This window comes from Nocardiopsis algeriensis (assembly GCF_014203695.1).
In the GTDB taxonomy this organism is placed as follows: Bacteria; Actinomycetota; Actinomycetes; order Streptosporangiales; family Streptosporangiaceae; genus Nocardiopsis; species Nocardiopsis algeriensis.
In genome coordinates this window covers 169011-225470 of sequence record NZ_JACHJO010000008.1, presented here as the reverse complement: position 1 = coordinate 225470, position 56460 = coordinate 169011, and the positions used below count along the sequence as shown (strand labels likewise).

At 72.8% G+C, this 56460-nt stretch carries 49 protein-coding genes, 3 tRNA genes, 2 pseudogenes and 4 riboswitches (2 of these 58 running past the window's edge); of the genes and pseudogenes, 17 read left to right on the top strand and 37 right to left on the bottom strand.

Translation table 11 applies throughout. The features are described 5' to 3' along the window. From FHS13_RS14595 to FHS13_RS14510, 18 genes are all read right to left on the bottom strand, one after another. Positions 1-555, bottom strand: partial view of a TMEM165/GDT1 family protein gene (locus FHS13_RS14595; RefSeq protein ID WP_184292435.1) — the 5' portion only. The gene continues 39 nt to the left of window position 1, outside the view; the window shows 555 of its 594 coding nt (coding positions 1-555); the start codon lies at positions 553-555; its stop codon lies beyond the left edge, outside the window. 322 nt (positions 556-877) lie between these two features. Next, positions 878-1963 (bottom strand): UDP-N-acetylmuramate dehydrogenase, encoded by a 1086-nt coding sequence (locus FHS13_RS14590; RefSeq protein WP_184292434.1) that lies wholly within the window; start codon positions 1961-1963, stop codon positions 878-880. Between the two features lie 38 nt (positions 1964-2001). Further along, positions 2002-2424 carry a MaoC/PaaZ C-terminal domain-containing protein gene (locus FHS13_RS14585; RefSeq protein WP_184292433.1) on the bottom strand — a complete coding sequence of 141 codons (423 nt, stop codon included), beginning with the start codon at positions 2422-2424 and terminating at the stop codon, positions 2002-2004. Positions 2425-2444: 20 nt separating this feature from the next. Next, positions 2445-2897 (bottom strand): FAS1-like dehydratase domain-containing protein, encoded by a 453-nt coding sequence (locus FHS13_RS14580; RefSeq protein ID WP_184292432.1) that lies wholly within the window; start codon positions 2895-2897, stop codon positions 2445-2447. 117 nt (positions 2898-3014) lie between these two features. After that, the gene (rpmG, locus tag FHS13_RS21765; protein ID WP_026125254.1) at positions 3015-3179 is read right to left on the bottom strand and encodes a 50S ribosomal protein L33; all 165 of its coding nucleotides are present in this window, start codon (positions 3177-3179) and stop codon (positions 3015-3017) included. Positions 3180-3282: 103 nt separating this feature from the next. Then, a tRNA-Met gene (locus tag FHS13_RS14570) sits at positions 3283-3358 on the bottom strand. Positions 3359-3458: 100 nt separating this feature from the next. Then, positions 3459-3534 (bottom strand) — tRNA-Thr (locus FHS13_RS14565). 257 nt (positions 3535-3791) lie between these two features. After that, entirely contained in the window at positions 3792-5885 is a 2094-nt protein-coding gene (locus FHS13_RS14560; RefSeq protein WP_184292431.1) for an AAA family ATPase, read from the bottom strand. Between the two features lie 92 nt (positions 5886-5977). Next, positions 5978-10507 (bottom strand): TIGR02680 family protein, encoded by a 4530-nt coding sequence (locus FHS13_RS14555; protein WP_184292430.1) that lies wholly within the window; start codon positions 10505-10507, stop codon positions 5978-5980. Next, positions 10464-11849, bottom strand: coding sequence for a TIGR02678 family protein (locus FHS13_RS14550; RefSeq protein WP_343065035.1), 1386 nt, complete (start codon positions 11847-11849; stop codon positions 10464-10466). Before FHS13_RS14550 ends, FHS13_RS14555 begins: the two co-directional genes overlap by 44 nt. Next, positions 11846-13012 carry a DUF2397 family protein gene (locus FHS13_RS14545; protein ID WP_184292429.1) on the bottom strand — a complete coding sequence of 389 codons (1167 nt, stop codon included), beginning with the start codon at positions 13010-13012 and terminating at the stop codon, positions 11846-11848. Before FHS13_RS14545 ends, FHS13_RS14550 begins: the two co-directional genes overlap by 4 nt. A gap of 151 nt (positions 13013-13163) precedes the next feature. Further along, positions 13164-13679 (bottom strand): NADPH-dependent FMN reductase family protein, encoded by a 516-nt coding sequence (locus tag FHS13_RS14540; protein ID WP_184292428.1) that lies wholly within the window; start codon positions 13677-13679, stop codon positions 13164-13166. Positions 13680-13794: 115 nt separating this feature from the next. Next, a complete protein-coding gene (locus FHS13_RS14535) occupies positions 13795-14106 on the bottom strand; it encodes a hypothetical protein (RefSeq protein ID WP_184292427.1) in 312 nt (103 codons plus the stop codon). Between the two features lie 9 nt (positions 14107-14115). Then, positions 14116-14370 carry a hypothetical protein gene (locus FHS13_RS14530; RefSeq protein ID WP_184292426.1) on the bottom strand — a complete coding sequence of 85 codons (255 nt, stop codon included), beginning with the start codon at positions 14368-14370 and terminating at the stop codon, positions 14116-14118. Between the two features lie 28 nt (positions 14371-14398). Further along, positions 14399-14635 carry a hypothetical protein gene (locus FHS13_RS14525; RefSeq protein WP_184292425.1) on the bottom strand — a complete coding sequence of 79 codons (237 nt, stop codon included), beginning with the start codon at positions 14633-14635 and terminating at the stop codon, positions 14399-14401. Positions 14636-14647: 12 nt separating this feature from the next. Then, complete coding sequence (locus tag FHS13_RS14520; protein WP_184292424.1) at positions 14648-14887, bottom strand: hypothetical protein; 240 nt, start codon at positions 14885-14887, stop codon at positions 14648-14650. Between the two features lie 12 nt (positions 14888-14899). After that, entirely contained in the window at positions 14900-15139 is a 240-nt protein-coding gene (locus FHS13_RS14515; RefSeq protein ID WP_184292423.1) for a hypothetical protein, read from the bottom strand. A 679-nt stretch (positions 15140-15818) separates the two neighbouring features. Further along, positions 15819-15900, bottom strand: a tRNA-Tyr gene (locus tag FHS13_RS14510). Positions 15901-16131: 231 nt separating this feature from the next. On the opposite strand from FHS13_RS14510, the gene FHS13_RS14505 reads away from it, so the two are divergent. Further along, the gene (locus FHS13_RS14505; protein WP_184292422.1) at positions 16132-16626 is read left to right on the top strand and encodes a YajQ family cyclic di-GMP-binding protein; all 495 of its coding nucleotides are present in this window, start codon (positions 16132-16134) and stop codon (positions 16624-16626) included. Between the two features lie 60 nt (positions 16627-16686). Here FHS13_RS14505 and FHS13_RS14500 read toward each other — a convergent pair whose 3' ends face one another. After that, on the bottom strand, positions 16687-17550 hold the full coding sequence (locus tag FHS13_RS14500; protein ID WP_184292421.1) for a M48 family metalloprotease: 864 nt from the start codon (positions 17548-17550) through the stop codon (positions 16687-16689). Between the two features lie 421 nt (positions 17551-17971). Here FHS13_RS14500 and FHS13_RS14495 point away from each other — a divergent pair, with 421 nt between their 5' ends. The 4 genes from FHS13_RS14495 (at position 17972) to FHS13_RS14480 (ending at position 22441) form a co-directional block, all read left to right on the top strand. After that, positions 17972-19822 (top strand): 2-oxoacid:acceptor oxidoreductase subunit alpha, encoded by a 1851-nt coding sequence (locus FHS13_RS14495; protein ID WP_184292420.1) that lies wholly within the window; start codon positions 17972-17974, stop codon positions 19820-19822. Beyond that, positions 19815-20903, top strand: coding sequence for a thiamine pyrophosphate-dependent enzyme (locus FHS13_RS14490; protein WP_184292419.1), 1089 nt, complete (start codon positions 19815-19817; stop codon positions 20901-20903). The genes FHS13_RS14495 and FHS13_RS14490 overlap by 8 nt, the downstream gene beginning before the upstream one ends. A gap of 132 nt (positions 20904-21035) precedes the next feature. After that, complete coding sequence (locus FHS13_RS14485; RefSeq protein ID WP_184292418.1) at positions 21036-21701, top strand: SDR family oxidoreductase; 666 nt, start codon at positions 21036-21038, stop codon at positions 21699-21701. A 221-nt stretch (positions 21702-21922) separates the two neighbouring features. Continuing rightward, positions 21923-22441: a hypothetical protein gene (locus FHS13_RS14480; protein ID WP_184292417.1), complete on the top strand. Its 519-nt coding sequence runs from the start codon at positions 21923-21925 to the stop codon at positions 22439-22441. A 40-nt stretch (positions 22442-22481) separates the two neighbouring features. On the opposite strand, the gene FHS13_RS14475 is transcribed toward FHS13_RS14480, so the two are convergent. Continuing rightward, complete coding sequence (locus FHS13_RS14475) at positions 22482-23018, bottom strand: GNAT family N-acetyltransferase (RefSeq protein ID WP_184292416.1); 537 nt, start codon at positions 23016-23018, stop codon at positions 22482-22484. Positions 23019-23076: 58 nt separating this feature from the next. Between FHS13_RS14475 and sigJ the strand changes: the two genes are divergently transcribed. Then, positions 23077-23976, top strand: coding sequence for an RNA polymerase sigma factor SigJ (gene sigJ / locus FHS13_RS14470; protein WP_184292415.1), 900 nt, complete (start codon positions 23077-23079; stop codon positions 23974-23976). A 73-nt stretch (positions 23977-24049) separates the two neighbouring features. Here the strand turns inward: sigJ and FHS13_RS14465 are convergent, their stop codons facing one another. Further along, a complete protein-coding gene (locus FHS13_RS14465) occupies positions 24050-24268 on the bottom strand; it encodes a hypothetical protein (protein ID WP_184292414.1) in 219 nt (72 codons plus the stop codon). A gap of 408 nt (positions 24269-24676) precedes the next feature. Between FHS13_RS14465 and FHS13_RS14460 the strand changes: the two genes are divergently transcribed. The 5 genes from FHS13_RS14460 (at position 24677) to FHS13_RS14440 (ending at position 29602) form a co-directional block, all read left to right on the top strand. Continuing rightward, positions 24677-25498 carry an alpha/beta fold hydrolase gene (locus FHS13_RS14460; protein ID WP_184292413.1) on the top strand — a complete coding sequence of 274 codons (822 nt, stop codon included), beginning with the start codon at positions 24677-24679 and terminating at the stop codon, positions 25496-25498. Positions 25499-25529: 31 nt separating this feature from the next. Beyond that, positions 25530-25714, top strand: a riboswitch (cobalamin riboswitch). A 54-nt stretch (positions 25715-25768) separates the two neighbouring features. Then, positions 25769-26662, top strand: a complete 894-nt coding sequence (locus FHS13_RS14455) for a nitrite reductase (RefSeq protein ID WP_184292412.1) — start codon at positions 25769-25771, stop codon at positions 26660-26662. Continuing rightward, positions 26659-27324, top strand: a complete 666-nt coding sequence (locus tag FHS13_RS14450; RefSeq protein WP_184292411.1) for a precorrin-8X methylmutase — start codon at positions 26659-26661, stop codon at positions 27322-27324. The genes FHS13_RS14455 and FHS13_RS14450 overlap by 4 nt, the downstream gene beginning before the upstream one ends. Beyond that, the gene (locus FHS13_RS14445) at positions 27321-28835 is read left to right on the top strand and encodes a precorrin-2 C(20)-methyltransferase (RefSeq protein WP_184292410.1); all 1515 of its coding nucleotides are present in this window, start codon (positions 27321-27323) and stop codon (positions 28833-28835) included. Before FHS13_RS14450 ends, FHS13_RS14445 begins: the two co-directional genes overlap by 4 nt. Continuing rightward, entirely contained in the window at positions 28820-29602 is a 783-nt protein-coding gene (locus FHS13_RS14440) for an SAM-dependent methyltransferase (RefSeq protein WP_184292409.1), read from the top strand. Before FHS13_RS14445 ends, FHS13_RS14440 begins: the two co-directional genes overlap by 16 nt. On the opposite strand, the gene cbiE is transcribed toward FHS13_RS14440, so the two are convergent. Beyond that, positions 29571-30809 carry a precorrin-6y C5,15-methyltransferase (decarboxylating) subunit CbiE gene (gene cbiE, locus FHS13_RS14435; protein WP_184292408.1) on the bottom strand — a complete coding sequence of 413 codons (1239 nt, stop codon included), beginning with the start codon at positions 30807-30809 and terminating at the stop codon, positions 29571-29573. The genes FHS13_RS14440 and cbiE overlap by 32 nt on opposite strands. Positions 30810-30863: 54 nt before the next feature. Beyond that, positions 30864-31001: riboswitch (cobalamin riboswitch) on the top strand. 28 nt (positions 31002-31029) lie between these two features. On the opposite strand from cbiE, the gene FHS13_RS14430 reads away from it, so the two are divergent. Genes FHS13_RS14430 through FHS13_RS14415 form a run of 4 tightly spaced genes read left to right on the top strand, consistent with a single transcriptional unit; the run spans position 31030 to position 37254 of the window. Continuing rightward, the gene (locus FHS13_RS14430) at positions 31030-33108 is read left to right on the top strand and encodes a VWA domain-containing protein (protein ID WP_246405295.1); all 2079 of its coding nucleotides are present in this window, start codon (positions 31030-31032) and stop codon (positions 33106-33108) included. Beyond that, a complete protein-coding gene (gene cobO, locus FHS13_RS14425; RefSeq protein WP_184292407.1) occupies positions 33108-33722 on the top strand; it encodes a cob(I)yrinic acid a,c-diamide adenosyltransferase in 615 nt (204 codons plus the stop codon). Before FHS13_RS14430 ends, cobO begins: the two co-directional genes overlap by 1 nt. A gap of 17 nt (positions 33723-33739) precedes the next feature. Next, on the top strand, positions 33740-36313 hold the full coding sequence (gene cobBC / locus FHS13_RS14420; protein ID WP_184292542.1) for a bifunctional hydrogenobyrinic acid a,c-diamide synthase/histidinol phosphate aminotransferase CobBC: 2574 nt from the start codon (positions 33740-33742) through the stop codon (positions 36311-36313). Then, positions 36295-37254, top strand: coding sequence for a cobalamin biosynthesis protein (locus FHS13_RS14415; RefSeq protein ID WP_343065034.1), 960 nt, complete (start codon positions 36295-36297; stop codon positions 37252-37254). Before cobBC ends, FHS13_RS14415 begins: the two co-directional genes overlap by 19 nt. A gap of 364 nt (positions 37255-37618) precedes the next feature. On the opposite strand, the gene FHS13_RS14410 is transcribed toward FHS13_RS14415, so the two are convergent. Beyond that, positions 37619-38455 (bottom strand): NAD(P)H-binding protein, encoded by an 837-nt coding sequence (locus FHS13_RS14410; RefSeq protein WP_184292406.1) that lies wholly within the window; start codon positions 38453-38455, stop codon positions 37619-37621. A 52-nt stretch (positions 38456-38507) separates the two neighbouring features. Between FHS13_RS14410 and FHS13_RS21890 the strand changes: the two are divergent. Beyond that, positions 38508-38822: pseudogene (locus FHS13_RS21890) on the top strand (cupin domain-containing protein); the annotation flags it as partial. 52 nt (positions 38823-38874) lie between these two features. Here the strand turns inward: FHS13_RS21890 and FHS13_RS21180 are convergent. The 8 genes and pseudogenes from FHS13_RS21180 to msrA form a co-directional block, all read right to left on the bottom strand. Next, entirely contained in the window at positions 38875-39594 is a 720-nt protein-coding gene (locus FHS13_RS21180; RefSeq protein ID WP_343065039.1) for a cobalt-precorrin-6A reductase, read from the bottom strand. Between the two features lie 195 nt (positions 39595-39789). Further along, positions 39790-41175: pseudogene (locus FHS13_RS21175) on the bottom strand (cobyric acid synthase); the annotation flags it as partial. After that, positions 41172-41897, bottom strand: a complete 726-nt coding sequence (cobF, locus tag FHS13_RS14395; RefSeq protein ID WP_184292404.1) for a precorrin-6A synthase (deacetylating) — start codon at positions 41895-41897, stop codon at positions 41172-41174. The pseudogene FHS13_RS21175 and the gene cobF, both read right to left, overlap by 4 nt. After that, positions 41894-45535, bottom strand: coding sequence for a cobaltochelatase subunit CobN (cobN, locus tag FHS13_RS14390; protein WP_184292403.1), 3642 nt, complete (start codon positions 45533-45535; stop codon positions 41894-41896). Before cobN ends, cobF begins: the two co-directional genes overlap by 4 nt. 35 nt (positions 45536-45570) lie before the next feature. Next, positions 45571-45685: riboswitch (cobalamin riboswitch) on the bottom strand. A 2-nt stretch (positions 45686-45687) separates the two neighbouring features. After that, positions 45688-46569 (bottom strand): ABC transporter ATP-binding protein, encoded by an 882-nt coding sequence (locus tag FHS13_RS14385; protein WP_184292402.1) that lies wholly within the window; start codon positions 46567-46569, stop codon positions 45688-45690. Further along, positions 46566-47582 carry an iron chelate uptake ABC transporter family permease subunit gene (locus tag FHS13_RS14380; protein ID WP_184292401.1) on the bottom strand — a complete coding sequence of 339 codons (1017 nt, stop codon included), beginning with the start codon at positions 47580-47582 and terminating at the stop codon, positions 46566-46568. Before FHS13_RS14380 ends, FHS13_RS14385 begins: the two co-directional genes overlap by 4 nt. Then, positions 47579-48619: an ABC transporter substrate-binding protein gene (locus FHS13_RS14375; RefSeq protein ID WP_221442943.1), complete on the bottom strand. Its 1041-nt coding sequence runs from the start codon at positions 48617-48619 to the stop codon at positions 47579-47581. Before FHS13_RS14375 ends, FHS13_RS14380 begins: the two co-directional genes overlap by 4 nt. Before the next feature lie 60 nt (positions 48620-48679). Beyond that, a riboswitch (cobalamin riboswitch) is annotated at positions 48680-48891 on the bottom strand. A gap of 83 nt (positions 48892-48974) precedes the next feature. Next, positions 48975-49637: a peptide-methionine (S)-S-oxide reductase MsrA gene (gene msrA, locus FHS13_RS14370; RefSeq protein WP_184292399.1), complete on the bottom strand. Its 663-nt coding sequence runs from the start codon at positions 49635-49637 to the stop codon at positions 48975-48977. A 64-nt stretch (positions 49638-49701) separates the two neighbouring features. On the opposite strand from msrA, the gene rarD reads away from it, so the two are divergent. Beyond that, on the top strand, positions 49702-50607 hold the full coding sequence (rarD, locus tag FHS13_RS14365; RefSeq protein ID WP_184292398.1) for an EamA family transporter RarD: 906 nt from the start codon (positions 49702-49704) through the stop codon (positions 50605-50607). A gap of 49 nt (positions 50608-50656) precedes the next feature. Here the strand turns inward: rarD and FHS13_RS14360 are convergent, their stop codons facing one another. The 6 genes from FHS13_RS14360 to FHS13_RS14335 form a co-directional block, all read right to left on the bottom strand. Next, positions 50657-51073: a hypothetical protein gene (locus FHS13_RS14360; RefSeq protein ID WP_184292397.1), complete on the bottom strand. Its 417-nt coding sequence runs from the start codon at positions 51071-51073 to the stop codon at positions 50657-50659. After that, entirely contained in the window at positions 51070-51528 is a 459-nt protein-coding gene (locus FHS13_RS14355) for a helix-turn-helix domain-containing protein (RefSeq protein WP_184292396.1), read from the bottom strand. The genes FHS13_RS14360 and FHS13_RS14355 overlap by 4 nt, the downstream gene beginning before the upstream one ends. A gap of 52 nt (positions 51529-51580) precedes the next feature. Next, positions 51581-51994, bottom strand: coding sequence for a type II toxin-antitoxin system RelE/ParE family toxin (locus FHS13_RS21885; protein ID WP_184292395.1), 414 nt, complete (start codon positions 51992-51994; stop codon positions 51581-51583). 99 nt (positions 51995-52093) lie between these two features. Continuing rightward, positions 52094-53098, bottom strand: coding sequence for a polyprenyl synthetase family protein (locus FHS13_RS14345; protein WP_184292394.1), 1005 nt, complete (start codon positions 53096-53098; stop codon positions 52094-52096). Positions 53099-53285: 187 nt separating this feature from the next. Further along, entirely contained in the window at positions 53286-54917 is a 1632-nt protein-coding gene (nuoN, locus tag FHS13_RS14340) for an NADH-quinone oxidoreductase subunit NuoN (RefSeq protein WP_184292393.1), read from the bottom strand. Further along, on the bottom strand, positions 54917-56460 hold the 3' portion of the coding sequence (locus tag FHS13_RS14335) for an NADH-quinone oxidoreductase subunit M (protein ID WP_184292392.1). Its footprint extends 73 nt past the window's final position; the window shows 1544 of its 1617 coding nt (coding positions 74-1617); the start codon falls outside the window, past its right edge; the stop codon is at positions 54917-54919. Before FHS13_RS14335 ends, nuoN begins: the two co-directional genes overlap by 1 nt.

The following is a 56460-nucleotide window of genomic DNA, read 5'->3' as shown; positions in this document are numbered from 1 at the left end:
CGTGCCCGCGGCGAAGAACAGCACCGCGGCACCGATCCGGATCGCCCGCTCGGGAAGCTTCTTGCCCAGGAGCACGCCGAGCGCGATGGCGAGGGCGTCGGCGGCGACCATGCCGGCGGTGGAGCCGATCCACACCGGCAGCCAGTCGTACCGGGTGCCGACCGCGACGGTGGTGAGCATGGTCTTGTCGCCGAGCTCGGCGACGAGGAACACCGTGAACACCGTCAGGAAAGCGGAGCGGATCCGGCGGGAGGCCGCCCTCTCCTCGTCCTTGTCGGTCATCTCGTCGCCGCGCAGGGTCCAGGCGCCGAACACCAGGAAGGCCAGTCCGGCCACCAGGGTGACCCAGTCGGTGGGGATCGCCGAGCCCAGGACCTCTGCCGCGAACACGCTCACGACGTGGACGAGCGCGGTGGCGGCGGTGATGCCGACAAGAACGGTCGACGCGCGGTACCGGGTGGCCAGCGACATCGCGACCAGTTGTGTCTTGTCCCCCATTTCCGCGACGAAAACGGCGAGCGCACTGAATCCCAGACCTGCGAGAAACACAGACACCTTTTCCCCTCTTTCGAGGCGGCAGGAAGAAAGGAATCGGAAAACACCTTTCGGACCCGGCCGCTCCACCTCCGGGTCAAAGGTCTCGTCCGCCCTTCGCCCCTGGTGCCGTGTACCGTGCGCCGGGCTCGGGCTCGTACGACCGGGCCCGCGGACCGGTGTGTCGATCGCACGATCGGGGACTACTCCCCCTCGACCTGTCCGACCCTAGGCCAGGCCGACGAGGAAATGCAATTCATGGGCCCGGCGAATAGCGCACGAAGATGCGCCTGATTTCTTTGTTCGGCGAACCGAACAAGGAAATCAAGCGCATCTTCTCTTTTCAGAGGGAGATACCGACCATCACGGGCTCGTTGACCAGGCGTACACCGAACCGCTCCTCCACACCGTCGCGGATCCGGCGGGCCAGCTCCAGGAGGTCCTCCGCGGAGGGCGCGCCGGGCACGGTGGTCAGGGCGAGGACGTGCTTGGAGGAGATCCGGGCCGTGCCGTGCGCGTGTCCCTTGAACCCGGCCTTGTCGATCAGCCAGGCCGCGGACAGCTTGACCCCGCCGCCGCCGTCGGGGTGGGCGGGCATCGCCGTGTCCGCGCCCAGGAGCTCCTCCGCCCGTGCGCGCACCGCCTCGTACTCCTCGGCGGTGACCACCGGGTTGGTGAAGAAGGATCCGGCGCTGCGGGTGTCGGGGTCCTGGGGGTCCAGGACCATGCCCTTGCGCCGGCGCAGGGACAGTACGGTCTCCCGCGCCTGGTCCAGCGGTACCCGGGTGCCCGCCTCCACCCCGAGGGCCCGGGCGACCTCGGCATAGGCGACGGGGCGGCTGAGCTTGCCGCGGTGCAGCGCGAAGGCCACCTCGCACACCACGTAGCGGTCGTCGCCCTTGAAGACGCTGTCGCGGTAGGTGAAACCGCACTCCGCCCCGGTCAGGGTCCGCCGCCGCCCGGTGCGGCGGTCGTACACCAGGACCTCGCGGATCGTCTGGCTGACGTCCTGGCCGTAGGCGCCCACGTTCTGGATGGGCGTGGAACCGACCAGGCCGGGGATCCCCGAGAGGAACTCCAGCCCGTTGAGGCCCTCCTCGACGGTGCGGCGGACGAGGGGGTCCCACTCCGCACCCGCCTCCGCGCGCAGCACGACGACCTCCTCCCCGTCGGCTCCGAGCTCCCCGGTCTCCTCGAAGGAGACGCCCTGGGAGGCGACGCGGACCACGGTGCCGGGGAAACCGGCGTCGGACACCACGAGGTTGCTGCCGCCGCCCAGGACCAGGACGGGCTCCCCCGCGGCGTCGGCGCCGGCGACGGCGCCGATCAGCCCGTCGGTGCTGTCGGCGCTGACGAAGGTCCTGGCCGGGCCGCCCAGGCCCAGCGTGGTGTGGTCGCTGAGCAGGACGCTGTCTCGGGTGTCGGTCACGCTTTCCTCACTGCTGCTCTCGGGAGTCCCGCCGGGGATCAGGCCAGGCGGACGACCGCGGTGGACCGGGCCAGGACCTTGGCGCCGCCCGATCGGGCGGTCAGGGCCACGGTGACGGTTCCGTCGTCGTGCTTCTTCTTCACGGTCCCGCCGACGGTGATCTCGGCTCCCTCGTCGTCGTCGGGGACCACCACGGGCGCGGAGAAGCGCACCGCGTAGTCGACGACGCAGCCGGGGTCCCCGGTCCAGTCGGTCAGCAGCCTCGCCGCCTCGGCCATGGTGAACATGCCGTGCGCGATCACGTCGGGCAGGCCGACGGACCTGGCGAAGCGCTCGTTCCAGTGGATGGGGTTGAAGTCGCCGGAGGCGCCGGCGTAGCGGATCAGGTCCAGGCGGCGGACGGGGAAGGTCCGCTCGGGGATCTCGGTGCCGACCTCGACGTCGGCGTGGCGCGGGCTCACGGTCGCGTTGTTCCTCACGTTCAGCGGGACTGCTCGGGGCGTACGACGAGCATCATGCCCGCCGTGACGACGTGCTCGCCGTCGGCTCCGGTCACGACCGTCTCCAGGGTGAGCATCTCGTTGCCCGCGAGCACCTTGACGTCGGTGATGCGGGTGACGGCGTCGAGTACGTCCCCGGCGACCAGCGGCCGGCTGTAGCGGAAGCTCTGGTCACCGTGGACCACGCGGGAGAAGTCCACGCCGAGCTCCGGGTCCGCGACGGCGCGGGCCGACCCCGCCATACCGAGGATCACGGGGAAGGTCGGGGGCGCGACCACGTCCGCGTACCCGGCGGCCTCGGCCGCGGACGGGTCGGTGTAGACGGGGTTCGGATCGTTGATCGCCTCGGCGAACTCGCGGATCTTGACGCGGGTCACCTGGTAGGGCTCGGAAGCGGGATACTCCCGCCCCACGTAGTCGGGGTTGATCGCCACGCTCTCCCTCTCGTGCGTGAAAGCAAGCGGCCCGGTGAGCGGGTGCTCACCGGGCTCGAAGTCTATGAGAAGCCGTACCTCTCACGCGCGACGCCTCGCGTCCACGCCGGCTCGCGCCTAGCGGGTCTCGCGGTGCTCGTTGTGCTTGCGGCAGTTCGGGCAGAACTTCTTGATCGTCAGCCGGTCGGGGGTGTTCCGACGGTTCTTGCGCGTGATGTAGTTACGGTGATTGCACTCCTGGCAGGCCAGGGTGATCTTCGGCCTCACGTCGGTGGCAGCCACGTCGGAGTGCCTTTCTCGCTGGAGACGGTACGGGTTGTACAGCTGAACACTGCAAAGCCCCCGCTTCGACCCCTGATCAGCTCGTGGTCAGGGGCCTGCGGGGTGGTAGCGGAGGCCGGACTTGAACCGACGACACAGCGATTATGAGCCGCTTGCTCTACCGACTGAGCTACTCCGCCCCGATCTCTGGGAAACCGGCCTGAACCCAGACCGGCCCCGGACAGGCCGGCGGATGATCCACCGACCACCCACCTGAGTGGACCGGACCTCGTCAAGTGGTGGAGCCCCTTTACGGAATCGAACCGTAGACCTTCTCCTTACCATGGAGACGCTCTGCCGACTGAGCTAAAGGGGCGCGCTTCGTGGGTTCCGCTCCTCCGGGCCGTCCTGCTCCTGCCCTTCGGGGCGTTCCCCCTTGCGACGCTCATGACTATACAGGGCTCGGGGGGTGGTGTGCCAAATCGAAGGGCGGGGGCGCTCCCCGCTCCGCCGCCCCCACGCGGGGAAGGGCTCCGAAATCCCAGGCAGACAAGGGTTTCCGGAGCCCTCGGAGACGCAGAAACCGGCCTGGAAGGCGCGGGAATGTGACCTGGACCGCTCTCGCGGGGCCTCTCAGGAACCGTCGGAGACCCACACGTTGGACATGGCGTCCCGGTTGATCGTGCGGATGGAGGCGGGCAGGCCGAGCCGGCGCAGGGCGTCGGAGAGCCGGGTGTCGTGGGTGAACACCACCACCTGTCGCAGCCGGCCCACCTCGGCCAGCACCGCGGCCAGCCCCTCGACCGTCTCGGTGTCCATGGCCTGTACGGGGTCGTCGAGCACCAGGAACCCGAAGGGGTTGTCCTCGAGCAGGGCGCGCGGCAGGCAGATGGACAGCGCCAGGGCCTGGAACTCGCCCTGGCTGAGCAGGCCGGGCGCGCTCGTCTGGTCGGCCACCCCGTCCACCGCCACGTCGACCTCGACGCGGCGGCGGGCCCCGCGGCCGATGAGGCGCATGCCCTGGAGGTCGATGTGACGCTCCTGGCGCAGCTGGAACCACACCTGCTCGGCCTGTGCGGCGACGGGCCCCAGGCGCTGGGCCCGCAGGGCCCGGGCCTGCTCGGACAGCCAGTTCAGGGCCGCCTCGGCGGTGTCGAGGCCGCTCCTGGCCGCGAGGGCGTCGTCGGCGTCGTCGAGCCAGCCCGAGAGCTGCCCGGCCAGCTCGGACCACCCGCCGGTCGGGTCCTCCAGGCGCTCGGCGGCATCGCGTCGCGCGCTGACCGCGGCGGCGCGGAGCTTGCGGCCGACCACCTCGATGTGCTCGGCCAGCTCGCCGAGGTCGGTGAGACCGGCACCCGACTCCCACAGGGCCCACACCTGGCCCAGCTCGCTCTCCGGCGGCAGCCAGGCCGGCGGGGGCGACATCAGGAACCTGGCCTGGTCACGGGCCTCGCGAGCGCGCTCGTAGGCGGACGAGGCCGGGGCGGCCTGGGGGCGCAGGACGCGCAGCTGGGCCTGTGCGCGGCGCACCCAGTCGGGGCCCAGGGCGTTCGGCGTGGAGCAGGTGGGGCAGGTGGTCTCCGCCGGGTGGCGCTCGTGGTGGGCGAGGGCCTCCTCCAGGAGGCGGACGACACCGTGGGCGTGGTCGCCCTTGGTGCCGGCGGCCATGGCCAGTTCCATGGAGGCGCCGCGCAGTTCGTTGACGACGTCGCCCATCACCACGCGCTCGGGCACCGACAGCCGCCGCAGCCTGCGCAGGACGACGTGGAGCCCGGGATCGCTCGGCCCGTCGTCGGCGGCGATGCGGCGCAGGGCGTCCATGTCGAGGCGGGGTGCGGTGAGGAGCCCGACCGCCTGGGCCGCGCGCGGGTCGTCGGAGGCGCGCAGGGCGTCCAGGAGGTAGCTCAGCTCGCGGGAGGGCCGGTCCCGGCGCCGGGCGAGCCCGTCGCAGGCCTTGGCCAGACGGCGCTCGGCCTCGGCCAGCCCGGTGAGGCCCAGGAGCGCGGTGAGAGTGTCGTAGAGCTCGGCGGAGCGGCCGGTGACCGTGCGTCCCAGCTCGTCGTAGGACAGGAAGGGACGGTAGCGGACCAGGTCCTCGCCCCAGTCGAGGGTGCGCAGGGGCACCGCCTCACCGCTGGGGAGGACGACCTCACCGCGCGCGGAGCGGACGCTCTCCCCGGTCCAGCGCCGGGTGATCCGCGTGGGGGCGCGGTCCCCGGCGGCGAGGATGTCGACGGTCGCCTCGGTGCGTTCGTCGTAGTGGAGGTTGCGCCAGCCGTCGCGCCAGGTGGTGGGCATGGCGTCCCAACGCGGGTTGCGGCCGGTCATGGCGGCCTCGGCCGCCTCCGCGAAGCTGGACTTGCCCGAGCCGTTGCGTCCGACGATGACGGTGAGCCCGGGCCCGGGCGGGAAGGTGAGCTCGGCGGGCCGGCCGATTCCGCGAAATCCCTGGACCCGGATCCCGGCGAGGTAGGTCCGGGGGACCGCGGACGGCGGAGGGGGTTGCGGCGCGGAGGGTTCGATGTCGGGCATCGGGCGGCCCTCCTGGAGGGCCGTGAGCGCGTCGTCGCCCCACAGCGCCGCGGTGACCCAGGCCCGGGCCTCCCGGGACAGCCCTGAGCGCGTCAGAGCCTCCAGGAGGGCGGTGGCGGTGGGGTCGTCACCTGCGGAGGCCGCCGCTCGGCCGCCCTCCCGTCCGCTCTCGAACGCCTCGGGTCCCCGGGTCATCGTCGCACCCCGCTCTGTCGTCGTTCCTGCACAAGCAGACTAGGCCCTGTTCCCCCGCCCTCGTCGGGCCGGGGACCGGGGCCCGGGCCTCCTCACACCCCGACGAGGCGCCGCCTGCTGCCGTCCCAGGTGAAGTGCAGGGTGGCGATGCCCGGCACGTTCGGGTCGCGCAGGCACTCGTAGATGTTGAGGCTCGGAACACTCGCGAAACAGCCCCACACCCTCTCCGAGGTGAGGACGAAATCCAGGTCCAGCTCGACGAGAAGCCCCAGCAGGCGGCCGTGGGTGGGCTCGTCGACCTTGGCGAAGGCGTCGTCGAGGAGGATGAGCCGGGGCGCCCACGGCGTCCGGGACGCCAGGGCGTCGAAGTGGGCGGCAGCGGCCGCGAACAGGACCAGATAGGCGACGACGCGCTGCTCGCCCTGGCTGAGGGCGGTGCGGTGCCCCAGCCTCCGCTCCGATCCGGTGGCGTCGGTCACGTAGACGGTGAAGGTGAACCAGGAGCGGTAGTCGAGCGCCGAGCGCAGCTGTGCGCCGCCGGTGGCGGTCGGGTCCAGGCGGCGGATCGCCTCGATGCAGCGCCGCAGGGCGTCGCGCAGGCGGGTGGACTGCACCCGGGTGCGCTCCTGGGCTGGCGTGGCCAGGAGCGGGACGACGGCCTCGATGTCGGCACCGGCGTCGGGGGCCAGCCTCCAGTCGAGGCGGACACCGAGCCCGGCCGAGGTGGTGACGTCCTTGAGGACGCCGTTCATGGTGTCGATGAGGGCGCGGGCCTCGTCGATCTGGCGGGCCAGGTGCCCGGCGAGCTCGCCCAGCAGGTGGCGTTCGAAGGCCTCCTCCTCGGCGAGGGCGACGGCCTCCTCCGCGCCGGTGACCGCGGCGGCGATCCGCTCGGCGTAGGCGGTGACGTCGTAGGTGCCGTCCTCGTCGTGGACCGTGAGCCGCTTGAGTCCGCGCGGCTCCGTGAGCTCGGTGCGCGTCTGCGCCCAGCCGACGGAGGTGAGCAGGCGGTGGAGCTCCTCCCGGCTGCCGAGGATGGCGCTGTCGTCGACCTCGGGGACCTCGCCCAGGGCCTCCAGTGCCTCCTCCGTCTGCGCCACGCAGGACTCGAGCAGGGCGAGCGTGCGGTCGCCGCCGCCCTCGCCGCGCGCGGCGAGGTAGGCCGCCACCGGGGAGCCGGGTGCGGCGCAGGCCTCCAGGCCCGCGGCGCCGAGCAGGACGGCGTCGGGGGTGTCCGGCGCGTCGTCCTGTCCGGGGACGGAGACGGCGGCGGCCAGGTCCTCCCCCGCGGCCAGGGTCCGGCGGACCTGCTCGGCCCGTTCCGCGGTGGCGGCGGCCAGGCGGGCCTCGGCGCCGACCCGCTCGTCGCGGGCGCGCTGGGCGGCCCGTTCCAGCTCGGGCAGGCGCCGGGCGGCGTCGTCGGCCCGTTCCCGGACCTGCCGGCGGGCGGCTTCGAGCTGTTCGTCGGAGGCGCCGCGGGCACGGTCCCCGAGTTCGATCTGGCGACGCACGGTGATCATGTCGTCGATGGCGGCGGCGCGGACGTCCTCGGCCAGGACGCGGTCGGCCCGGGACCGGCGCCAGGCGTCGATGTGCCGTTCGTGGTCGGCCAGGACCCAGGCCAGGACCTCGAGGTCGCGCAGGGCGGAGACGAGGAGGACCCGCAGGTGGTCGAGGGCCCGCAGGGCGCTGTCGAGGTCCGCCCGGGCGGTGGGCAGACCGTGCTCGGCGGCGGCCTCGCCGAGACGGGTGCGGATGTCGAGCAGCTCCGCGCGGGCGGCCTCGGCGGCGCGCCGGGCCGTGTCGTGGGAGCGGCGGGCCGCCGCGGTGTCGGACCTGGCGACGTCGAGGGCGGCCCAGGCGCGGACGAGGGGGGCGGGGTCCGGGAGGTCCCGGGCGACCTTCAGGAGCTCGGAGTAGGAGTGCTCCAGGCCCAGGCGCCGCTCGGCGGCCTCGGCGAGGAGGGCCTCGGCGATGGCGATGCGCCGGTCCGTGTTGGCGGACTGGCGGTCGCGGGCGCGCTTGCGTGCGGCCTCGCCGATGTACTCGGGCTCGCTCTTGTCGTGGGCGCCGGAGGCGACACCGAGCCGCCAGCCGCCCGACAGCGACATGGAGCTGACGGTGGCGACGGAGCTGTCGCGGCGGTGCTTGGCCTCGGTGTCGGGGGCGGTCGGGGGCGCGGAGGCGCCCGCGGGGGTGTCGGAGGACAGGGCGATGGAGGAGAGGAGGGTGCGCAGGCTGTCGTGGGGGACGCCGTGTCCGGCGTCGGCCGCGGGGACCAGGACGTCGAGGAGCGTGCGCCCCTTGGCCGTCCGGGCGGGGGTGAGGATCAGGTCGCGGGTGGAGGGGTCGTAGAGGACCCCGTCGGCGCGGATCCATCCCGCGAGGAGCCCGCTGGCCTCCAGGGCGGCCTCCAGGCCTGCCTGTTCGCGGGTGGTGAGGCCGTCGGCGAAGTCGACGGCGAGGTAGAAGGGGATCCCTTCGGCGCCGGGTCGGGGGGCGGTGGCCCAGGCGGGGCGCTCGGGGGCGTGCTCGGCGCTGCGGGCGCGGCGGTCGGTGAGTTCGGCGAGCTCGTCGGAGAGCTGGCCCTCCTCCCCGACGGCGACGTCGCGGCGGGCCCGCAGTTCCTCCAGGAGGGGGTCGACGGCGGCGTGCGCGAGGCGGGCGACGGTGGCGGGGACCTCGGGGTCCAGGACGCGCAGGGAGTCGGTGATGGGCAGTTCGACGCTGCCCTCGAGCTCGTGGACGGCGTCGCCGAGGGCGTGCGCGTGGCTGGAGTCGCGCAGGCGCGCGGTCCAGGCCCGGACCCCGTCGGCGTAGGCACTGCTCTCCCTGCGCAGCGCGGCGACGGCGTCCTGCTCCCGGGTGTGGGCCTGTTCGAGGGCTGCGTCAGCGCTCTCGGCCTCGCTGGTCAGGGCGACGAGGCGGCGGTCGACGGCGGCCTCGGCGGTGGTGAGACCGGTCAGGCGAGCGGCGTTCTCGGAGCGTGCGGCGGCGGCTTCGGACACCGCGGTGAAGCGGTCGTGGAGGCGGCCGAGCCGGTCGCGGAGGTCGTCCAGGTCGATGCCGTCGACGGGTTCGCGCTCGACGGCCTGCTCCAGTCCCTGGAGGTCGACGCGGGTCGTGCTCTCACGCGGGGCGAGGACGGCCGGAACGGGTTCGGGGACCGTGTCCAGGGTCTCGGGGTCGATGCCGGCGGCGACGGCGGCGCGGGAGGCGTCGGTGTGGGTCTGGCGCAGGGCGTCGAGGGCGCGCGTGATGGCCGCGGTGTCCTCGGTGAGGCGTTCGGCGTCGTGCCGCTCGACGCGTTCGGCGTGTTCGGCGGCGACCCAGGTGGCCTCGGCGGCCCGGATGTAGGCACCGACGGCGGCGTCGTAGGCACGGCGCTCGCCCCCGGTCGGCGCGACCCCGCGGACGGAGGCGAGGGTGCCGTCGTCGGCCTCGGCCGTGTCGCGGGTCCGGCGTACCTGGTCGCGCTCCTCGGAGATCTGGCTCTCGGCGGTGATGAGCCGGTCGAGCTCGGCGCGCAGGCGCTCGGTCTCCTCGGTGCGGCGGGTGCAGGCGTCGAGCTGCTCGCGGACCCGGGCGGTGCGGGTGCGCAGGGCACCGACGAGGTAGGCGCGGTAGTCGTCGAGAAACGCGGCGACGCCGGTACCGGCCTCGGTGAGGGCGTCCTTGTCGGCGCGGGCCTGTTCGAGGTCGGTGATGTTGCGGGCGACCTCGTCGAGGACGGCCTCGTCCATGGGCGGCAGTGCCTCGGAGAGGACGCCGACGAGCTCCCCGGCCTCGAGGCGGTCGCCGATGGTGGGACGGCGCAGCCTGTAGAGCAGGTGGATGAGGTTGCGGTAGCGGACGGAGTCGTCGATGCCGAACAGGTCGCGCATGACCCGGGCCCGGTAGGGGACCGCACCGGTGTAGCAGTTGTCCGCACCGATCTCGGAGCGGAGGCGGTCGACGGGCTTGGGGCGGCCGTCGACGACGAGGTCGAGGTCGTGGCCGACCCTGCGCTCGGTGACGAAGAACACGCAGCGGGGGTCGGAGTCGCCGACGGCCATGACGGCGGCGCCCAGGGTCAGATGGCGGGGCGGGGCGCCGGCGGGGCGCTCCCCCTCCTCGACGGCGGCGGGAAGGGCGGCGGCGCCACCCGGGGCGGGGCGCGCGGCGGCGTCCAGGCCGCGGTCGCCGCGGTCGGTGGTGAACTCGACCCAGAGATAGCCGAGACGGCCGGCGGGCCCGCCCTCGTCGGCCCCGCTGTCGGATCCGTCGACTTCCGCGGCCTCGTCGGGGGCGCCGAGCAGGTCGGGGCCGGTGTCCTCGGCGCTCTCGGGACCGCCCGCGCGGGGGGAGTCGGCCATGAGCCAGCGCAGGCTGGTGCGGTTGGTACCGGTGGTGTCCAGGCGCCGGGTGTCACCGTCCAGCAGGAACGGCAGCAGCATCTCCAGGGCCTTGGACTTGCCCGCGCCGTTGCGTCCGCGCAGCAGGAGCCGGCCCTCGGCGAAGTCGAGGACGTGGTCGTCGTACTGCCAGACGTTGCGGATGCCCGCCCGTTCGAGGCGGTAGCGGGGGACGGCCGCGGGCTCAGCCGTCGTCGCCGGGGCCTCGATGGTCTCCTGGGTCTCCACTGGTCGCGCTCACCTTCTCGTTCGCCACCGCTTGCAGCACGGACGCGACCCGGTTCAGGTCGCCTCGGGGGTCGACAGGGGGATGGGGGGAGCCCTCGACGGCACTTCCCGCGCCGCTTGTCCCGGCGAGGTGTGTCCGGCTGTCCTCGTCATTGTCCTGGATCCGGGGGGCGGTGTCGTCCGCTCCGGTTCCGTAGCGGGCGGCGGCCGCGGAAAGCCGCCACCGACCGGGGCCGCCTCGCAGCAGCCCGAGGCCGGCCAGCAGTTCCACTGCCAGCCCCGCGAGGCGGTCGGGGTCGGGGATCTCGATTCCGGCGGTGCGGGCCCACCGCGCCCGCGCCGGGGCATCGGCTCCGCAGAGTGCCTCCAGGGCGGTGTCCAGTTCCCGGTCGGGAACCGGGACGGAGGTGGCGGGGCGACCGGGGTTCAGGCGGCCGGAGAGATGCCGGACCAGGGCCAGGGCCACCTGGCCGACAGGGCCGTCGGAGGGGAAGCCGCCGGGGACCTCGGCCTCGTCGGGCATGATCAGCGCGACGCCCTCGGCACGAACCTCCGCGTCGCATCCCAGCAGGTTGCCGAGCGCCGCCGCGGCCCGCCACTGATGGGCGGCCAGACGTTCGCGCTGGCGGTCGGAGAGGTCCTCCCGGAGGACGACGGCGTGCTCGGCGAGGAGACGGCGCAGGGCGGTCTCGCCCTGCTGGTCGCCGTCGGGGTCAGGGTCGGACGCGGAGGCCAGGAAGGTGTCGGGGTCGTCTGCGGCGCGCGGCAGGTGGACGGCGACGGAGCGCACGGCCTGGGTGTGGGGAAGCAGCTGCGGGTCGGCTTCGGCGTCGGCTGCGTGGTCGGCCACCGTGCCCCCGGTCTCGGTGAGCGCACCGAGACCGACGAGGTGGCTCAGGGCGGCGCAGTAGGCGCGGCGCTCGCCGAGTCCGCGTGCGGGGTCGGCGTCGATTCCCGCGTCGTAGGCCGCCTCTCGCACGAGGGCGGCGAGTTCGCGGGCCGTGGTGGGACCGGTCCGCTCCACCAGGACCGCGAGGACCAGGGCGAGGTAGGTGTGGGTGCGAGGGGTGAAGCGCACCCCGGTGGCCCGGGTGAAGGATGCGCCGGCCGCCGCGGCGGGTCCGCGCTTGACCAGGCGGGCGTGGTCCTCCGCGACGAGGAGCCGGTATCCGAGAACCCGGTGGAAGCGCTGGACGAGCCACTCGGCGTGGGAGCGCACGAGGGCGAACTCGGTGGGTCGGGCGCGCTCGGTCAGCAGCGGATGCGCCATGAGGGCGCGCGCCGCCGCCTGGCGCTCACCGATGAGCGCGGCGTCCTCGCTGTAGACGTCCGTGGTCCTCACCCCCGTGGCAGGTTCCAGGGCCGGTGCGGCCCCAGGTCGAGCGGTCCGGTGTTCCGGTCGTCGGAGTCCGGTGACCGGAGGTTACCCCCGGTCCCCGGGTCCTCGTCCGCCCGTCTCCTCCCCGCCCCCGGGTACGAGGCGGTTCCGCCGAGAAAGGGGAAGCCGCTCGCGGGGGTGGGGGCGGTGTCGGGGTCGGGCGGGGGCTCGGTGTCCGCTCCGCCGGTGTCGTCGGTGTCCTCCCCGGTCGGAGGTCCGGGGGCCGGCTCGGCCGAAGGTTCCGGGTCCGGCTCGGGCCCGGGGTCGGTCTCTCGGCCTTCCGGGGCCTCGGGGGCCTCCTCGGCGGGACCGGTGGCCGGCGCCTCGGGGGTCCCACCGTCCGCGGCACCCTCGGAAACGCTCCCGGGAGCGCCCCCGGCGGGGGTCGCGGGGACCTCTCCGAGCCCCTGCGCGTCCTCGGGGGCCTCCTCGGCGGAGACCTCGGGAACCGGCGGGTCCGGGACGGGTGGGGCGAGGACCGAGGCCTCGAGAACGTGCTGCTCGTAGGGGGTGACGTACAGGCGCAGCCCTTCCAGGGTCAGCTCCCCGCCCTCGCCCTGGACGGTGACCTCCGCGCCCGGGGCGGAGACGATGTGCAGGCGCAGCGCGAACTCCAGGTCGCCGGCCGAGGCGGGGCGGCGGCTCGCGTCGCCGGAGCCGAGAGCCGCGGTGAGGAGCTCCATGAGGACCTCCATCCCCGCACCGGACAGGTCGAGGCGGCTCCGGTGGCCGGTGGGCTCGGAGAGGAGCTCGCGGATCTGCGCGGCGCCCGCCCGGCGCCAGTGGGCGGAGGACTCGGCGGCGTCGCGCAGGCGCGCCTGCTGGGCGCGGTGGTCGCGGACGGGTTCGGGCGGCCGGGTTCCCGGAGGCTCGGCCACGATGCTGCGGTCGGGTTCGGCCTGCCACCAACTCCGGGTGGCTGCGGTCTCGTCGTCGGCCCGGCCGGTCAGGAAGCGGGCAGGGCCCAGGGCATAGGCGGCCCCGGCCAGGGCATCCGCACGTTCGGGCCCGGCCTCCTCGAGCCACGCGGCCAGGCGCAGCAGGGCCGCGCGGCCGTGCCGAGGCGCCGACCGCTCACCGCTCCGTCCGTCGTCGGCGGGATTGCCCGCACGCTGGTTGAGTCCCACAACTCAGCAGAGTAGAGACCTCCCGGGCGCGCCACGCCCGGTTCTGCTCCCTCCGTCTCCGCGAATCTCCCCGATACAGCGCTCTGACCAGGCACAATGGCCTTTTCAGGAACTTTGATGTGATTCTGAGGGGCTACTCACAGAACCCGGTTCAGCGACCGACCGGGACGTCCAGGCGCCCGCCGTCCGCGTCCTCCAGGGCCTGGCGCATCTCCTCGGGCATGTCGTCGTCGTACTCGGTGATCGTGTACTGGGAGAAATAGGGGGTCCCGTCGACCTCCACCGGGTCCGTGAGCTCCACCTCGACGTCGTAGGGGTCGTCCTGGCACCCCTGGTCCAGGCACCAGGAACCCAGGACCTCGCCCTCGCCCCGGGCACGCTCGCCCGACCACTCGTCCCACTCCATGTCGGTGAACGTGGTGAACTCACCGGAGACGTACTCCCGCGGCCTCCGGTCGTCGAAGCCCTCCTCGTCCCCGTACCTGTTGAGGACGTACGCACCCCCGGTGTCCTGCGGGCTCTCCTCGGCCGTCGGAGCACCGCTCTCCTCGGCCTCCGGCTGCACGTCCCTGGTCTCCGAGGGACTCGGCGCCTGTTCCTCCTCCCCGCAGGCCGTGGCCGCCAGCAGCGCCGACGTGCAGAGTCCGATCAGAATGCCGTGCCTCATGGGCACCTCCTCGATGTGGACAATCGCGAAGGAGGCCCCCCGGCTCGTGCCGGAGGGCCTCCGTACCGCTCGGATCCGTCACTCCGGGACTACTGCCCCGGGACGGCCGCTGGTACTAGTGGTAGTCGTGACCACCCTTGTGGTGGCCGTGACCGCCCTTGTGGTGGTGGTCGTCGACGTCCACGTTGGTGTTGGCCGCCACGTTGCCGCAGTGGCCGGTCTCGTTGTAGTTGAGGACCGGGATGTTGAGCGCGATCAGGCCCTCGGCCGAGTTGCTGTTGCAGATGACGGCGCCGTCCTGGACGTTGATGTTCACCTGCTCGTCGCCGCCGTGGTGGTGCTTGCCCGCGAAGGCGGGCGTGGCCACCAGGGCGGAGCCCAGGGCGATTCCGGCGATGGCCGTGGCGGCCATGAACCTGCGCAGCATGTTCGACTCCTAGTCGTCGATGTTGGTGTTCGCGGCGGCGTTGCCGCAGTCACCCGCCTCGTTGTAGTTGAGCAGCGGGATGTTGATGGCGAGGATGCCCTTGGCCGAGTCGCTGTTGCAGACGACGGCGCCGTCCTGGACGTTGATGTTGGCCTGCTCGTCACCCTCGTGGTAGTGCTTGCCGGCGAAGGCGGGGGTGGCCACCAGGGCGGAGCCCAGGGCGATTCCGGCGATGGCGGTCGAAGCCATGATCTTGCGCAGCATGTCTGTTTCCTTCTGAGTCGATGTGGTTCTAGAGGTCCGTGTGACCGCAGTCGCCGGTCTCGTTGTAGTTGAGGATCGGCACGTTGACCGCGATGAGCCCCTTGGCCGAGTCGCTGTTGCAGACGACGGTGCCGTCCTGGATGTTGACGTTCACCTGCTCGTCACCCTCGTGGTGGTGCTTGCCGGCGAAGGCGGGCGTGGCCGCCAGGACGGAGCCCAGGGCGATTCCGGCGACGGCGCCCGCGATGGAGAGCTTGCGCAGCATGTCGGGGGTCTCCTAGTCGTCGATGTTGGTGTTGACCGCGCTGCTGCCGCAGTCGCCGGTCTCGTCGTAGTTCAGGAGCGGGATGTTGACGGCGACCAGGCCCTGGGCCGAGTCGCTGTTGCAGACGATCCCGTCGCCCTGCAGGTTGAGGTTGGCCTGCTCGTCGCTCCCGGCGGAGGCCGGGGAGGCGGCGAGGACGGCGGCGAAGGCGGCACCGGCGACGGCGCCCGCGATCGAGAACTTGCGCAGCATGTCGGGGGTCTCCTAGTCGTCGATGTTGGTGTTGGCCGCAGCCTTGCCGCAGTCGCCGGTCTCGTCGTAGTTGAGGAGCGGGATGTTGACCGCGATCAGGCCCTTGGCCGAGTCGCTGTTGCAGACGACCGCGCCGTCCTGCAGGTTGTAGTTGAGCTGCTCGTCGCTCCCGGCGGAGGCGGGGGAGCCGGCGAGGACAGCGGTGAGAGCAGCACCAGCGATGGCGCCGGCAATGCCGAACGTGCGCAGCATTGAATTACCCTTCAAATGTCTTTGATCTGTTTCGCGGCCGGACATGTCGCCAGGACCAACTGATGTCTGATGCCGGCTGGGACGCCCACGCCTTTCCGCCCTCACCTTGCGGTGGGACGGGCGCGGTAAACCCGGTTATTTCCACTTCCGGAGCACCGGGTACAACCACGCCGACGTGAATGCGATCCCCAGGAGGGATGCGCCCGCAGCGGCACCGGCGACCAGGTCAACAGCTGCCTTCTTCTTTGTCGCTACACCTTTGAAACAGATCGGGTGTTGACGGAAAAAGACTCAGGCGCTCTTGCACCTGCATCGCGGTGGACTGGTTTCATCATTAACCGGAGCACAGCCGTTGTCAACGCCGAAACCCAAGGAATCTGTTTGTCCGGAATGAATACATAGGAGTTTTGCGAGAGGGTTCATCCGGAACCCTTTCTCCCCCTTTTTCGCGCGTTCCCCGCATTCGCGCAGCCCCCGCCCCGGCCCGGAATCCGCCTCACCGGCCCCGGCCGCCGCGTCCCGAATCCCGTCCGGAACCGCGCTTTCCGCGGCCGCGGGACTCCGCAGCTCCTCCTGGTGTGACCTGCGCCACTCTCACGCCCGATGCGCCCCTGGCCGCCCCCGGACATGCGAAAGGCCCCGGTACCGGCGTATACCGGTACCGGGGCCTCTCCCCGTGTGGCAGGTGAAGGATTCGAACCTTCGAAGGCTAAGCCGACGGATTTACAGTCCGCTCCCATTGGCCGCTCGGGCAACCTGCCTGGGCTGCGGCGGCGGTGTCCGCCGCGTCGCATGAACGAGAATAGCGGATGATCGGGCAGAACCTGAAATCGATGCGCCGGACGCGTCCCCCGCGGGCTGTTCCGGGCACCCTGAGCTGGGCGCGGCTAAGCTCTGAAGCCGTGCCCGCACCGGGGTTCCGGGGCGGGACGACGACCACACGGGCGTCCCCCGGACGCCCGCAGAAGAGACATAGCGGGGTGTGAGCGAACGTGGCTGCCGAATCCAGCTTCGACATCGTGTCCAAACTCGACCGCCAGGAGGTCGACAACGCCCTGAACCAGGCGGGCAAGGAGCTCTCCCAGCGCTTCGACTTCAAGGGCACCGGGACCACCATCACGTGGCAGGGCGAGGACGTCGAGATCCGCAGCTCCTCCGAGGAACGCGCCCTCGCCGCTCTGGAGGTGTTCAAGGAGAAGCTGGTCAAGCGCAAGCTGTCCCTGAAGATCCTCGACGCCGCCGACGAGCCCAAGTTGTCCGGCAAGGAGTACCGCCTCCCGGTCGCCCTCAAGGAGGGCATCACCTCCGAGGACGCCAAGAAGATCTCCAAGCTGATCCGCGACGAGGGACCCAAGGGCGTCAAGGCGCAGATCCAGGGTGACGAGCTGCGCGTCAGCTCCAAGAAGAAGGACGACCTCCAGGCGGTCCAGAACCTGGTCAAGGAGAAGGACCTCGACCTGGCCCTCCAGTTCGTCAACTACCGGTAGCGGGTCTTCCACGGCACGCGCCGGCGGCCGCCCCTTCCCGGGGCCGGCCGCCGGCGCGTGTCAGCCTTCCAGATCCCACTCACGGCGCAGCGCGTGCAGGCGCCGGATCCGCTCCCGCACCGGCGGGTGGGCGGAGAACAGGCGCGCCGTCCCGTAGGGGTAGGGGTTCGTGGTCATCAGGTGCGCCGCGGGCAGGAGTGTCCTGCGCCTGGGCAGCGGGTAGCGCCGCGCGTCGGCCTCCAGCCGGTCCAGCGCGTCGGCGAGCGCGAGGGGGTCCCCGGTGGTCCTCGCCGCCTGCTCGTCGGCCCTGAACTCGCGCCGTCGACCCACCCCGCACACGAGGACGAGTCCCGCCAGCGGAGCCAGCACCGCCAGCAGGAGCCCGCCCAGCAGCTCGGGCACGTCGCCGTCCTCGGAGTCGCCCAGGGGCAGCAGGAAGCCGATCGCGCTCAGCGCCGCGAGCACACCCGTCAGAATCACCGCCACCGATCCCGTGAGCGTGTCCCGGGCCCGGATGTGGGCCAGCTCGTGGGCGATCACTCCGCGCAGCTCGCGCTCGCCGAGTGTCTGCAGCAGACCCGTGGTGCAGCACAGGGCGGCGCGGCGGGGGCTGTGCCCCGTGGCGAAGGCGTTCGGGGAGCGGATCGGCGAGAGGTACAGCCGGGGCATCGGCTGGCGCGCCGCCGTCGCCAGTTCCCGGACCATCCTGTACAGCTCGGGGCGCTCGATCTCGCCGACCGGCCGGGCCCGCATCACCCGCAGCGCCAGCGACTCGCCGAAGAGGTGGACCAGGACCGCTGCGCACACCACCACGCTCACGGCGTACTGGAGACCCTTGCTCCCGGCGCACAGCCAGCCGCCCGCGAGGACGAGCGCCGAGACACCGGTGAACAGGCCGACCGCGCGGACCGCGTTGACGTGCACGCCACCACCTCCTCGATCAGGCCCATCACGAATGCGTACATGGTGCCCAACGTGCGGGTCGGTACCGCACGTTCCCCGAGTGAACGGGTATCGGTCACACCCCGCGAAAGCGACCTCCGTCTCTCATCTGTATGACAATCGACACCCGGCGTCGGTCCGTGCCGCGCGACGGCCTATAGTGCGGGCGTGGGCCCCATCGCTTCCGCGCGGCAGGCCGTCCGCGGTGCTCCCTCCGCAGGAGCCCTCCGAGAGCCGGACGCGCAGCACACGCTCCACCGGGTTGGCGCATCCGGCGGGGCGGGAGCCCATGTCCCGGTCCCCGTGTCTGGTGACCTGCCAGTGGACCTCGCCCGGTCCCGGGGATGACACCCGCGAGCGCCGCCGCCTCCACGACCGGCGGCCGAGGAGGTCGTCGATCTCAGTGGCCAAACAGATCGAGCAGCTCGACCGCGTCGTCATTCGCTTCGCCGGGGACTCCGGCGACGGAATGCAGCTGACGGGCGACCGCTTCACCCAGGAGACCGCGTCGTTCGGCAACGACCTGTCGACCCTGCCCAACTTTCCGGCGGAGATCCGCGCGCCGGCCGGCACGCTTCCGGGCGTCTCCAGTTTCCAGCTGCACTTCGCCGACCACGACATCGTGACCCCCGGCGACGCCCCCGACGTGCTCGTGGCGATGAACCCGGCCGCGCTCAAGGCCAACCTGGCCGATCTGCCGCGCGGCGCGACCGTGATCGCCAACACCGACGAGTTCACGAGGCGGAACCTGGCCAAGGTGGGCTACGCCTCCGATCCGCTCACCGACGGGACCCTGGACGCCTACAAGGTGAGCGCCGTCCCGCTGACCTCCATGACCGTGGCGGCGCTGTCGGGGTCGGACATCTCGAAGAAGGACGCCGAGCGGGCCAAGAACATGTTCGCCCTCGGTCTCCTGTCATGGATGTACAACCGGCCGACGGAGGGCACGACCTCGTTCCTGAAGTCCAAGTTCGCCGGCAAGCCGGACATCCTCGCGGCCAACCTCACGGCCTTCCAGGCGGGATGGAACTTCGGCGAGACCACCGAGGACTTCGCCGTCTCCTACGAGATTCGGCCCGCCCGCCTCCCGGAGGGCACCTACCGCAACATCACGGGGAACCTGGCCACCGCCTACGGGCTCATCGCCGGCTCCCGGCGGTCGGGGCTGCCCCTGTTCCTCGGCTCGTACCCGATCACGCCGGCCTCGGACATCCTGCACGAACTGTCCCGGCACAAGAACTTCGGCGTGCGCACGTTCCAGGCCGAGGACGAGATCGCCGGTGTCGGCGCCGCCCTCGGCGCCTCCTTCGGCGGGGCCCTCGGTGTGACCACCACCTCGGGGCCCGGCATGGTGCTCAAGCAGGAGGCTGTCGGCCTGGCCGTGATGACGGAGCTGCCGCTGGTGATCGTCGACGTGCAGCGGGCCGGGCCGAGCACCGGCATGCCCACCAAGACCGAGCAGACCGACCTCCTGATGGCCCTGTTCGGGCGCAACGGCGAGTCGCCCCTGCCGGTGGTGGCGCCCTCCTCCCCCGCCGACTGCTTCGCCACCGCGCTGGAGGCGGTCCGGTTGGCGGTCACCTACCGCACGCCGGTGGTCGTGCTGTCCGACGGCTACCTGGCCAACGGTTCCGAGCCGTGGCGCATCCCCGAGGTCTCGGAACTGCCGGAGATCGAGCCGGACCTGGCCACCGGACCCAACGGCCCCGACGGCGCGTTCCTGCCCTACAGGAGGGACGGGGAGACCCTCGCCCGTCCGTGGGCGGTCCCGGGCACACCGGGGCTGGAGCACCGGATCGGCGGTATCGAGAAGCACGCGGAGACCGGTGACATCTCCTACAGCCCGGACAACCACGACCTGATGGTGCGCACCCGCCAGGCCAAGATCGACGCCATCGCCCGGGACGTCCCGGAACTGGAGGTGGACGACCCGAGCGGCGAGGCCCGGGTGCTGGCGCTGGGCTGGGGCGGCACCTACGGGTCGATCACCGCGGCGGTGCGCCGGGTGCGGCGGGCGGGGGGCCGGGTGGCCCAGGCCCATCTGCGCCACCTCAACCCCTTCCCGGCCAACCTGGGCGAGGTACTGCGCCGCTACGACCGCGTGGTGGTGCCCGAGATCAACCTGGGCCAGCTGTCGCTGCTGCTGCGCGGCAGGTACCTGGTCGACGTCATCGGCTACAACAAGGTGCGCGGGCTGCCGTTCAAGGCGGAGGAACTGGCGGCCGTGCTGCAGGAGGTCATCGACCGTGACTGAGAACACGAACGGCGCCCGCGGCCTCGCGGGACTGAAGCTGGTGCCGAAGACCGACACGCCCTACAAGGCCAAGGACTTCAAGTCCGGCCAGGAGGTGCGCTGGTGCCCGGGCTGCGGCGACTACGCGATCCTGGCCGCCTTCCAGTCCTTCCTGCCGGAACTGGGCGTGCCCCGCGAGAACGTCGTCATCGTGTCGGGGATCGGCTGCTCGTCGCGCTTCCCCTACTACCTGAGCACCTACGGCATCCACTCGATCCACGGGCGGGCCCCGGCGATCGCCACGGGGCTGGCCACCAGCCGGCCCGACCTGTCGGTGTGGGTGATCACGGGTGACGGCGACGGGCTGTCCATCGGCGGCAACCACCTCATCCACGCGCTGCGCCGCAACGTGAACATCAACATCCTGCTGTTCAACAACCGGATCTACGGGCTGACCAAGGGCCAGTACTCCCCCACCTCCGAGGCCGGCAAGATCACCAAGTCGTCGCCGGCGGGGTCGCTGGACCAGCCGTTCAACCCGGTGTCGCTGGCGCTGGGCGCGGAGGCGACGTTCGTCGCGCGGTCGGTCGACTCCGACCGCAAGCATCTGACGTCGGTGCTGCGTGCCGCCGCCGACCACCCTGGCGCCTCCTTCGTGGAGATCTACCAGAACTGCCCCATCTTCAACGACGACGCGTTCGAACCCTTGAAGGACCCCGGGGCCAGGGACGCCCGGCTGCTGCGGCTGGAGCACGGCGAACCGCTGCGGGCGGGGCCCGACCGGGGCGTGGTGGCGGGGGAGCTCGGCGGCCTGGAGGTCGTCGACACGGCGTCGGTGGGCGAGGACCGGCTGGTCCGCCACGACGCGCACCGGGAGGACCCGGGGTACGCGTTCGCGCTGTCGCGGCTCGACCAGCCCGCGTTCGAGCACGTGCCGATCGGTGTGTTCCGCGACGTGCGCCGCCCCGCCTACGACGAGCTGGTCAACGAGCAGGTCGCCGACGCGCGCGCCGAGCAGGGCGACGGCGAGCTGGCCGCCCTCCTCTCGGGCGGGGACACGTGGACCGTGGGCCCGGACGTGTCCGACGGACCCACGGCGTAGGCGTACCGGCGCGGAGGCCGGGGGCGCCCCCGGCCTCCGCGCCGCTGTCGCGCGCCGGACGGGTCGTCCCGCGGCAGCGGCCCCGGGCCCGGGGTTCGGGCGTGCGGGGTCCTCGGGGGCTAGGCTGCGCACATGCGTATTGTCATCGCCGGGGGGCACGGGAAGATCGCGCTGCGGCTGGCCAGGCTGCTGGCCGACCGCGGGGACCGGCCCGTCGCCCTCATCCGCAACCCCGACCACGCCCAGGACGTCACGGAGGCGGGCGCCGAGCCCGCGGTGATCGACCTGGAGAAGGCCACCGTCACCGAGCTGGCCGAGAAGATCATGAACGCCGACGCCGTCGTGTTCGCCGCCGGCGCGGGCCCGGGCAGCGGAGCCGCCCGCAAGGAGACCGTCGACCACAAGGCCGCCGTGCTCACGGCCGACGCCGCTTCCCTCGCGGGTGTGCGCCGTCTGATCCAGATCTCGGCCATCGGCGTGGACAACCCGCTGCCCGAGGGCAGCGAGGAGGTGTGGGCGGCCTACGTCGAGGCCAAGCGCGCCGCCGACGCCGACCTGCGCGAGCGGACGCTGGAGCTGGACTGGACGATCCTGCGCCCGGGGGCCCTCACCGACGACCCCGGCACCGGGAAGGTGGACCTGGGCGAGGAGGTCGGCCGGGACTCGGTGACCCGCGACGACGTCGCCGCGGTGATCGTCGCGCTTCTGGACGAACCGGGAACGGTCGGCAAGGTTCTCAACCTGGTGAACGGTGAGACGCCCGTCGTCGAGGCCGTCCGCGCAGCCGCCTCCCGGTAGGAGGCCGACCGGAAACACCGGCGGTGGGGCCGGAGGGGCTCGGTCCGGTGGCCGCGAAGGCCCACCCGGTCCGGGCCCCGCTCCGCTGTGGTCAGGAGCTCCCGCAGAAGGCATCATGGGAGGTGGAACCCTGCGGTGTCCCGCCACTTCGGACGCGGATGACCGGGTGGTTGCCCGACGGGTACAAGAGCTCTGTCCAGAGCAGATGGGTACGGTTATTCATGAGCGTCACGCAGGTCGTGAGGGACAGCACGGTTGTCGAGCACGCCAAGGTCGCCGCGCAGCAGAAACGGCGGATGTTCATCGTCCAGCTGGACGTCAACGCCTACGACGAGGCCTCCAGCAAGCTGCGCCCCGGCCTGACGCGCATCCTGGAGGGGATCGAGGAGGCCGGGTGGCGCCTGGACCTCGTCACGCCCGGCGAGGACGGCGAGCAGAAGTCCATGCGGATGTTCCTCTTCCGCCCCGACCCGGAGTCGCACGGGGGCGAGGCCGCGGACAAGAAGGAGGCCGTCCAGCAGCCGGACCCGACCGGACAGCAGCAGGCCTACCCGCAGCACGGCGTCCAGCAGCCCCAGGACCCGTACGCGGGCTACGGGCAGCAGCAGGGCTACGCCCAGCAGCAGTATCCGGGCTACGACCAGCAGCAGTACCCCGGCTACGGGCAGCAGCCCGGGTACGGACAGCAGCCGGGCTACGGCCAGCAGTACCCGGGTTACGGGCAGCAGCAGGGCTGGTAGCACCTGTGTGAGGGGCCCGCACGCCGGTGCGGGTCCCTCGTCACGTTCCGCAGGGAGTCTCGGGCACGCCCTCCACCGGGTCCGCCGCCAGGCGGGCGTGCGTGCCCGTGTCGAAGCGCTCGCCGCCGTGGAGGAGCTTCTCCCGCTCGATCCCCTCGGGCCGGAACCCGGCCCGGCACGCGACCAGGCACGAGCCGGGGTTGTTCAGCCGGTGGCCGAGCTCCAGCCGGTACAGGTCCAGTTCCCCGAACGCCAGGTCCGCCGCCAGGCGGGCGCCCGCTGTGGCCGCTCCCCTGCCCCGCGCTTCGGCGTGCGTCCAGTACGACACCCACCCCACGCCGTGCCGGCGGCTCGTCACCGCGACCTGTACGTGGCCCAGCGGAGGGCCGTCGCCCTCCACGACCGCCAGCGCCAGCGCCTCCCCCTGCTCACCGAGCTCACGGCAGCGGTCGATCCAGGCCAGCGCCTCTTCCCGGGTGGCGGGCACCTGCGGGGCCTGCCGTGCGAGTTCGGGTTCGGCGAAGGCCGACAGCAGCCTCTCCGCGTCGGCCGGCTCCCACGCCCTCAGTCGGTACACCGCGGTTCCCCTTCCCGGGGATGTCACGGACCACCCCGTGTGATACGTCTTCTCCGTCATGACGATCGATGCCTTCGAGGAGCACCGCTCCCTGCTGACCGGGGTCGCCTACCGCATCCTGGGCACCATGGCCGACGCCGAGGACGTGGTCCAGGAGACCTGGCTGCGCTGGTCCTCCGCGGACCGGACGGATGTCGACGACCCGCGCGCCTACCTTGTCACGATCGCCTCCCGGCTGGCCGTCGACCGGCTGCGCAGCGCCCGCTCCCGACGGGAGTCCTACGTGGGCGAGTGGCTGCCCGAACCGGTGAGCGACCTGCCCGACGGCGCGGACAGCGCCGAGCTCGCCGACTCGGTCGAGTTCGCGCTCCTGGTGGTCCTGGAGACGCTCAGTCCCCTGGAGCGGGCGGTGTTCGTCCTCCGCGAGGCCTTCCAGATGCCCTATGCCGAGATCGCCCGCGTCATCGGGCGCGGCGAGGCAGCCACCCGGCAGTTGTCCCGGCGGGCCAGGGAGCACGTGCACGAGCGGCGGCCCCGGTTCGAGGCCGACCGGGCCGTGCGGCGCCGGATCACCGAGCGGTTCCTCAAGGCCTGTCTGGAGGGCGATCTGGAGGGGCTCACGGGGATGCTCGCCGCCGACGCCACGCTCGTCGGCGACGGCGGAGGCAGGGTGCGGGCCCCTCTGCGGGTCCTGTCGGGCGCGGCGAAGGTCGTCCGGTTCCTCATCGCGCTGCCCGCCAACGCGGCCCGCTACCTGGAGCAGTTCGGCCTGCCCGGGGACACCCCGCTCCGCGTGGAGGTCACCGAGGTCAACGGGTCCCCCGCCGGAACGGTCTCGGCGGGCGGCCGCGTGGTCTCGACCGTCGTCCTGGACGTGGCCGACGACCGGGTCCGGCACGTGTACGTCGTCTCCAACCCGGACAAGACCACCCGGATACAGGTACCCGGTCCGTCCTAGGGCGTGTGGAAGGGGTGCGGGGACGCGGAAGCGGCCGGGAGAAGCCCCCGGCCGCCGGCCTGCGCACTTGGTGCTAAAGGCGGTTCTTGAGCAGCTGCTTCACGCGTTCCGCGCGCTCCCGGTCCTGCTTCTGGATCTGGGTGAAGAACTCGGCGAGCTCCGTGTCGCCCTTCTCCTGCGCGTCACGGATGTAGCGCTCGGCCGTGTCGGCCTCCTGAAGCACGTGGTAGAGCACGCTGACGATGTCGTAGTGGGCGTCCCGCACTCCGGTCGCCTGCTGTCCTGTGGCCATGCCGCCTCCTCTCGCGTCCGGTGGCGTTCACGTACACCACCACACCTGCCACAGGACCGGGGAGGCAAACAGCCTCCTCCGTAAATCTCTCCTCCGGGGGCCGGTCGGAGGTCCAGCTCCAGCTGCGGTTCGCGAGGTCGAACAGGACCAGGAGCACCACGATCACCCCAGGGGCCGGAACTCCCCGACCGGGCTGCGGAGCACATCGCGTCCCGCATCATCGCCTCGTCGTCGGTCGGCAGCGCCCGGATCGCACCGTCCATCCCAGATGACGGGTTCTTTCACCACTCCGCTTGATTTTTCTCTTCTGTTTCGGTGCGGCGATGAGTTCGCGCCGCCGCCGGAGTCCTTCCCTGCAAGCCCCGGCCGGACGAGCCGGCCGGGCGGACACGGAACGGAGCGATGGCCATGGCCGACACGCACACCCTGCGCACATCCGACGGGACGCTGTACTACGAGGTGCGCGGCGAAGGTCCCGTCCTCGTGCTCGCGGGCGCACCCATGGGCGCCGGGGAGTTCGCCCCTGTGGCGGACCTGCTCGCAAGGGACCGCACCGTCGTCACACACGACCCTCGGGGTGTCTCCCGCAGTCCCCTCGACGATCCCGAGCAGGACTCCACGCCCGAGCTGCGCGCCGATGACGTCGTTGCGCTCCTGGACGCCCTCGGCGCGGAATCGGCGGACGTGCTCGGCTCCAGCGGCGGCGCGGTGACCGCACTGGCGCTGGCCGAGAGGTACCCGAACCGGGTCCGCACGGTCGTGGCCCACGAGCCGCCCCTGCTGGAGCTGCTGCCCGACGCCGCCGAGCAGCGCACCGCGACGGAGGACATCGTCGAGACCTACCACCGGGAGGGTGTGCCCGCGGCCTGGGCCAAGTTCATGGGCAACGCCGGATTCCCGGTGGAGGAGGGCGAGGACACAGGGGCCGCAGCGGAGCCCTCGGAGCAGCTGCTGGCCGACAGCGCCCACTTCTTCGCCCACCAGCTGCTGGCCACCACCCTGTACATGCCCCGCATCGACACCCTGCGCAGCGGCCCCGCCCGAATCGTGGTCGGTGTCGGTGCGGATTCCGGGCCCTTGACCACCGCGCGGTCCTCCGCTGCCCTGGCGGACCTGCTCGGCACCGCTCCGGTCACCTTCCCCGGCGGACACGGCGGTTTCACCGACGACCCCGAGGGCTTCGCTGCCGTGCTGCGCACAGTCCTGGGGTCCTGGGCCTCACCGGAGTGAAACCCCCTGGATCGGGCCCGGGAGGGGCGGGGGTACCCTCGGTCGAGCCAGTCGTACTCCACTTCGTGGAGCAGGGAACCCGGTGGGAATCCGGGACTGACGCGCAGCGGTGAGGGTGACGGGCGGAGCAAGGCAGCCACTGGAGCATCGCTCCGGGAAGGCGCTCCGCACCGGTCGATCCCGAGTCCGAAGACCTGCTGGCACTGGCGGTGACGGGCCGCCAGGTCATCCGCGGACCCCGCGAACGGGTCCCTGACCCGAAGGACGCGCATGTCCCCGACCGGTTCCCCATCCCCCCTCCGCACCCGGCGCGACCGCTGCCCCGGCGCCCTGCGCCCCTGGCCCGCCGACGACGGGCTGCTGGTCCGGCTCCGGCTCGTCGGCGGCCGGCTCCCCGCCCGCTCGCTGAGCGCCCTGGCCGCCGTGGCCGACGAGTACGGCGACGGCCGGATCCATGTCACCGGCCGGGCCAACCTGCAGCTGCGCGCCCTGCCCGGGCACGGCGGGTCAGGGCAGGCGTCCGCCGAACACGCCCTGGCTCCCGGGGTGCTCCGGGCTCTTGAGGGAACGGGCCTGCTGCCCTCGCCCACCCATGAACTGGTCCGCAACGTGATGGTCTCCCCGGGGCGATGGCGGGCCGACCTGCGGCCCGTTGCCGCCGCGCTGGACGAGCTGCTGTGCGCCGCTCCGCACCGCGCCGCTCTCCCCGGGCGCTTCCTGTTCGTCCTGGACGACGGACGCGGTGACCTGATCGAGCGCTCCTGCGACCTGGGGCTCGTCGCCCTCGACGAGCATGTCGCCCAGCTGAGGATCGGGGAGGGCTGGGGCCCGCTGACGCCGCTCGGCGAGGCCGCCGCCGCGCTCATACGGTTCGCCGACGAGTTCCTGGCGCGGCGCGGCGACGGTCCCACCGCGCCGTGGCACGTCGCCGAACTCCCGTCGCCGCCGGCCGACCCGGTGCCACCGGACCCACGGCTGCCGGATCCCGCACCGCCGCTGCCGTACGGCCCGCTGCCCGGAGGCGGACGGCATGTCCCCGTCCCCGGCGACGGCCTGGACCGATCCGCCGCCGAAGCACTCGCCGAGGAGGCGCTCGCCGCCGGACCCGGCGAGCTCGTCGTCACGCCGTGGCGCGGCGTTCTTGTTCCCGGAGGAACACAGTGACCGTTCCGAGCCGGCCGAACCGGCACTACGAGTACATCGACGACGGGCCCGCCATCTACGCCGACTCCTTCGCCGTCATTCGGCGCGAGGCCCGGCTCGGCCACCTGCCCGCCAACGCGGAACGGCTCGCCGTGCGGATGATCCACGGCACCGGCCAGGTCGACCTCGCCGACGACCTGGTGATCCATCCCGATCTGGTCCCCGCAGCGCGCGCCGCCCTCCAGGCCGGTGCGCCGATCCTGTGCGACGCCGGCATGGTGGCCGCCGGCGTGACCGCGAGCCGACTGCCGCGCGGCAACGAGGTGCTCTGCTTCCTCGGCGACGGGCGGGTCCCCGCCCTCGCCCGGGAATGGGGCACCACCCGCACCGCGGCCGCGGTGTCCCTGTGGGAGCCGCTGCTCGACGGCGCCGTGGTCGCCGTCGGCAACGCGCCCACCGCCCTCTTCCACCTGCTGGAGATGCTGGCCGACGGCGCACCGCGCCCGGCCGCGATCGTCGGCTGCCCGGTCGGCTTCGTCGGCGCCGCCGAGTCCAAGCAGGCACTGACGGAATTCGCCGGCCGATACGGCATCGACGTCCCCTACGTGACCGCTCGCGGCCGCCGCGGGGGTTCCGCGATGACCTCCTCGGCCCTCAACGCACTTGCCAAGGAGGAGGAGTGACCGGCCGTTTCCACGGCGTCGGCGTCGGCCCGGGGGATCCCGAGCTGATCACCCTCAAGGCGGCCGGGCTCATCGCCGGGGCCGACGTCGTCGCCTACCACGCCGGCGTCGGCAAGGAGTCCAACGCCCGCCGCATCGCCGAGGGCCTGATTCCGGACTCGGCGATCGAGGAGCAGCTCACCTATCCGGTGACCACCGGTACGACCGGCCATCCGGGCGGCTACGCGGGGGCGCTGGCCGACTTCTACGAGGAGTCCGCCGCACGGCTGGCCGCCCACCTCGACGCCGGCCGCGACGTCGTCCTGCTCTCCGAGGGCGATCCGCTGTTCTACGGGTCGTACATGTACATGCACGACCGGCTGTCCGAGCGGTACGCGACCGAGATCGTGCCCGGGGTTCCGGCGTTCACCGCCGCCACGGCCGCCGCGGCGGCCCCGCTGGCCCGGCAGACCGACGTGCTCACCGTGCTGCCCGGCACCCTGCCCGAACCGGAACTGGCCCGCCGCCTGGCGGACACCGACGCGGCCGTGGTCATGAAGCTGGGCCGGACCTTCCCTGCCGTCCGCCGCGCCCTGGAGGCGGCCGGGCGGCTGGAGCACGCGGTGTACGTGGAGCGCGCCTCGATGGACGGGGAGCGGCGGCTGCCGGTCGCGGAGGTCGACCCGGAGACGGTGCCCTACTTCTCCCTGGTGCTGGTCACCGGTGACAGCCGCAACGGCAAGCGGTCCCGGCAAAGAGGCACGGCGACGCCGACGGCCCCGGAGCCCGCTGGACCGGCGGCCGAACTGCTGGTCGTCGGCCTGGGCCCCGGTCCCGGGCACTGGCTCACCCCCGAGGCCTCCGAGGCGCTCGCCGGGGTGGACCACGTGGTGGGCTACGCCCCCTACGTCGACCGAGTCCCGCAGCGCCCCGGGCTCACCCGGCACGCCTCCGGCAACACCGTCGAACTCGAACGCGCCCGGCTCGCCCTGGACCTGGCCAGGCGCGGCGAACGTGTCGCCGTGGTCTCCGGCGGGGACGCCGGTGTCTTCGGGATGGCCACCGCCGTGTTCGAGGCTGCCGAGGATCCCGTGTACCAGGACGTGCCCGTCCGGGTGCTGCCGGGTGTCAGCGCCGTTCAGGCGGTCGCGGCCCGGGCCGGTGCTCCCGTCGGCGGCGACTTCGCGGTGATGAGCCTCTCGGACCGCCTCAAGCCGTGGGAGGTGGTCGAGCGGCGGCTGCGCGCCGTCGCCGAGGCCGACCTGGCGCTGGCCGTCTACAACCCGGCTTCCCGGTCCCGGACCGAGCAGATCGCCACCGCCCGCCGGATCCTGCTGGAGCACCGGAAGCCCGACACCGTGGTCGTCGTCGGCCGGGACATCGGCCGGGACGGCGAGTCCCTGACGGTGACCACGCTCGACGGACTCGACCCGGCCGGCGTCGACATGCGCTGCCTGCTGATCGTCGGTGCGTCCGGGACCCGGGTCTCCCGGGCGGGCCGTGTCTGGACCCCGCGGTGGGTGAAGCCGTGACCGTGCATTTCGTGGGGGCGGGGCCCGGCGCCGCAGATCTGCTGACGGTCCGCGCCACGCGGATGCTCGCCGGGGCCGACGTGGTGCTGTATCCCGGCACGTACCTGGACCCGGCGGTCCTCACCCACTGCGCGCCCGGCGCCGAACTGGTGGACACCCAGGGGTTGGACCTCGACCGCATCACAGCCCGTCTCGTCGCCGCGCACGCCGCGGGCCGGGACGTCGTACGGCTCACCTCCGGCGACCCGTCGCTCTACTCGGCGCTCGCCGAGCAGACCCGCCGGCTCGACGCACACGGCGTCCCGTGGGACGTCACGCCCGGGGTGCCCGCGTACGCGGCCGCCTCGGCGCTGGCGGGGCGAGAGCTGACCGTGCCGCTGGTGGCCCAGTCGGTGGTGCTGACCCGGACCCGGGCCCGCTCGACCGCGATGCCGGCCACGGAGTCACTGTCCGCGTTCGCGGCGACCCGGGCCACGCTGGTGCTGCACCTGGCGATCACGCGGGTGCGGGAGCTGATGGCGGAGATCGAACCCGAGTACGGTGCCGACTGCCCGGTCGTCGTCGTCCACCGGGCCAGCCAGCCGGGCGAGTCGGTGCTGCGCGGCACTGTCGCCACCATCGCCGACGCGGTGGAGGAGGCCGGGTTCCGGCAGGCCGCGGTGATCCTGGTGGGGCGGGCGCTCGACCCCGGGACGGGCGGTGAGTCCTACCTCTACGATCCGGCCCGCCCCCGGGTCAGCGGCCGACCGCCAGGAACCACTGGGTGACCGTACGGGCGGGCGTCCAGCCGGTGAACGTGCCGATGGGCGCGGTGGTCTCGACGGCGATGCGGGTCAGCTCCCCTCCGTGGCGCCGGTAGGCGTCCGCGAGCAGCTGCTCGGTCTCCAGCGTCACACCGTGCACCACGAGTCTCCCTCCCCACCGCAGCGCCCGCAGGCAGGTGTCGAGCACGCCCGGCCGGGACGCGCCGCCGCCGACGAACACCGCGTCGGGCGCGTGCAGTCCGGCCAGTGCGTCCGGTGCGCGTCCGGTGACCACGTGCAGCCCGGGGACACCGAGGGCGCCCGCGTTGCGGCTGATCCGCTCGGCCCGTTCGGCATTCGCCTCCACCGCCGTGGCGGTGCAGGTCGGGTGGGCCCGCATCCACTCGATGCCGACCGAGCCCGCACCCGCGCCCACGTCCCACAGGTGCTCCCCCGGCGAGGGCGCCAGCCGGGCCAGTGCCGAGGCGCGCAGGTCCCTCTTGGTCAGCTGGCCGTCGTGTTCGAACGCGTCGTCGGGCAGCCCCGGGGCCAGGCCGTACCCGGGCGGGCCGACCAGCTCCAGAGCCAGCACGTGCAGCGCGGGCACCGCTTCGGGAGGGGTCGCCGGCCAGTCGTCCGCCGTGGTCTCCAGGCGGGACTCCGAGTCCGCACCCAGGTCACCCAGTACGGTCATGCGGCTGGCGCCGTAGCCGGCGCCGACCAGCAGGGCGGCGACCGCTTCGGGCGTGCCCCCGTCGGAGGAGAGCACCAGGACGCGGTGGCCGGGCGCCAGCTGCCGCAGCAGCAGGCGGGGGTCGCGCCCGACCAGGCCCACCACCGCGCAGCGTTCCGCGGGCCAGCCCATCCGGGCACGGGCCAGGGCGACCGAGGAGACGGCCGGCTCCACCCGCACGGCGTCCGCGCCCAGCAGCTCGATCAGCGTGGTGCCGACACCGGACACCAGGGGGTCGCCGGAGGCGAGGGCCACCGCGGGGACGCCGTCGAGGGAGGCGAGCAGTGCCGGCAGTCCCTCCCGCAGAGGAGAGGGCCAGGCCTCGCGGCGCTGCCCGGGCACATCCGGCAGCATCGCCAGATGCCTGCGGCCGCCCAGCACCGCACCAGCGTCCAGGACGAGCCGGCGCAGCCGCTCGGGCATGCCGGACCAGCCGTCGGCGCCGATGCCGACAACGGTGATCCCTGACTCGGGGGGAGGGGGAGAGGCGGCCTTCATGTCCCTGACGCTATCGTGGCGGGCACAGGCACGAGGTGCCCCAACGGCCCAGCCATCGGAAACGGTGGGGACGGCGGGAGGGGAGAATCTGGGAAGCCCGGTGAGATCCCGGCACAGGCCCGCTGCGGTGAACCGAGCCTCCGCTCAGGAGGACTCGGCAAGTCCGAAGACCGGCCTCGCGCCCGCCCCTTACGGATGGCGAGACGAGCGGGAGCCTCACATGCCATTGCAGTCATCGCACTACCCCTTTTCCGCGATCGTCGGCTGCGACACCGAACATCTCGACGACCTGGGCCTCTCCCTCGTCCTCACCAGCGTCTCGCCGGAGATCGGCGGCGTCCTGGTGCGCGGGGAGAAGGGCACGGCCAAGTCCACCGCCGTCCGGGCCCTCGCCTCCCTCCTCCCACCCGTCGACGTCTACCAGGGCGACCGGTTCTCCGTGGACCCCGCCGATCCGGCACAGCGGTCGCCGGACGGTCCCTTCGGGTCCGGCACGGCCGTGGAGAACCGCCCGGTGCGGCTCGTCGAACTGCCCGTCGGTGCCACCGAGGACCGCGTCCTGGGCTCCCTGCACCTGGAGCAGGCGCTCACGCACGGCAAGGTCGCCTACGAGCCCGGCCTGCTGGCCCGGGCCCACCGCGGAATCCTCTACGTCGACGAGGTCAACCTGCTCCACGACCACCTGGTCGACCTCCTCCTCGACGCCGCCGCGACCGGCCGGGTGACCGTGGAACGCGACGGGTTCTCCGTGGAGCACGCGGCCCGGTTCCTGCTCATCGGCACGATGAACCCCGAGGAGGGCGAGCTGCGTCCGCAGCTCCTCGACCGGTTCGGCCTCACCGTCGAGGTCGCGGCGCCGTCCGAGCCCGCGGCCCGCGCCGAGGTGGTCCGCAGGCGCATGGCCCACGACTCCGACGCCGCCGCCTTCGCCTCGCGCTACCGCGAGGCCGAGGAGGCCCTCGCCGAGCGCATCGCCGCGGCCCGGAAGGCGCTCGCGCAGGTGCGACTGTCCGAGGCCGCGCTGCTGAAGATCGCCGAGGTGTGCGCGGCACACGAGGTGGACGGCCTGCGGGCCGACATCGTCACCGCGCGCACGGCGGTGGCGCACGCGGCGTGGGAGGGCCGGACCTCGGTCACCCGGGCCGACATCCGCCGCGCCGCCATGCTCGCCCTGCCGCACCGGCGCCGACGCAACCCGTTCGACGCGCCGGGGCTCGACGAGGACCTCCTCGACCGGATCCTGGGTGACGAGGAACTGCCGCCCGACCCCCCGGAGCCACCGGGCCCGGGAGGCTCTGACGGTCCTGACGGCTCCGATGCCCCTTCGGACACCGACGGGAGCGACGACCTCTCCGGCACCGACGGCCCGTCGGACGCCGGCGGTCCCGCCGAGGCTCCGGACGGCGAGCCGGCCGGCCAGGAGCAGCTGCCCGCCCCGCAGGAGGCGGACGGTTCCGACAGCAGCGCCCCGGTGGCCGGCCCCGCCGGGAGCTCCACGGCCAGGGCCGCCGCTCCCTACCGGCCCCGGGTGCTCACCGTGCGGGGTTCCGGTGAGGGGGCCGACGGCAGGCGCAGCCGGGCCGTCGGCACACGGGGCCGCCGGATCGGCTCCGCCGCGCCCGGCCGGGGATCCGGCAGCGCGCTCCACCTGGTCGAGACCGTACGGGCCGCCGCGCTCCGGCCGCAGGAGAGAGGGCGACTGCGGTTCCACCCCCGCGACCTGCGCGTCGCGGTCCGCGAGGGCCAGGAGAGCAACCTGATCCTGTTCTGCGTCGACGCGTCCGGCTCCATGGCGGCGCGCAAGCGCATGACCGAGGTCAAGACCGCGATCCTCTCCCTCCTCCTCGACGCCTACCGGCGCCGCGACAAGGTCGGCCTGATCACCTTCCGGAGACAGGACGCCGAACTCACACTGCCGCCGACCCGCTCGGTGGACGTCGCCGCGGCCCGCCTCGACGACCTGCCCGCCGGAGGGCGCACCCCGCTCGCCGAGGGCCTGCTCGAAGCGGCCCGCGTCCTGCGGCGCGAGCGCCTGCGGGACCCGAGGACGCGCCCGCTTCTGGTCGTGGTCACCGACGGCCGGGCCACCGGCGGGCGGGGCGCCGTCGGCCGTGCGCTGAGCGCCGCCGACCACGTCGCCGGACTGGGCGTCACCACTGTCGTGGTGGACGGCGAGTCCGGTCCGCTGCGCCTCGGCCTCGCCGCGCGCCTCGCCGCCCACCTGGGAGCCGACCACATGCCCGTCAGCGAGGTCAGCGCCGACGCGCTGGGCAACGCCGTACGAGAGAGGGCCGCCTGATGCCCAAGGGACAGCCGCTCGTCGTTCCCGACGACGGGCTCACCACGCGCCAGCGCCGCAACCGTCCCCTGCTCGCCGTCCACACCGGTGACGGCAAGGGCAAGTCGACCGCCGCGTTCGGCCTCGCGCTGCGCGGCTGGAACCAGGGCTGGCGGATCGGGGTGTTCCAGTTCGTCAAGTCGGCCAAGTGGCGCATCGGCGAGCAGACCGTACTGGAACGCCTCGGCAGGCTCCACGAGGAAACCGGCGAGGGCGGCCCGGTCGAGTGGCACAAGATGGGCTCGGGGTGGTCCTGGAGCCGCCGCAAGGGCAATGAGGAGGACCACGAGGCCGACGCCGCGGAGGGCTGGGCCGAGATCAAGCGACGGCTCGCCGACCAGACGCACGACCTGCTCATCCTCGACGAGTTCACCTACCCCCTCAACTGGGGCTGGGTCGACGTCGACGACGTCGTGGCCGCCCTCCGGGACCGTCCCGGCCGCCAGCACGTGGTCATCACCGGCCGCCGCGCTGATCCGCAGCTGCTGGAGGCCGCCGACCTCGTCACCGAGATGGCCAAGGTCAAGCACCCCATGGACGCCGGACAGAAGGGCCAGCGGGGGATCGAGTGGTGACGGCCCTGCCCCGGCTGATGATCGCCGCCCCCATGACGGGGCAGGGCAAGACCACGATCGCGACCGGACTGATGGCCGCGCTCCGTGACGCCGGACATGCGGTGAGCGGCCACAAGGTGGGGCCCGACTACATCGATCCCGGCTATCACGCCCTCGCCACCGGACGTCCCGGCCGCAACCTCGATCCCCACCTGGTCGGCGAGGACCGGGTCGCGCCGCTGCTCCTGCACGGGGCGCGCGGCGCCGATGTCGCCGTCGTCGAGGGGGTGATGGGCCTGCACGACGGGCGGCTCGGCACCGACGGGTTCGCCTCGTCCGCGCATGTCGCGGCCTTGACCCGAACGCCGGTGGTACTGGTTGTGGACGTGTCCCGGATGTCCCGTTCGGTGGGCGCTCTGGTGGCGGGCATGGCCGCGTACGACCCGGCGGTCGAGGTCGCCGGCGTGATCCTCAACCAGGCGGGCTCGGCGCGGAACGTCGCCGAGATCACCCGGGCTGTACGCCTGCCCGTCCTCGGCGTGGTCCACCGCGACGAGCGGATCGCCGCCCCGTCCCGGCACCTCGGGCTCGTGCCGGTTTCCGAGCGGGCGGAGTCGGCGCGCGTGGTCGAACGGCTCGGAGAGCACATCGCGCGCCAGGTGGACCTGGACGCACTGCTCGCCCTGGCCCGTTCCGCGCCCGCTCTGGACGCCCGGCCCTGGGACCCGGCACGTGAGCTGGCCGCGCCCTCTGCGGCCAGGCCGGTGGTCGCGGTGGCGGGCGGCCGGGCCTTCACCTTCCGCTACACGGAGGCCGAGGAGCTGCTCACCGCCGCCGGGTGCGAGGTCGTCGGCTTCGACCCGCTCGGCGACACCGAGCTGCCCGCGGGCACCCGGGGCATCTACCTCGGCGGAGGCTTCCCCGAGGTGTACGCCGACCGGCTCGCCGCCAACCGAGGCCTGCTGGCCGAGTTGCGGAGCGCGGTACGGGACGGGGTGCCGACCGTCGCCGAGTGCGCGGGCCTGCTCTACCTCGCCGAGTCGCTCGACGGCGAAGCCATGGCCGGGGCCGTCCCCGCGCGCGCCCGGATGACGGAGCGGCTCACCCTGCGCTACCCCGAGGCGGTCTCGCCCGGGGACACCCTGCTGACCCGGGCCGGGGAGAAGGCCACCGGCCACGAGTTCCACCGCACCCGCCTCACCCCCGGCGCCTCCGGCGACAGCCCGGCGTGGGACATCGACGGCACGGCGGAGGGTTTCGCCTCTCCGACGCTGCACGCCTCCTACCTCCATGTCCACTGGGCCGGGCACCCCCGGTTCGCCGCCCGCTTCGCAGCCGCCGTGCACTCCCGCCCGTCACCCACCACCACCCTCAACGGCGAGCCTCCGGCTCCACTCCTCTCCCGCCCGTCACCCACCACCACCCTCAACCGACGACCTACGGCCGACAACCCCCTCTCCCCGTCACCCACCACCACCCTCAACCGACGACCTACGGCCGACAACCCCCTCTCCCCGTCACCCACCACCACCCTCAACGGACAGCCTGCAGCCGGCAGCATTCCCCTGCCGGTGGCCGATCCGCTGCGGCACCACGGCGACGTCGAAGCGCGTGGCGGGCTGCTGGACTTCGCCGTCAACGTCTACGCCGGCGAGCGTCCCGCCTGGCTCGACCGGGCCCTGCGCGAGAGCCTGGGCCGCGCCGCCGTCTACCCCGACCCGGAGCCGGCCCGCGCCGCGATCGCCCGCCGGCACGCCCGGCGGCCCGCCGAGGTGCTGCCGACCGCGGGCGCGGCGGAGGCGTTCACCCTGATCGCACGGCTGCGGCCGTGGCGGCGCCCGGTGGTGGTGCATCCCCAGTTCACCGAGCCGCACGCCGCCCTGGAACAGGCCGGACACACCGTCACGTCCGTGCTCTGCACAGCCGGGGACGGCTTCGCGTTCGACCCGGCGGCCGTCCCCGGCGACGCGGACCTGGTTATGATCGGCAATCCCACCAACCCCACCGGCGTTCTGCACCCGGCCGCGGCGCTGCGTCGGCTGTGCCGACCCGGACGGCTGGTCGTCGTCGACGAGGCGTTCATGGATGCCGTACCGGAAGAGCCGGAGTCCCTGGTGGGCGAGCGGGCAGAGGGACTGGTGGTGCTGCGCAGCCTCACGAAGCACTGGTCGATCCCGGGCATCCGGGCCGGATACGTCGTCGGGGACGAGGCCGCGGTACGCGATCTGGGCCGGGCGCAGACACCGTGGTCGGTGTCCGCGCCCGCGATCGCCGCCACCGTCGCCTGCACGGGTGAGGAAGCGGTCCCCGAGGCACTGGAGCGGGCCCGGGCACTGGACGGCCAACGCACGTTCCTCGAAACCGGGCTACGGGAGGCGGGTCTGGAGTTCGTGCCGTCCCTCGCGCCGTTCGTCCTGGTACGGGTGGGAGAAGGTGTCCACGCGCGCCTGCGCGAACAGGGCATCGCGGTGCGGCGGGCCGACACCTTCCCCGGGCTCGACGCCTCCTGGGTACGCGTGGCCGTACGGCCCCCGGAAACCACCCGGCACCTGCTCGCCGCCCTCACCAGGACGCGCGAGGCGGAGGAGGAGCTGTGCGGCACCCGCGACTGAGCCCCCGCGCGGCCGGGCTCCTGCTGGGGTATGCCGCCGACCGGCTGCTGGGCGATCCCCGCCGGTTCCACCCGGTGGCCGGCTTCGGCACCGTCGCGGCGGCACTGGAGAAGCGCCTGTACGCGGACTCCCGGCCGCGCGGCACCGCCCACACCGTTCTCCTGGTGGGCGCCGCCGCCGGGCTGGGGATCGCCCTGGAACAGGCCACCGCCCGCTCCCCGGTCGCGCGAACGGCCGTCACCGCGCTGGCCACGTGGACCGTGCTCGGCGGGTGCTCGCTGGAGCGGGAGGCGACCGCGGTGCAGGACCTGCTGGCCGCGGGGGACCTCCCCGGAGCCCGTCGGCGGCTCAGGTCCCTGGTGGGCCGCGACACGAGCGTGCTGGACGCCTCCCAGGTGGCCCGGGCCGTCGTCGAGTCGGTGGCGGAGAACACCTCCGACGCGGTGGTCGCCCCCCTCGTCTGGGGAGCCGTCGCCGGGGTGCCCGGGTTGCTGGCCCATCGCGCCGCGAACACGCTCGACGCCATGGTCGGCCACCGCAGCCCCCGGTACGAGCGGTTCGGCTGGGCGTCCGCGCGCTTCGACGACCTGCTCAACCTGCCCGGGGCCCGCCTCGCCGGGGTGCTGGCGGCCGCCACCTCCCCGGGCCGGGCGAAGGCGGCTCTGCGGGCGTGGCGGCGCGACGCCGGGGCCCACCCCAGTCCCAACGCCGGTGTGGTGGAGGCGTCCTTCGCGGGCGCCCTCGGGATCCGCCTGGGCGGAACCAACCGGTACGGGACCCGGACCGAGCACCGGCCGGTCCTGGGCGACGGGCGGCCGGCCGAGCCGTCCGACATTCCGCGCACCACGGCCCTGGCCCGCCGCGTGGGACTCGGTGCCGTCCTCGTGGCGGCCGGTGTCGCCGCCGCTGTCGCGGCAGCCGACCGGTGCGGCCGACGGTGACCCTGCGGTCCGCCCGTCACCCCAGGGAGGTCACCCAGGCGAACGCGGCCGCCACGTCGTGGACGGTGGGAACGCCGGGCGGGCTGTGGCGGGAGCGGACCTCCGGCCACGGACAGGAAGCCGTGCAGGGGGGCGCCGGAGGAACTCCAGACCCTGGATGGTTGACGAACTGGCTTCGGTGTCCGTCACAGCCCTTCCCGCGGGCGAGGGAAAACGGTTCCGAGGCCACTGACCAAGGCGTCCACTGGTTCGAAACAGGTGTTCCAACGACGATGGTCGAGCAGCTCAGCCGCTGTCGGGGCAGGCGTCCCGGAGCTTGGTACTTCCATCGATCGGCGTTCTGCGGGCCGGAGCCGCCGGGTGGTCATCGCCGCCAGGCTCCCGCCGCTGCGGCCCGTACGGCGTAGTCCTCGAAGGTTCGGGGCGCCCGCCCCAGCACGGTGGCGACACCGTCCGTCGTTTCGGCGCTTGTCCTGCGCTCCAGCAGCACGAACATTTCGGCGACGTGGTGGGCATCGTCCTCGCCCCAGCCTTCCTCGACCAGCGCCGCAGTGTACTCGGCGGGGGAGACCTGCTTGTAGGCGATGGGCAGTCCGGATGCCCGGGAGATCAGCCCGACGGCTTCACCGAAGGTGAGCGCACGCGGTCCTGTCAGCTCATAGATCCGCCCGGCGTGCCGACCGGTTTCGGTCAGCACCGCGGCCGCGACATCGGCGACGTCCTCCACATCGATGAACGTTTCGGGGACCGCGCCGGCGGGAAGCGTCAGCTCGCCGGCGACCAGCGGGGCGTGGAAGAGGTCCTCGTCGAAGTTCTGGTTGAAGTTCGACGGCCGCAGAACGGTCCACTCCAGCGCCGAGCCGCACACGGCGTCCTCAGCCGACCGCATGTCCAGACCGAACGTGGAGTCGCCCCAGGTGTCGGCGCTGCGCCCGGAGAGCAGGACCAGCCGCTGTACGCCGGCTGCCTCGGCCCGGGCCACGAATTCGTGCACCGGTCCGGGCACGGGCGGGGGCACCACGTAGGCGGCGGTGACGTCCTGCAGGACCGCATCCCAGCTGCCGGGGTCGGACCAGTCGAAGCGGGTCCGGCTGGATCGGGAGGCGGCGCGCACCTGCGTGCCGTGCAGCCGCAGCCGGGCAGCGACCCGTCGGCCGGTCTTGCCGGTGGCGCCGAGGACGAGAGTGGTGTCGTTGCTCATGGAAGCGATTCAACGGCATCCGATCGGACGAATCCATGGGTGAAAAGCTGGAATGCCTTCGCCATCGTCCAATCTCAGTGGAATGGACATGTTCGGTGACCTGATCCGCGGGGTACGAGCCCACGGCTCGTTGTTCGGTAGTTCGACCCTGTCCCCGCCCCGGGCACTGCACTTCGTGGACGGCGCGCCGCTGACACTGTGCACCGTCCTCACAGGGAAGGGCTGGATCGTGCCGGAGCACCATCCGCCCGAGCCGCTTCGCGCCCGCGAGACGATCGTTGTGCGCGGCCCCGCGACGTTCACCTTCGTCGACGAGGTCGGCACCCGGGCCGAACCGGTCGCGTATACCCACCATTTCCGGAAGGGCCCGGCGCGCGCCGGTAGTGCCGGCCACCGCTGTGGCGGCGGGAGACGTCTCCTCACCCCAGGGAGGTCACCCAGGCGAACGCGGCCGCCACGTCGTGGACGGTGGGAACGCCGGGCGGGCCCGGCGGGCGCCGCACCACCACGACCGGAACGCCGAGCAGCCGCGCGGCCTCCATCTTCGGCCAGGTGTAGGTGCCGCCGGAGTCCTTGGTGACCAGGACGTCCGCGCGGTGCCCGCCCATCAGGTCCAGTTCACCGCCGAGGTCGTACGGTCCCCGGCTGGTCACCAGCCGCCAGGCGGCGGGCAGTTCGAGTTCGGGGACCTCCACCACCCGGGCCAGGACCGCCCGCCGGCCCAATTCCGGAACGAAGCGGGCGAGTTCCTGGCGGCCGACCGTGAGGAAGGGCCGTGCGCCGAGTGCCGCGGCCCTTTCCGCCGCCTCCTCGTGGGTGGCGGCGTAGTGCCAGGCCGGATCGGGGTTCCAGCCCGGCCGTTCCAGCCGCAGCAGCGGGACGTCGGTGCAGGCGGCCGCCGCGTTGGCGGTCATGCCGAGGGCAAAGGGGTGGGTGGCATCCACCACCGCGTCGTAGTCGGTGAGCGCCGCACGCAGTCCGGGCACTCCCCCGAAGCCGCCGATGCGGATCTTCCCCACCGGCAGGCGGGGCCGGGCCACCCGGCCGGCCAGCGACGTGGTCACGTCGACACCCGCCTCGACCAGGAGGGCGGCGAGCTCACGGGCCTCGGACGTACCCCCGAGAAGCAGCAGTCTCACCGAAGGAGACTGGACCGGAGGCCTCGGTTGAGGGTGGTGGCCCGCTTCCGGCGCGGAGCGCCCACCCGGGCGATGGTGGGCGACGGGTGGGCCTCCTGGGGCCAGAGGGGGCAGGTCCGCCGGGGCGCCCTCGCGGGCGAGGGCGAGCAGCGCGTCGACGTCGAGGTGCTGCTCCACGAGGTCGGCGAGCAGGTCGAGGCGCCGCTCCCGGGCGGCCCCGAAGCGTACGCCGGACGGCTCGCAGCCGAGCGCCTCGGCGAGGAAGGCACCGCGGAAGGCGTCCCCCTCCAGGCTGCCGTGCCACATGGTGCCGAAGACGTTCCCCGAGCGGGCACCGCCCAGGAACTCCTCCGCGCCGTCTCCGGCCGTGATCCGGCCGTGGTGGATCTCGTAGCCGTGCGCGGGCGCGCCGAGCGCCTTCCCGGACGGCAGGCGGAGGGTCTTCCCTGCGGTGAAGTCGGTCCGTACGTCGAGCAGCCCGAGGCCGTCCGCGCACGCCCCGGGCTCGGCCTCGACGCCGTCCGGGTCGGCGACGGTCCGGCCGAGCATCTGGAATCCGCCGCAGATGCCGAGCAGCGGCCGGCCGCGGCGGGCGTGCTCGGCGATCGCCCGGTCGAGTCCGCGGGAGCGCAGCCAGGCCAGGTCGGCGAGGGTGGACCGGGTGCCGGGCAGGACGACCAGGTCGGCGTCGGAGAGGTCGCGCGGGTCGGAGGCGAAGACGACGTCGAGGCCCGGCTCCAGGCCGAGGGCGTCCACGTCGGTGAAGTTGCTGATCCGGGGCAGGCGCACCACGGCCACCCGCCCGGCAGAAGTCTTCTCCGCGCGGCGGCCCTCCAGGTCGAGGGCGTCCTCCGAGTCGAGCCACAGTCCGGGGTCCCACGGCAGGGTGCCGTACACCCGGCGGCCGGTGAGCCGTTCGAGGTCGTCCAGCCCGGGCCGGAGCAGTCCGGCGTCCCCGCGGAACTTGTTGATCACGAAGCCCGCGACCAGCTTCTGGTCCGCGGGTTCCAGCAGCCCCACCGTGCCGTACAGCGCGGCGAAGACGCCGCCCCGGTCGATGTCGCCGACGACCACCACGGGCAGGCCCGCGTGCCGGGCCAGACCCATGTTCACGTAGTCGCCCGCCCGCAGGTTGATCTCGGCGGGGCTGCCCGCGCCCTCGGCGACGACGACGTCGTGGCGGGCCGCCAGGTCGTCGTACGCGGCGTGCGCGGCCCTCGCGAGGTGGCGGCGGCCGGACTCCCAGTCCGCCGAGGAGACGTCCCCGGCAGGGTGTCCGAGCAGGACGACATGGCTGCGCCGGTCGGTGCCCGGCTTGAGGAGCACAGGGTTCATGGCGGGCTCGGGCACGGCGCGGGCGGCCAGCGCCTGCACCCACTGGGCCCGGCCGATCTCCGCCGGACGGCCGTCGGGGCCGTGGCAGACCATGGAGTTGTTGGACATGTTCTGCGCCTTGTACGGCGCGACCCGCACGCCGCGGCGCGCGAAGGCCCGGCACAGGCCGGTGGTGACGACGCTCTTCCCGGCGTCGGAGGTGGTCCCGGCGACCAGCAGCCCTCCGGCACGCCCGGCCGCACTCATGTCGGCCTCCGCAGCAGTGCGATGTCCATCACCCAGCCGGCCCGGTCCCTGGCCCGTGTCCGGGCCGCGCCGATCGTCGGCAGCACGCCACCGACCCGTCCGGAGACCAGCTCCTCCGTGTCGGTGCCCAGGTTGGCGCCCCACCAGATCGACCACTGCTCCAGGCCCGTGAGATCCAGTTCCCCGCCGAGCATGACGACGATGTTGTCCTGCCCGGCGTCGACGGCCTCGCGCAGCCGGCGCGCCGGGGTGACGTGGACCGGTCGGCCCACCTCGTGCAGCACGATCCGGTGCCGCGCGGCGAGGAGCTGGGGGGCGCTGATGCCGGGGAGCACGTCGTGTTCCAGGGGGACGGCCCCTCGCTCGGCGATCCGCGCCACGATCCGCAGGGTGGAGTCGTACAGGGACGGGTCGCCCCAGACCAGGAACGCCGCCGTGCCGCCGTGCTCGCCGAGCACCCGTTCGTAGGCAGCGACCCGGGCCTCGTGCCAGGCGGCGACCGCGGCCGCGTAGTCCGCGGGGTCGTCGCGGTCGCGCTCGGGATCGGGCACGGTGACCAGGGGGAGATCGTACTCCTCACAGACCGCCTGACGCAGGGCGAGCAGCCCGTCGTCCTCGCGTTTGCGGGCGGCCACCGCGTAGTCGCAGCCCCGCAGCGCGTCGGCGACCTCCGGGGTGACGTGCCGCGGCCCCATGCCGATGCCGAGGATCCGCACTCTCATTCGGACCGCTCCTCCAGATCGCCCTCGACCTCCAGGTAGACCTCCTGGAGGGCCTCCAGCGTCTCCGGATCCGGTTCGGCCCACAGCCCGCGCCGGGCGGCCTCGTGCAGCCGCTCGACGATGCCGTGCAGCGCCCACGGGTTGGAGCGGCGCAGGAACTCCTGGGTGTCCGCGTCGAGCACGTACTCGGCCGCGAGCTTCTCGTACATCCAGTCGTGGACGACACCGGCCGTGGCGTCGAAACCGAAGAGGTAGTCGACGGTGGCGGCCAGTTCGAAGGCGCCCTTGTAGCCGTGGCGCCGCATGGCGGAGATCCAGCGCGGGTTGACCACCCGGGCGCGGAACACGCGGGCGGTCTCCTCGGTGAGGGTGCGGGTGCGGACCGCGTCGGGCGCGGTGGAGTCGCCGACGTACGCCTTGGGGTCGGCGCCGGTGAGGGCGCGGACGGTGGCGATCATGCCGCCGTGGTACTGGAAGTAGTCGTCGGAGTCGGCGATGTCGTGCTCGGCGCTGTCGATGTTCTTCGCGGCGACCTTGATCCGGCGGTAGTTGGCGCGCATGTCGTCGGCGGCCGGAACGCCGTCGAGGCCGCGCCCGTACGCAAAACCGCCCCAGGCCGTGTAGACCTCGGCGAGGTCGCGGTCGTCGCGCCAGTTGCCGGATTCGACGAGCTGGAGGATGCCGGCGCCGTACGAGCCGGGTGCGGAGCCGAAGATCCGGGTGGTGGCGCGGCGCCGGTCGCCGTGCGCCTCCAGGTCGGCGCGGGCGTGGGCGCGGACGAAGTTCTGCTCCTCCGGTTCGTCGAGGTCGGCGACCAGGTTCACGGCGTCGTCCAGCATGGCGACCACGTGGGGGAACGCGTCGCGGAAGAAGCCGGAGATGCGCACCGTGACATCGACGCGCGGGCGGCCCAGCTCCTCGAGCGGTACCACGTCGAGCCGGGAGACCCGGCGGGACGCCTCGTCCCACTCCGGGCGGACGCCGAGGAGCGCCAGCACCTCGGCCACGTCGTCGCCGGACGTCCGCATCGCCGAGGTGCCCCACACCGACAGGCCCACCGACTCCGGGTAGGTCCCGGTCTCCTCCATGTGGCGGCGCAGCAGGGAGTCGGCCATCGCCTGCCCGGTCTGCCAGGCGAGCCGGGAGGGGACGGCGCGGGGGTCGACGGTGTAGAAGTTGCGGCCGGTCGGCAGCACGTTGACCAGGCCGCGCAGCGGGGAGCCGGACGGGCCCGCAGGGATGAAGCCGCCCGCCAGGGCGTGGACGACGTGGTCGAGTTCGTCGGTGGTGCGGGCGAGGCGGGGCACCACCTGTGCGGCGGCGAACTCCAGGACGCGGCGCACCTCGGGGTCGTCGTGCAGGCCGGCCGCGGCGGCCGGGTCCCAGTCCGCGGCCTCCATCCGCTCGACGAGGCGGCGGGCGTGTGCTTCCGCCTCGTCGACCTCGGCGGTCGGCGCGTCCTCCTTCAGGCCGAGAGCGGACCGGAGGCCGGACACAGAGGCCACCCCGCTCCACACCTGGGCGGCGCGCAGGACGGCCAGGACCAGGTTCACCCGGGCCTCGTCCGCCGGCGCTTCACCGAGCACGTGCAGGCCGTCGCGGATCTGCGTGTCCTTGATCTCGCACAGCCAGCCGTCGACGTGGAGCAGGAAGTCGTCGAACTCCTCGTCGCCGGGACGCTCCTCCAGGCCGAGGTCGCGGTGCAGCTCCGCCGCACGCATCAGGGACCAGATCTCGCCCCGGACCGCGGGCAGCTTGGCCGGGTCCATGGCCGCGATGTTCGCGTGCTCGTCGAGCAGCTGCTCCAGCCGTGCGATGTCGCCGTAGGTCTCCGCGCGGGCCATCGGCGGGATGAGGTGGTCGACGACCGTGGCATGGGCGCGGCGTTTGGCCTGGGCGCCCTCGCCCGGGTCGTTGACCAGGAACGGGTAGATCAGCGGCAGGTCGCCGAGCGCCGCGTCGGTGGCGCAGGCGGCGGACAGTGCGGCGTTCTTTCCGGGCAGCCACTCCAGCGAGCCGTGCTTGCCGAGGTGGACGACGGCGTGGGCGCCGAAGCCGTGCTCCAGCCAGCGGTAGGCAGCCAGGTAGTGGTGGCTCGGGGGCAGGTCGGGGTCGTGGTAGATGGCGATCGGGTTCTCGCCGAAGCCGCGCGGCGGCTGCACCAGGACGACGACGTTGCCGGCGCGCAGGGCGGCGAGGACGAGTTCGCCCGCGTCGTTCACGTACAGGCGGCCGGGCGCGGGCCCCCACGCCTCGGTCATCGCGTCCTTCAGGGGCGCGGGCAGACCCTCGGTCCAGGCGGCGTACTCCTCGGGGGTGATCCGCACCTGGGCGTCGGTCAGCTGGACGGAGGTCAGCCAGTCCTCGTCCTGGCCGCCCGCCGCGATCAGGGCGTGCATCAGGGCGTCGCCGGCCTCCGTGTCGTCGGGCAGGTCCAGCCCGGGGAGGTCGCCGGGCGCACCCAGGTCGTAGCCCTCGTCGCGCAGTCGGCGCAGCAGGCGGACCAGCGAGCGGGGCGTGTCGAGCCCGACGGCGTTGCCGATGCGGGAGTGCTTGGTCGGGTAGGCGGACAGGACGACCGCGATCCGCTTCTCGGCCGGGGGCACGTGCCGCAGCCGGGCGTGGGCGACCGCGATCCCGGCCAGGCGGGCGCAGCGCTCCGGGTCCGCGACGTAGCGGGGCAGCCCGTCGCGGTCGATCTCCTTGAAGGAGAACGGCACAGTGATGATCCGGCCGTCGAACTCGGGGATGGCGATCTGGCTCGCCGAGTCGAGCGGGGTGACGCCGTCGTCGGAGGCCTCCCAGTCGGCGCGGGAGCTGGTCAGGCACAGCCCTTGGAGGACGGGGACGTCCAGGGCCGCCATCCGCTCCACGTCCCATGCCTCGTCGTCCCCGCCGGCGCTCGCGGACGCGGGCACGCTGCCGCCGGCTGCGAGGACGGTGACCACCAGTGCGTCGAAGCCTTCGAGCGCCTCGTACAGCTCGTCGGGCGCGGTGCGCAGCGATCCGGCGAACACGGGGACGCCCACGGCCTGCCCGGTCGCGTCGACGGCGTCGGCCAGGGCGTGCGCGAACGCGGTGTTGCCGCCGGCCTCGTGGGCCCGGTAGTAGAGGATGCCGACGCGTGGGAGCGCAAGGTCCTGAGGCCGGTCGCGCAACGGCGAAGAACTGCGCCGAAGGCGTCCGTTGAGGGAGGTGGCGGGCGACGGGAGGGCGAAGCCCCACAGCGGGACGGGCGCCGGCGGGTCGAACCCCTCGCCGGTCAGTAGCACGGTGTCCGACAGGAAGGCGTGCAGGCGCCCGAGGTTGGCGGGGCCGCCCTCCGCGAGGTAGCGGTGGGCGTCGGTCGCCACGCCGATCGGAACGGTGGAGTGCTCCATCAGCTCGGCGCTGGGCTGCTGCTCACCGCTGAGGACGACCAGCGGTGTGCCCCGCTCCCGGACGGCGGCGAGGCCGGGCCACAGGTCGTGGGGGGAGCCGAGCAGCCGCACCACCACGAGATCGGCGCCCTCGACGGTGCCGGTGAGTTCCGTGTCGGAGGCACGGGACGGGTTCGCCCAGGCGTATGCGGCGCCGCTGGCCCGTGCGGAGAGCAGGTCGGTGTCGGACGTGGACAGCAGCGCGATCCGTACCGTCATGGCCGGGTTCCTTCCTCGGGGTTCTCGCCCCATCGGCGGTCGGAGTGCCCGAGGCCAGTGTCTGGCTGAACCCCCGCGACAGGGGCCTCACAGTGGCGGAACCGCCCCGGAATCGCACCGGGTTCCTGCACCACGAGCAAAGGATTCACACTCTAACCGGCTTCCTGCCCTTCCCTTCCGGCGGGGGAGCGCAGGAAGCGGATCACCGGGCCTCCGGGGCCGGAGGCGACCTCGGCCCGGACCCCGTAGACCTCCTCGATGAGGGACGGTGTCAGGACCTCGGAGGGCGTGCCCTCGGCGACGGCACGGCCGTCCCGGAGCACGAGCAGGCGGTCGCAGTACATCGCGGCCAGGTTGAGGTCGTGCATGGCGATCACGGTGGTGACCGGCAGGCCCGCGACCAGTTCCATCAGGTCGAGCTGGTACTGGATGTCGAGGTGGTTGGTCGGCTCGTCGAGCAGCAGCTCGCTCGGCTCCTGCGCAAGGGCGCGAGCGATCTGGGCGCGCTGGCGCTCTCCGCCGGACAGCGTGTGCCAGGACCGGTCGGCCATCCCGGTGAGGCCGGTGCGCTCCAGGGCCGCCGTCACGGCGCCCAGGTCGGCGGTGGACATGGGCGTCCAGGCGCGGCGGTGCGGGATGCGCCCCAGGGCCACGACGTCGCGGACCGTCAGTTCGGTCTGGGTGTGCGCGTTCTGCTCGACGGCGGCGATGCGGCGCGCCGCCGCCCGGCGCGCGGTCCGGCCGAGCGGCCGCCCGTCCAGGGTGACCACGCCGGCGGAGGGCGCGAGGACGCCGGCGAGCAGCCGCAGAAGCGTCGACTTCCCCGAGCCGTTGGGGCCGAGCAGGCCGACGGTCTCGCCGGGGCGCGGGGCGACGGTGACGCCGTCAAGGACGAGTCTGCCACCGATCAGACGGCTCACGCGCTCGGCGTGCAGAGCGCATTCGGCGGACGCCTCCGGTGTGATTTCCTTTGCCGGGCTCTCCTCACCGATGGAGGTGCAGCGGTCGACCACGGCGGGATCGGAGTCGTTCATGTCTTCCTCCTGGCTCGGTACAGCACGGCGATGAAGGCGGGCACGCCGATGAGGGAGGTCACCACACCCACCGGGATCTCCTGCGGGTCCAGCGCTGTGCGCGCCACTGTGTCCACCCACACCAGGAAGACGGCGCCGCTCAGCACGGTCACGGGCAGGAGCCGCGCGTGGGCGGAACCGGTGAGTGCACGGACAGCGTGCGGCAGGACCAGCCCCACGAAGCCGATCGCCCCGGCCGAGCTGACGAGAGCAGCGGTGAGCAGGGCGGTGGCGGTCAGGAGCAGCAGGCGGGCCCGGGCCACCCGGACGCCCAGGTTCGCCGCGGCCTCCTCGCCGAAGGCGAAGGCGTCCAGAGTGGTGGTGTGGGCGAGGCAGACGGCGAGCACACCGGCCAGCACCGCCGCGCACAGGACCACGTCGGCCCATCCCGCGCCGCTGAGGGACCCCAGCAGCCAGAACAGCACGCCCCGTGTGGTCTCGGCATCCGCCGAGGTCAGCACGATGAACGAGGTCAGCGCCGCGAACAGCTGCATGGCCGCGACCCCCGACAGCACCACGCGGTCCATGCTCGCGCCGAGGCTGTGGGCGAGCAGCACCACCATCCCGAAGGAGAGTACCGCGCCGGCGAAGGCGCCCGCCGACAGCGACACCACGCCGCCGCCCCACCCCAGGACGATCACGGCGACCGCCCCGGTGGAGGCGCCGGAGGACACCCCCAGCACGAAGGGGTCCGCCAGCGGGTTGCGGAGCAGGGACTGCATGACCGCGCCACACAGGGCAAGCCCCGCCCCGCACACTGCGGCGAGCAGGGTTCGGGGCATGCGGAGGTTCCACACGATGCCTTCGCGCAGCGGCGACAGAGGGCTGTCGCCGAACCCCAGACGGGCGGACACCGAGCGCCAGACCTCGACCGTGGTGATGTCGGCGGGACCGATGGTCACGGCGACCGCGATCGACATCGCCAGGACCGCCGATCCACCGGAGGTGAGCAGCGCGAGACGCGCACCCCTCACCGGGTGAGCCCGAGGTCCCGCAGACCGGCGGCGACCTGCTCGATCCCCTCGACCGTGCGGATCGAGGGGTTCATGGCCTGGCCGCTGAGCAGGATGTACCGCTCCTCCTTCACGGCGGTGAGGATGCGGGTGGCCGGGTTGGTCTCCAGGAACTCGATCTTGGCGTCGGCGGTCTCGGCCGTCTGGGACTCGCGGGTCAGGTCGCCGAGCACGATGACGTCCGGGTCGCGGTCGGCGACGGTCTCCCAGTTGATCTGGGGCCACTCGTCGTGGGTGTCGTCGAAGGCGTTCTCCGCACCGACCGCGCTGGTGATGGCGCCTGGGGCGCCGCAGCAGCCGGCGAGGTAGGGCGACTCGGAGTTGGCGAACCAGTACATGAGGGAGACGTCGGAGACATCCAGGTCCTCGGTTGCCGTGTCCACCCGCTGCTGCAGCCGCGCGACGAGCTCCTCCCCTCGCTCCTCGACACCGAAGACCTGCGCCAGGTCGCGGATCTCGCCGTGGACGACGTCGAGGCTCAGCGGCTCGCTGCGGGAGCCGTCCCCTCCGCTCTCGTTGTCCTTGCCCGCGGCGCAGTCGGACGGGGAGACGTACGTGGGCACGCCCAGTTCCCCGAACTGCTCCCGGGTGGCGACACCGCCCGTGCCGAGCGTGGAGACGAAGGAGGCGGTCACGAAGTCCGGTTCGGCGTCCAGGACCACCTCGAAGGAGGGGTTGTTGTCGGCCAGCCGCGGAATGCCCTCGTTCGCCTCCTCCAGGCCCTCCATGATCGGGTCGGTCCAGGTGGCGGTACCGACGAGGCGGTCCTCCAGGCCGAGGGACAGGAGGATCTCGGTGGTGCCCTGGTTGAGGGAGACGACGCGCTCCGGCGCGGCGTCGACGGTCACCTCGTGTCCGCAGTTGTCGATCGTCCGGGGGTAGCCGGCGCCGGCGGACTGCGTGCCGCCGCTTTCCCCGTCCTGGGCCGGGCCGCAGGCGGTGAGCAGCAGGACAGGGGTGAGGAGGAGGACGACAGGGAGGGGCGCAGGGCGCAGCATGGGCATGCCTCGGGTGTCGGGGCTCGAACGCGAAGCCTGGCATCGGTTTCCCTCCGCGCACTCGACGCGGAGGTGCCAGCAGGTCTTCGGACTCGGGTTCACCCGGACAGAGTGCCTTCCCAGGCCGGAACCGCGTCGACGCTCAGGTCGGCACGGCCTCGCCCCAGTGGCGCAGTACCCTGCCCGTCCCCCTCACCGCTGCGCGTCAGTTCCGGATTCGCACCGGATTCCCTGACCACGGATGTGGTACGACTGGCCCGGGCAGAGTACCAAGGCCCCGTCGACGCCCTCCCGGCGGCCGGGGGTTCGGCGGCGGGCCGCCGCCGAACCTCCGTTCGGGTGTGCGCAGGTGGTGCTACTCGGTGCCGGCCACACCGATGGGGCAGCTGGCGCCGGTGCCGCCGATGCCGCAGTAGCCGTTGGGGTTCTTGGCGTCGGACAGGTACTGCTGGTGGTAGTCCTCGGCGAAGTAGAACTCCTGCAGCGGGGCGATCTCCGTGGTGACGGGGCCGTGGCCCGCCGCGGTGAGGACCGGCTGGAAGGCGTCCCGGGTGGCCTCGGCGACGGCGCGCTGCTCGTCGGAGGAGGAGTAGACCGCCGAGCGGTACTGCGTACCGACGTCGTTGCCCTGGCGCATGCCCTGGGTGGGGTCGTGGCCCTCCCAGAAGATCTTGAGGATCTCTGCGTAGGTGATCCGCTGCGGGTCGAAGACCACGCGCACCACCTCGGCGTGGCCGGTCAGCCCCGAGCACACCTCCTCGTAGGTGGGGTTGGGCGTGTAGCCGCCCGCGTAACCCGCGGCGGTGGTGATGATGCCGCGGTCGGCGCCCAGGCGCCAGAACATGCGCTCGGCCCCCCAGAAGCAGCCCATCCCCACGTGGGCGATCTCGCTGCCCTCCGGATAGGGCGGGGTGAGCGCGGTGCCCAGGACGGTGTGCCGCCCCGGGACCGGCATCGGGGTGTCCCGGCCGGGAAGGGCGCGGGTCGGCTCGACCATGGTCGTCTTTCTCCCGAACATGCCTTCAGGGTATCCGGGACCCCGGAGGAGAAGGTGTGAGCTGGTTCGCCCTACGATGGCGGACGTGCCCGAATCCCAACGCGGCGTCGTCCTCGGGGCGTCGGCCTTCTTCTTCTGGGCGGTCGCCGCCCTGTACTGGGACTTCCTCTCCGCGGCGGCACCCTCCGAGATCCTCGCCCACCGCATGGTGTGGTCCCTGCTCGCGATGTGTGTCCTGCTCGCGCTGGCCCGCCGGGGGTGGCGGTGGCTGCCCGGGGTGCTGCGCGATCGGCGAACGCTGCTGACGGTGGCCGCCGCCGCGGTGCTGATCTCCCTCAACTGGTGGGGGTTCATCTACGCGGTCTCCAGCGGGCAGACGCTGCAGGCCTCGCTGGCGTACTTCGTCAATCCGCTGATGTCGGTGTGCCTGGGCGTGGTGTTCTTCTCCGAGCGCCTGCGGCCGGCGCAGTGGGTCGCGGTGGGGCTGGGTGTGCTCGCGGTGGCCGTGATGGCCGTCGGCTACGGGGTGATGCCGTGGCTGGCGCTGCTCATGGCCTCCTCGTTCGCCGCCTACGGTGCGGTGAAGAAGTCCGTCCCCCTGGACGGTATGCAGAGCCTCACCGTGGAGACCCTGGTGATGTTCCTGCCGGCGCTGGGTTACGTGGTGTGGCTGGAGGCGACCGGGGCCGGCACGGTGTTCTCGGTCTCCCCCGGGCACTCGGCGCTGCTGGCGGGCAGCGGCTTCGTGACCGCGATACCGCTGCTGCTGTTCGGTATGGCGGCCCGGAAGGTGCCGCTGAGCGTCATCGGCATGCTCCAGTACATCACTCCCACCGGGATCTTCCTCGTCGGCTGGCTGGTCCAGGGCGAGGAGATGCCGCCCGCGCGGTGGCTGGGGTTCGGGGTCGTGTGGCTGGCCGTGTGCGTGTTCGCCGGCGACCAGGTCCGCGGCGCCCGGACCGCGCGCAGGGAGCGCGGGACCGCCGCCTGAGCCGGAACGGCCGGAACGGCACCGCCGGGTGCGCGGCACGGGGGACGGCTCAGGCGGCCGCCTGCACCCATACGGCGCAGCTGCCCCGTGCCGACCCCTTGTCCCCCACCCGGGCTTCGACGCACAGCTCGTACTGCCCGTACTTGGAGACCGCGACCTGGTAGTCCACCGACAGGTTGATCAGCATCGGCCTCCCGTCGTCCAGGCGCTCCCCCAGGCTCCCGGAGCCGTCCTGGACGAACAGCACGGAACCGTCCGGGTCCTTGACCAGGGCCTGGAAGGCGATTCTGTCGCCTGCGGACCAGTTGTCCCCCTCGCCCTCGGAGACCTGGGCGAGGAAGGCCCCCTTGACCGGCACCTGCAGCTTGTCCACGACCAAGGTGTTCTGGTTGAACCCGACGACGGTCATCGCCCCCCGGGAGTCGGCTACGAACGCCTCGGCCGGCACCACCCAGTCAACCTTCACAGAGTCCCCGTTTCCCACTGGACCGATCGGTCCGAACCCGTGTAGCGGATGTGCCGGCTGCTCCCGGAGCGCCCGCCGACGATGACCGTGGGCGCATGCCACAGCGGCCGGGAAGAAGGCTCCGCGGTACGGAACGAGATGGATCCCGTGGCTCCGCCGGACGTGTCCAGGGCCGGGCCGGCGACCCGCACCCGGAACTGCAGGCGCGCGCACACGGCACGGGCGTAGCGCTGGACGGTGGAGATCCGGGGATCGTTGGCCACGCTCTCGATCTCGGAGACGGCGGACTGCGTGGTTCCCATGGCCGACGCCACGTCGGACTGGGTCAGTCCCTGCTGCTTGCGCAGTTCCACGAGGGCGTCGATCAGGGACACGAACTCCTGCACATCCTGATCCGCCTCCTGCTGCTCCGGCGCCTCGGCATCGATCCCCAACAGGTCGTCCAGGTCCAACACGCCACCTCCTCCCTGGTGTCCATCATCAGTATCGGTATTCAGCGATAACGTATCAAGGTCCCTGCGGGTGCCTGCGGTGCCAGTCCTTCAACCGCGCCCAGGCCACCTCGAGGTCGTGGTGCGCGGTCCGCGACTTCTTCACGAAGAAGTGCAGCGCCAGGAGCACGAGGCCGCCCGAGACGTTCGCGTAGACCAGCCGGAACGACCTGTCTCCGCACCTGACCACCAGCTCGCGCATGCCCTGGTAGCCGCTCAGCGGCTTGTCCGCCGCCCCCAGGTCCCGCCCCCTGCCCTTCTCGCCCATGACCCTCTTCAGCTTCTGCTGTTCGTGGGGGCCGAGCCCGAGTCGTGCGATCTCCTTGCGGACAAGGTCGTTGCCCGTGGACGACGTGAAGGTCTCCCATCGGCTCAGCGCGCGCTCCTTCCACTCCCGGCGGCACGGGAACAGCCTAGGTGTATCGACCACCGAGGACCGCCGGGGGAGCGCCTGCCGCACCGTTCTCGGGTACACGTGCCGACGGCGCCGCCCGATGGGGGCGGCGCCGTCGGCACGTCCGTCACGGGGTCAGCCGGAGCGCTCGACCATGTAGTCGCACAGGGCCTCGAAGGCGCCGCGGGCAGGGCCCTCCGGAAGGGTGGCCAGCTCGGCGCGGGCCTTGTCCGCCCAGCCCCGCAGGGTCCGCTCCGCCTCCTCCATCGCCGGGTGCACCCGCAGCAGCTTGAGCGCCTCCTCGGCCTCGGCGTCGTCCAGCGGGCGGCCCAGCAGGGACTTGAGCCGGTCGTCGGCGGGGTCCTGGGAGCGCAGGGCGTAGAACATGGGCAGCGTGAGCACGCCCTCGCGCAGGTCGGTGCCGGGGATCTTGCCCGAGGCGTCGCTCTCGCCCGCCACGTCGAGCAGGTCGTCGGCCAGCTGGAACGCCATGCCCAGCGCGTCGCACGCCCGCACGAGCGGGGTGGTGATCTCGGCGGGCACCGCGCCGAACATGGCGCCGAACTCGGCCGACGAAGCGATCAGCGACGCCGTCTTGTCCGCGATCACCTGCATGTAGTGGTCGAGCGGGTCCGTGCCCTCGCGCGGGCCGGAGGTCTCGAGGATCTGGCCCTGCACCAGTCGGCCGAAGGTCTGCGCCTGAAGGGCCACGGCCTCCGTGCCCAGGTCGGCCAGGATCTCCGAGGCCTTGGCGAACACGTAGTCACCGGTGAGGATGGCGACCGTGTTGCCCCACCGCTGGTTGGCGCTGGGCTTGCCGCGCCGCATCGCGGCCTCGTCCATCACGTCGTCGTGGTAGAGCGTCGCCACGTGGGTCAGCTCGACCACGGCCGCGGCCGGGACGAGGTCGGGGAGCTCGGGGTCGCCGAAGCGCGCGGCCAGCAGCACCAGCATCGCCCTGAGGCGCTTGCCGCCCGCGGCCAGCAGGTGGGAGGCCGCCTCGGTCAGCATGGGGTCGCTCGATCGGACCGACTCCATCAGGAGGTCCTCGACCTTCTCGAGGGACTCCTGGATCTCCCGGGCGAGGGTCGGGTCGACTCTCGGCAGAGCGAGAAAACCGCTCGGGACAGCACCGCTCACCGTAAAAGCTCCACCTGTAGGACGGCGCGCCTCGACCCGGGGCCACTCGCGCGCTCGGTACATGAACATGATCTGTTTGCCACGGTATCCGACCCGGATTCACCGGCCAAAGCCACACCAGGATACGGCCCGGGCCGCGGCGAGAGCGCAGCTCGCCGCGGCCCGGACCACCGCTGTCGGCGGGATCTCAGCCGGTCCCGGCCGCCTGGTCGGCCATCGCCGCCGCCGGCTCCTCGCCCGAGGGCGGGAGCAGGTCGAGGACGGGTCCGGGGTACAGCCCCAGCAGCAGTGTCGCCGCCACCCCGATCGCGATGACGCCGCCGGTGGCGGCGCCGGCCCGCACCACCGTCGGGCCGTCGGCCTCGGGGTCCCGGAAGAACATCACCAGGATGATCCGCATGTAGAAGAACGCGGTCACGGCGCTGCTGAGCACGCCGACGACCACCAGCGGGGTCGCCCCGGCGGACACGGCCGCCTCGAACACGGCGAACTTGCCGACGAATCCGCTGGTGAGCGGAATACCGGCGAAGGCCAGCAGGAAGAGCGTCAGCGCCCCGGCCAGGGCCGGGTGGCGCCGTCCCAGGCCGGACCACCGGTCCAGGTCGCCCAGCTCCTGCCCGCCGTCCTTGGTGCGCACCAGCGTCACCACGGCGAAGGCTCCCACGGTGGTGAAGCCGTAGGCGGCGAGGTAGAACATCGCCCCCGCCAGACCTTCGCTGCTCCCCGCCACCACGGCGGTCAGGATGAACCCCGCGTGCACGACCGAGGAGTAGGCCAGCAGGCGCTTGACGTCGCGCTGGCTGACGGCCACGATCGCCGCGGCCACCATGGTGAGCACCGCGACGATCCACAGCACCGGTTCCCACTGGCCGGCGCTGCCGCCGAACGGGACGAAGAACACCCGCAGCAGCGCGCCGAAGGCGGCCACCAGGGTGCCGGAGGCCATGAGCGCCGTGATGGGCGTGGGCGCGCCCTGGTAGACGTCGGGCTTCCAGTTGTGGAAGGGGACCGCGCCGACCTTGAACAGCAGGCCCACGGCCACCAGGCCGATGCCCAGGAGCAGCAGCGGCTCGCCGTTGCCCTCCTGGAAGATCGCCGCACCCCCGGCGTCGACCGCCGCGCGGATCTCGGCGAAGTTCACCGAACCGGCGTAGCCGTAGACCATGGCCGCGCCGAAGAGGAAGAACGCCGAGGAGAAGGCGCCGAGCAGGAAGTACTTGACCGCGGCCTCCTGCGAGAACAGGCGGCGCCGCCGGGCGAGCCCGCACAGCAGGTACAGCGGCAGGCTCATGACCTCCAGGGCGATGAACATCGTGAGGAAGTCGTTGGCGGCGGGGAACATCAGCATGCCCAGGACCGCGAACAGCACCAGGGGGTAGACCTCGGTGTGCTGCGAACCGGCCAGGATGTGCGCCCGCTCCTCCTCGCTGCCGGGCACGGTGGCCGCCTGGGCGGCGAAGGCGTCCCGGCCGTCACGGCGCTCGGAGATGAGCAGGAGGCTCACCAGGGCCAGCAGGGCGATGGTGCCCTGCAGGAAGAGCACCGTGCGGTCGACGGCCAGCGCACCGGCCGCGACGGTGGTGCCGACCTGCCCCTCGGGCAGCGACCCGGCCTGGAGCACGACCATGGCGAAGGCGGCCAGCAGGGCCAGGGCCGCCACGCCGATCTGCAGGGGCCTGCGCCGGGAGGCCGGCACGAAGGCCTCGAACAGCACCGCCAGCACACCGGCCCCGAACACCGTCAGCAGCGGGGCCAGCAGCCACCAGTCGAGGACCGGTGGATTCTCGGTGACGACGGGAAGGTTGTCCGCCAGGAACATCACTCCTCCCCTCCTTCCTCAGAGGCGTCCACCGCGGTCTCCACGGTGCGCTCCACTGCTGGGTTGATCACGTCGAGCAGTGGCTGGGGGTACAGCCCGAACGCGAGGATGAGCGCGAGCAGCGGGCCGACGGCCCAGGCCTCGCGCGCGGACAGGTCCTTGAAGCCGGCGACCTTCTCCCCGGCGGGACCGGACATGGTGCGCTGGTACATCCACAGGATGTAGAGGGCGGCCAGCACCACGCCGACCACGGCGACGACCGCGGGGACGGGGCTGAAGGCGTAGGCCCCCAGGAAGACCAGGAACTCGCTGACGAAGGGCGCCAGGCCCGGCAGGCCCAGTCCCGCCAGGCCGGTGACCAGGAAGACCCCCGCCAGCTTGGGCGCGGTGTTCTGGACACCGCCGAAGTCCTCGATGAGCGCCGAGCCCCGGCGGGCGACCAGGAAGCCGACCAGCAGGAACAGGGCGCCGGTGGCGAACCCGTGGTTGACCATGTACAGGGCCGCGCCCGCCTGGCCCTGCTGGTTCAGGGCGAAGATGCCCAGGGTGATGAACCCGAAGTGGGACACCGAGGTGTAGGCGACCAGCCGCATCATGTCGCTCTGCCCGATCGCGAGGATCGCGCCGTAGATGATGCTGACCAGGCTCAGTCCGACCACCGGCCACACGAACCACGAGACGGCCGAGGGGAACAGCTCGATGCAGTAGCGGAGCATGCCGTAGGTGCCGACCTTGTCGAGCACTCCGACGAGCAGCACGGCGGTTCCGGGCCGGGACGCCCCGGCCGCCTGCGGCAGCCAGGTGTGCACCGGCCACATCGGCGCCTTGATCGCGAACGCGATGAAGAAGCCGAGGAACAGCCACCGCGCGGTGGAGGGGTCGAGGGCGGCCAGCGCGCTTCCCCCGCCGACCAGGTCGGCCCACAGGAAGGTGCCGCCGTACACCGCCACACCGATGACGGAGACCAGCATGACCAGGCCGCCGGCGAGGCTGTAGAGCAGGAACTTCAGGGCCGCGGCGGACCGCTCGTTGCCGCGCCCGTAACGCCCGATCATGAAGTAGACCGGGATGAGCATGGCCTCGAAGAACACGTAGAACAGGAAGACGTCGGTGGCCGCGAAGACCCCGATCATCATGGCCTCCAGGGCCAGGACGAGCGCGAAGTAGCCGCGTCCGCCGTCCTCCCTGTCGTCGTGTTCGCGCCAGGCCGCCAGGACGACCAGCGGTACCAGCACCGCCGACATCAGTACGAGCGCCAGGGCCAGGCCGTCGACGCCGACGGCGTAGTGGATGCCGAACCGGGGGATCCACTCGTGGACCTCCGTGAACTGCAGGGACCCGGCGTCGGAGGTGTCGAACCGCAGGGCCATGGCGACGAGTACCGCCAGGGTGGCCAGGGAGAAGCCGAGCGTGATCCGCTTGGCGTTCTCCGCGGAGGCCGGGCCGCCGGTGGCGGCGGGAGCCTTCGTCCGGACCGCCGTGGCGGTCCCGCCCCCGGCCGAGGCGGAGGCGGCCGTCTCGGACACGGTGTCGGGCGCCTTGA

Excerpts from the sequence above, each read along its gene's own strand:
- FHS13_RS14520 (WP_184292424.1), bottom strand. The coding sequence starts at position 14,887 with ATGCTGCGCAAGTTCTCGATCGCGGGCGCCGTCGCCGGTGCCGCCTTC.
- FHS13_RS14385 (WP_184292402.1), bottom strand. The coding sequence starts at position 46,569 with ATGAACGACTCCGATCCCGCCGTGGTCGACCGCTGCACCTCCATCGGT.
- FHS13_RS14530 (WP_184292426.1), bottom strand. The coding sequence starts at position 14,370 with ATGCTGCGCAAGATCATGGCTTCGACCGCCATCGCCGGAATCGCCCTG.
- FHS13_RS14540 (WP_184292428.1), bottom strand. The coding sequence starts at position 13,679 with ATGAGGCACGGCATTCTGATCGGACTCTGCACGTCGGCGCTGCTGGCG.
- FHS13_RS14485 (WP_184292418.1), top strand. The coding sequence starts at position 21,036 with ATGCGTATTGTCATCGCCGGGGGGCACGGGAAGATCGCGCTGCGGCTG.
- FHS13_RS14515 (WP_184292423.1), bottom strand. The coding sequence starts at position 15,139 with ATGCTGCGCACGTTCGGCATTGCCGGCGCCATCGCTGGTGCTGCTCTC.
- FHS13_RS14460 (WP_184292413.1), top strand. The coding sequence starts at position 24,677 with ATGGCCGACACGCACACCCTGCGCACATCCGACGGGACGCTGTACTAC.
- nuoN (WP_184292393.1), bottom strand. The coding sequence starts at position 54,917 with ATGTTCCTGGCGGACAACCTTCCCGTCGTCACCGAGAATCCACCGGTC.
- cbiE (WP_184292408.1), bottom strand. The coding sequence starts at position 30,809 with ATGAAGGCCGCCTCTCCCCCTCCCCCCGAGTCAGGGATCACCGTTGTC.
- FHS13_RS14375 (WP_221442943.1), bottom strand. The coding sequence starts at position 48,619 with ATGCTGCGCCCTGCGCCCCTCCCTGTCGTCCTCCTCCTCACCCCTGTC.
- cobN (WP_184292403.1), bottom strand. The coding sequence starts at position 45,535 with ATGACGGTACGGATCGCGCTGCTGTCCACGTCCGACACCGACCTGCTC.
- FHS13_RS14535 (WP_184292427.1), bottom strand. The coding sequence starts at position 14,106 with ATGCTGCGCAGGTTCATGGCCGCCACGGCCATCGCCGGAATCGCCCTG.
- FHS13_RS14455 (WP_184292412.1), top strand. The coding sequence starts at position 25,769 with ATGTCCCCGACCGGTTCCCCATCCCCCCTCCGCACCCGGCGCGACCGC.
- FHS13_RS14560 (WP_184292431.1), bottom strand. The coding sequence starts at position 5,885 with ATGACCCGGGGACCCGAGGCGTTCGAGAGCGGACGGGAGGGCGGCCGA.
- FHS13_RS14430 (WP_246405295.1), top strand. The coding sequence starts at position 31,030 with ATGCCATTGCAGTCATCGCACTACCCCTTTTCCGCGATCGTCGGCTGC.
- msrA (WP_184292399.1), bottom strand. The coding sequence starts at position 49,637 with ATGTTCGGGAGAAAGACGACCATGGTCGAGCCGACCCGCGCCCTTCCC.
- cobBC (WP_184292542.1), top strand. The coding sequence starts at position 33,740 with ATGATCGCCGCCCCCATGACGGGGCAGGGCAAGACCACGATCGCGACC.
- sigJ (WP_184292415.1), top strand. The coding sequence starts at position 23,077 with ATGACGATCGATGCCTTCGAGGAGCACCGCTCCCTGCTGACCGGGGTC.
- FHS13_RS14465 (WP_184292414.1), bottom strand. The coding sequence starts at position 24,268 with ATGGCCACAGGACAGCAGGCGACCGGAGTGCGGGACGCCCACTACGAC.
- FHS13_RS14525 (WP_184292425.1), bottom strand. The coding sequence starts at position 14,635 with ATGCTGCGCAAGCTCTCCATCGCGGGCGCCGTCGCCGGAATCGCCCTG.
- cobO (WP_184292407.1), top strand. The coding sequence starts at position 33,108 with ATGCCCAAGGGACAGCCGCTCGTCGTTCCCGACGACGGGCTCACCACG.
- FHS13_RS14480 (WP_184292417.1), top strand. The coding sequence starts at position 21,923 with ATGAGCGTCACGCAGGTCGTGAGGGACAGCACGGTTGTCGAGCACGCC.
- cobF (WP_184292404.1), bottom strand. The coding sequence starts at position 41,897 with ATGAGAGTGCGGATCCTCGGCATCGGCATGGGGCCGCGGCACGTCACC.
- FHS13_RS14410 (WP_184292406.1), bottom strand. The coding sequence starts at position 38,455 with ATGAGCAACGACACCACTCTCGTCCTCGGCGCCACCGGCAAGACCGGC.